The organism is Sorangium sp. So ce296 (assembly GCF_051529605.1).
Taxonomy (GTDB): domain Bacteria; phylum Myxococcota_A; class Polyangia; order Polyangiales; family Polyangiaceae; genus Sorangium; species Sorangium cellulosum_D.
On sequence record NZ_CP150325.1, the window covers coordinates 4,553,390 to 4,611,060 of the forward strand.

Sequence of the window (57,671 nt, forward strand, 5' to 3'; positions counted from 1 at the left end):
GCCGGCGGCTCGGGGGCGAGCGAGGCCGCGAGCCAGCGCGCCTCGTCGGCGAGCGGCGAGGCGGACGCCGCGATCTGCGCGAGGCCATCGCGCGCGCGGCCCTGCGCGGCGCGATCGGAGAGCGCCGCCGCGATCACGAGCCCCGCGAGCGCGTCGTCGCCGCCCCGCCGCGCCCGGGCCAGCGCGGCGCCGAGCATCTCGTCGGGCGTCGCGGCGGTCCACCGCGGCGCGGGCGTGATGGGCGTGCGCTTCTCGGCCGCCGGCGCGCCGCCCGCCGCCGGCGCGCGCGGATCCACCTTCGCGCCGCTCGGACGCCGCGCCGGCGCGCCGCCCGCCCCCGGCGCGCCGCCCGCCGCCGGCGCGGCCGCGTCCGCCTTGACGCCGCCCGCGCGCGGCGCCTGCGCGTTGCCCACCGCGGGCGCGACGGCGATCGCGAGCAGCGCCGCCAGGCATCCGCCCCGGCGCGCCGCGCGCCCCGCGCGCCGATCTCGTCCTCGTCGATCGCCTCGATCTTCCCCCGGCGAGCTCCGCTCCATCGATCCTCGCTTCCAGGCCACGGCATAGCGCGTGCCCGATCGCGGCGCGAGCGCGGCGATCACGCGCGGGTCGCGCGCGCGGCCGCCCCGCGGCGTGAAGCCGTGCGCGAATTTGGCCGCCGGGCTCGCGGCCCACTAGCCTGCTCCCATGCGCCGCGCGTCCCGATGGCTGCTCTCGGCGGTGATGGCCCTGACCACCCTCACGGCCTCGCCAGCGTCGACCTTCGCCCGCGACACCAAGGTCGAGTGGAAGAGCGTCGACGTGCCCGCGGGCGAAGGCCAGGCCCAGCGGGCGCGGGCCCTGCGCGGCCTGCTCAAGAGCGCCGCGAAGAAGGCGGATTTCGGCGAGGCGAAATCGGTCGTGCTGAGCGCGCGCGTCGCCGAGTTCACCTCGGTCACGCGGGGCGACGTGCACCGCGTGAGCTGCACCATCGTCGGCCGCGTCGTCGGCGGCCCCACCGCCCGCTCGCGCATCTCGTTCGGCGGCAGGCCGTCCGAGCGACAGGCGCTGGAGAAGCAGGTGCTCTCGATGGTCGCGAGCGGCGTCGTCGGCCGGCTCGCCGCGATCGTCCGCGCGCGCGCCGCCGCCGATTGACCCCGCGCTCGAGATCGCGCCGCGCCGGCCTCGACCTCCTCCGGGATCTGGACTACGACGGCCCGCGCGTCATGGAACTGGACCGGATGGTGAGCGAGCTCTTCGAGGAGGAGGAGCGCGCCCGCGAGATGGCGCGGAAGCTGATGGCGATGGCGCAGCGCTCCGCAGACGAGGCCAGCGCCGAGCGCGGGAGCCTGCTCGCGTTCCTCCGCGGTCCGATGGAGCGGCACATGCGCTGGGAGGAGACCGCGATCTTTCCTCATTTCCAGGCCCGCGGGCTCGCCGAGGAGGTCCAGGTCGCGCTGAAGCAGCACGCTGACGTGCGCGAGGCGACCGAGGCGCTGGCGAACGTCGCGCAGGGCGGCGACGTCGCGGGGAGCATCGTCACTGTCGCCCGTCTGCTCCTGCACCATACAAATTTCGAGGGCGACTACATTTATCCGGAGCTCACCCGCGACGAGTGGCGCGAGCTGATGAAGGAAACCGTTCGTCAGGGGATCTGAGGTGGTACGCAGGAACTCGACACAGATGTTCCCCTCGACGTAGGCTTTTGCCGCCGTGTCTACCGCAGCTGGTCAGGTGCTGAGCGAGCGCTACCGCCTCATCCGACCCGTGGGGCAGGGCGCGCAAGCCTCGGTGTGGGTCGCCGAGCACCTGGCGCTCGGCACCCAGGTCGCCGTCAAGCTCATCGATCCCGAGCTCGCGAAGCAGGAGGACGCCCGCGAGCGGTTCCGCCGTGAGGCGACCGCTGCAGCGCAGCTGCGCAGCACGCACGTCGTGCAGATCCTCGATCACGGCATCGAGGGCGAGCAGCCGTTCATCGTGATGGAGCTGCTCGAGGGCGAGGACCTCTTCGAGCGGCTCGCGCGGAGGCGCCGCCTCACGCTCCAGGAGACGTCGAAGATCGTGACGCAGGTCGCGCGCGCGCTCACCCGCGCGCACGGGGCCGGCATCGTGCACCGCGACCTCAAGCCGGAGAATTTTTTCCTCTGCGCGAACGAGGACGACGAGGTCGTCAAGATCCTCGACTTCGGCATCGCCAAGGTGGGCCACGGGAAGCGGGCCGCCCAGCGCACCACGGTCGGGACGCTCATGGGCACGCCGCACTACATGAGCCCGGAGCAGGTGAAGGGGCTCCGGGAGGTCGACTTCCGCGCCGACCTGTGGGCGCTCGGCGTGATCGTCTACCAGTGCGTGACGGGCGAGCTCCCGTTCGACAGCGAGGGGGTCGGCGACCTGCTGATCAAGATCTCGCTCGGCGAGATCCCGGTGCCCTCGCGGGTGAACCCGGAGCTGCCGCCGAGCTTCGACGCGTGGTTCGCGCGCGCGTGCGATCGCGATCCGGAGCAGCGCTTCAGCAGCGCGCGCGACCTCGCGGAGTCGCTCGCCCGCATCGCCGAGCTGTCGACCGAGACGGCGGCGAGCAGCGTGAGCTCGCCGCGGCCGCCGCCGATGCCGCCCCGCGCCTCGCCGACGCGCCCGCCGGCGGCCCCGCCGCGGCCGGCGATGGGCTCGACGATCCCCAAGGCGCCGCCGCTGCCCCAGGTGGGCGACCCCGCCGGCGCCATCTCGACGCGCTCGCCCGAGCGGCGGCCGAGCGAGCAGGCCGCGGACGCGGCGGCAGCTCCGCTGTCGGCCAGGCCGAGCGCGCGGGTTCCGGCGCGGCCGAGCGAGCGGCCGCCGGCGCCGCCGCGGCTCACCGAGCGGCCGCCGCTCAGCGAGCGCGCGCCGCTGTCGGTCAGGTCCGGCGAGCGGCCTCCGATGCCGCCGAGGGCCACCGAGCGGCCTCCGGCGCCGCCGAGGGCCACCGAGCGGCCTCCGGCGCCGCCGCGCCCTACCGAGCGGCCTCTGACCCCTCCGCGCGCCACCGAGCGGCCTCCGCCGACGCCGCCGCGCGCCGCCGAGCGGCTCCCCCCGGCGCCGCCGCGCGCCGCCGAGCGGCCTCCGGCGGCGTCGCTGGCTCAGGTCGGCGAGCAGCCGCCGGCGTCGTCCCAGCGGATCGAGCGGCCGCCGCTCAGCGAGCGCGCGCCGCTGTCGTCGCGGCTCGGGGATCGACCGCCGCCGCCGCCGCGGCGCAACGACAGCGCGTCGCAGCGGGCGCCGCTCTCCGCGGGCACGCCGCTCCCGCCGAGCGCGCCGCCCTCCGCGGGCACGCCGCTCCCGCCGAGCGCGTCGCCCTCCGCGGGCACGCCGCTCCCGCCGAGCGCGCCGCCCTCCGCGGGCACACCGCCCTCCGCGGCCTCCGCGGGCGCGCCGCTCGCCACCGGGGCGCCGCTCTCCGGGCCGCCGAGCAGCACGTCGCCCGCGGCGGACGGCGTCGAGGCCCCGCCTGGCTCGGAGCCGCTGGCGCTGGCGCGCAGCAAGATGCCCCGGAGGGAAGCCGACAGCGCGCCCTCGCTCGTCGACGTCGACATCGAAGAGTTCGACGACGACGTGATCGACACCGACGTGGACGAGCCCTGGGCGGCGCCGTCCGCGCCCGCGGCGCCCGCCGCGCCGGCCGACGCGGCGCCCGCCTCCGGCAAGCCCGCCGCCCACGCGCCGGCCATGCCCGCAGGTCCCGCGCCGACCGAGCCCGCAGGTCCGGCGCCGGCCGAGCCCGCAGGTCCCGCGCCGACCGAGACCGCAGGTCCCGCGCCGGCCGAGACCGCAGGTCCCGCGCCGGCCGAGCCCGCGATTCCGTCGGCCCAGAGCGGCGCTCCCGTCGCGCCGAGCGCGCCGGACGAGCCGCCGCCCGCAGCGCAGACGCCGCGCGCGCTCTCGCCGCACGACGCCGATCCGCGCGCGACCGCGCGCGACCACGGCGAGCCGCCGAGCCACGAGCGGCCGGAAGAACCCAGCGACAGCGTCAGACGAGCGGCCGTCGCTGCGGCCGTGGCCGCGTCGCCCCCCGCCTCGCTGCGCGCGTCGCGGCCGCTCGAGCCCTCGGTCGCGCCAGCCGTCGCCCCACCGGCCAGCGCCGTGCCTTCCGGCGAGACGCCGGAGCACTGGATGAAGGCGTCCAGCGTGAGCGGGCTGGCGCAGGAGGGCGAGCTTCTGGAGTTCGACCCCGGCTCGCGCCGGCGCCGGCGCGTCCGGTGGGCAGCGCTCGCGCTGGTGGCCCTCGCCGGCGTCGTCGCCTGGCAAGTCCTCCGCTCGCAGCGGCTGCCGCAGAGCGCGCCGGCGGCCGAGAGCGAGACCCCGCCGCCCGCCGCCGCGCCTGCACCTGCGCCTGCGCCCGCGCCGCCTCAGGAGCCCGCGCCCCAGCCCAGCGCCACGGCGTCGGCCCCGCCGACGGCCGCGCCCGCTGCGCAGCCGTCGGCCAGCGCCGCCGCGACGGCGCCGCCGCGGAAGCGGCGCCCGGCGCCGCCGAAGAGGCCGCGCAGAGAGCCGGCCAAGGTGGACGACCTGACGATCGAGATCCCGACCCCGCCCTCGGAGCCGGCCGGGGAAGAGCCGGCCTCGCCCCCCAGAGAGTCGCCGCCCCCGACCGCGTCGCCTCCCCAGGAAGAACCGGCCCCGCACGCAGAGTGAAGAGCGGATGGAAACGACAGCATACCAGCAGTACTCCGAGGAATCCGGCGACTGGTTGAGGAAGGGGAGGGCTCGGCTGCTGGCCCACCTGGTGCGCGAGTTCGGCCCGGGACGACGGCCCCTCGAGCTGCTGGAGGTCGGCGCCGGGGTCGGCCAGAACCTGGGTGTCCTCGCGGAGTTCGGGGCCGTCGACGCGAACGAGGTGAGCCCGCTCGGCCAGGAGGCGATCGCGAAGGCGGGCACGGCGAGGACGCTCTACAGCGCGTCGCTCCCGTTCGAGCTCGACCGGCGCTACGACGTGATCTGCGCGCTCGACGTCATCGAGCACATCGAGGACGACCGCGCCGCCCTCCGCTGGATCCACGACCACCTGAGCCCCGGCGGGATCTTCGTCGCCACGGTGCCGGCGTATCCGTGGTTGTTCAGCGATCACGACCGCGCGCTGCAGCATTTCCGCCGGTACACCGCCGGCAGCTTCCGCGCCGCGCTGCCGGCCGACTTCCACGTGGAGGCGTGCGCTTACTTCAACCAGCTCCTCTTCCCGGCCGCGGTCGGCTCGCGCGCCGTCTGGAGCGCCGCGCGCAAGCTGCGCCCGGGCAAGACCAGCATGAAGCAGCCTTCGCCGAAGTCCGGCCTCGCGTCGTCCGCGCTCGAAGCGGTCCTTCGCGCGGAGGTCGATCTCATCGCGCGCGGCCGCCGGCCGAGCTTCGGGCTGTCGGTCTTCTGCGTGGCGAGGCGCACGGCGGCCTGAGGTGGGCCCCGGTCGCCCGGGCCTCTCGCGGCCCCGGGCATCGCCGCCTCGGCGGCCGCGCCGCGGTCAAGGGCCGCCTCGCGGCAGGGCCCCCCCGCGACGGGCCGCAGGCGCGCTTCAGCGCCTGCCGGGGAGATCCTCGTCGTCGTCGGGCTCCGGGGCCATGTCCGGCTCCCCGGGGGTCGGCTCCGGCTCCGGCGCCGGCGCCGCGGCCGGCGCGCTCACCTCGCCGTCCTTTCGGAGGTAGAGGTCGAGCTTCCCCTTCCCGCCGAGGAGCACGCGCCGCTTGGCGGCGAGCCTGAAGTCGCTCCGGGCCGAGGTGGGCAGCGACTGACACTTCGGATCGACCACGGCGAACCCCGCCCGATCCAGCAGCGCCGCGGCGCTCTCGCCGGCGGGGGGACCGCTCACCCGGGGCGCGGGGTACGCGCGGTTGTTCGGCCCGAAGACCGGCACCGTCAGGTCGCTGAGCTCGTAGAGCCCCGACTTGTAGGCATTGCCGCAGCCCAGGTAGGCGACGGTGGTGGGGAACGGGGCTTGCGGGTCGGGGGGCGGGCCCATCTCGGCGAGCGTCATCCCGCGGTGCTTCGCGTGCTTCACGGTGCGCTTGAGCGCGAAATCGAAGAACATGAGATCTCCGGCGACCGTGTCCCACCCCTTGCTGACCTGGGTGTCCCAGGCGACGTGGGTCACCCCCATGCCCTTCAGGAGGTCCCAGACCTCGCGGGGCGTGCGCAGCCGGCCATAGCTGATGCCGTACTGCCAGCCGTTCCAGTCCGACAGCGTCTCGGCGCCGATCCCGAGGTGGTTGTGGTTGTCGTGCAGCAGCACGCGCGCGCCCTCGGGGAGCGCCCGGGAGATGGACTGGAACGTCGGGTAGATGTCGAATCGCTGCGCGTAGCGCTTCGCGTAGCCCTGGGAGAGGAGCTCGATCACGGCCTTGACCGGCGACTTCACCATCGCGTGGCCCGGGATGAAGTACACGTCGCCCGCCCAGACGACCTGCAGCCCGACCAGCGTGCCGAGGCCCGTCCTCGTCGCGAGGACGGCGAGCCTGCTGTCGCCTGCCGCGCGCCAGACGAGCGCGATCATCGCCGCGGTCGCGGCCGCCATCTGCGGGACGATGGCCTGGAGATACCTGTCCTGGTGGTGCGTCCAGTACCAGCAGAGGAGCCCGACCTGCACGTAGCCGACGAGCGCCCAGACGCGCCTCGTCCCCTTGAGGAACGGCAGGCAGAGGAGCAGCAGCGTGTAGACCGACCCGAAGGTGGGGACCTTGCCGTGGAACTTCGGGTAATCGTTCGGGAGGAAGGAGAAGTCGACGAGCGCCTTGAGCGTCCTCAGCACCCCGTCCAGGTTCCGCTCCGGCCGCCAGAACTGGTAGTCCTTGTAACCCCACTCGAAGATGTTGGCCGCGTCCGGCGTCCAGGGGTTCAGGGGGAGGATCTTGTACAGCGTGGGATAGAGCGGATCCGCGTAATAGACCCAGTTCTTCGCCCAGTGCGTGGAGGTGAAGAGCAGGCCCGCGGCGGCCGCGGCGAGCGGGCCGAGGTACCAGTTCTTGCGGATCGCGGGGGCGGCCTGGCCGCGGAGCGAGCGGTAGGCGAGGACGAGCGTTCGCGCGCCGAGGACGAGCGCCGGGAAGGGGACCAGGATGACCGCGCCGGTGTACTTGGTGAGCCCGGCGCCGGAGATCATCATCATCATCAGCGCGATGAAGCGCGGCGAGAGCTCCCGGTAGGCGCGGATCATCAGGGTGAACGCCGGGAGCGCGAAGATGGACGCGATGTGATCGCCGCCGACGCTCAGGCTCGAGTCGTAGAGGAAGATGCCGGGGAAGAGGAAGCGCGCCGTCCACGAGAGCCGGAGGGCGTATGGCCCGAGCCCGCGGGGGATCATCAGCCGCACGGCGGCCGGGATGGCGACGAGGGTCCAGAGGAACCCCACGAACTCCATGTGCGCGGCGAGCTCGACTTTGTCGAACAGGAGCCCGCGCGGCAGGAGGAAAGCCCACGAATAGACGAACGTCGCGAAGTGCGGATAGGTCTCGACCGTCCAGCCCTCCGGGAAGCGGCGAATACCCCCCGTGACAGCGTATTCCTCGGCCAGCGCCAGGTGCTTCCAGCGCGAGTCGAACTGGACGTTGTCGGGCGTGAGGATGACGAAGTACACCATGCCCACGCCAAGCAGCCCGAGCGCGAGGATCCCGTAGGTCCAGAGCGGCGCGGGCGGCGCCCTCCGCTGCGCGCCGCGGACGTGGCGGGTGACCCGCGTCAGATAGCCGCGGAGCGGCGCGAGCCCGGCGCCGAGCATCGCGAGCGGCAGGACCACGAAGAGCACAGGGCCGTAGAGCTTGAGGAGCCCGGCCACGCTCATGAGGAACGCGAACTCGAAGACGCCGATGGCGAAGCTCGTGGCGAGCTGCTCCACGATCGGCAGGGAGCGGCCGACAACGAGCTTGAGCGTCAGGTGGCCCGCAGAGACGCAGGCGGCCGTCCACAGCCCGCAGAGGAGCCAGTAGCCGGCATAGCGCCAGAAGAGCCAATGCTGAATGGGATAGAAGCGATGGACGAAGCTGGCGAAGAAGGCGATGGCACCAAGCAGGAGGACCGGCACGGCGATCTGCCGGACGCGCTCCCAGCGCTCACGCGCGCTTCCCGAGATTCTCGGCGTGGGCGGGGTATCCATCAGCGCTTCGCAAACCAGGTGGGCTCGACCATGAGCCCGCTCCTAGCTTGCTGCGCGCTGGATGACCAGCAGGAACGTGCCCGCGCCGTCCCTGAGCAGGAATCCACACCCGGAGGGCCGCGCTGCCCGGGAGCCGTGTCCCGCAGCCCGCCCGGGCCGCAGGGCGTCGTTCCGTGCGCGCCGCCCTAATTGAGCAGCTTCCTCGAGAGGTGCTTGACCGCCTCCTGCGCCGCGTGTCGCAGCGCGACCTCAACCGCCTTGGAGGACGTATCGCCGCGCACGAGGATGGCGCAATTGTCCCCTTCGGCCTCGAACGACGCGAGGGGGAGCTCCTTCGCCGCCTCTGCTGCGCGGATCGGCACCTGCACAGCAAGCGAGCCGACCTCGAGCTCCACGAACCCCACCAGCTCGGACTTGGATAGGTTCTGCATGCTTCGAACGTGGGTCGTCCACAGGGGCTTAGCAAGGTCAGGTTTTTCCTGCTTGTCGGTGGGATTGAGCTCCACCTGAAGCGGCAGAACGCGTGCGCGTCAAGCGCCGCCGGCGGCGCTGGCGGCGATGCGGGCCGCGGACGCGCGACGCACGGCGTGCGACGCGGTGCGCGCCGGTACGAACGCCGTGCCTGACGCGATCGTCGCGCCGTCACGCCCGTCGTGGTCCCCGCGCCCCGTCGCGCTCGTCTCGCCCGTCGCATTCGCATTCGTCGCGCTCGTCACGCTCGTCACGCTCTTCCGCACGGATGACCGCTCTCGCGTCAGTTCTTCAGGGAGGTCAGCTCGTCGGCCATGATGCTGCGGTGGTGACGGTAGACCTGGAGCACGATGGCCAGCGCGATCGCCGCCTCGCTCGCGGCGAGGACGATGATGAAGACCGTGAACACCTGGCCAGACACGCCGCCCGCGACGAAGTGCTCGAACGCGACGAAGTTGAGCGCGGCGGCGTTGAGGATGAGCTCGACGCCGAGGAGGATGCCCACCGCGTTCTTCCGCGTCATGACGGTGAACAACCCGAGGCCGAACAGCGCCGCGGCGACGCTGAGGTAATGGATGAGCCCGATCTCCTCCATCGCCTACTCCCTCTCCCAGGCGCGCCTGACGGCGCGACGCGCCAGCACGACCGCGCCGATCATGGCGCCGAGCAGGACGACCGAGCCGAGCTCGAACGGGAGCAGGTACTCGCCGAGGAACGCGTGGCCTAGCTTGGCCGTGGACGGCATCGCGGGCTTGGCCTCGGCGGGCCAGGGCGTCCGGGTCGCCACCCGGCCGAGCACGAGGAGCACCGCCGTGACCAGGACGAACGCCACGGCGGCCCCGCCGCGCGGGTTCGAGATCTTCATCTCCGCGATGCGGCTCGTGAGCATCACGGCGAAGAGGATCAGGACGAGCGTGCCGCCGACGTAGACGAGCACCTGGGTGGCCGCGAGAAAATCGGCCGACAGCGTGACGTAGAGCCCTGCGATGCCGAGGAAGGTGCCGAGCAGGGCGAGCGCGGAGTGGATGATGTTCCTGGAGAACGCGACGAGCCCGGCGGAGCCGAGCGTCAGCGCGGCGAGCCCGAGGAAGGCGAGTGCACTCGGAGAGGGCATGTGGTGAGGGGCGCGACGTTAGACCGCTGCCCATCGCCCATCAAGGGCGACGCCCCGCGACGGGCGACGCCCTCGCTCAGGCGCCCGCTCCGGCCTCTCCGCCCGCGGCTCCAGCCACCGCTCCAGCGGCCTCGGCGCCCTGCTTCCGGGCGTGCTCCCTGCGCCAGATCGCGCGCAGCTCCTCGAGCGCGGCCGGGTTGTCGCGCATCGCGCGCTCGCGGGCCTCGCGGGCGTGCGGCCCGTACTCGCCGACAGGCACCTCCCCGAGGTCCTTCGGCGCCTTGTACAGCGGGACCAGCCCCTCCGGGATGAAGCGGAAGGTGAGGTGGTCGAGCGTCGGCGCCGCCCCCTCGAACTCGCGCGTGTGGCGGATCGCGCCGGTCGACTCGGTCTTGCACGCCTCGACGCAGAGGCCGCAGTACATGCACTTGCCCATGTCGATGTCGAAGCGGCTCATCGCCTGCTTCTTCGTCGCCGGATCCTTCTCCAGGTCGATGGCGATGCACTCGATGGGGCACGCGCGCTCGCAGCGCTTGCAGCCGGTGCAGATGTCCATCTGCACCTCGAGGAAGCCGCGGTACCGCGGCGGGAGCATCTCGCTCACGGGTCGGTCCGTCTTGTCCGGATACTGGACGGTGATGGGCTCCCGGAACAGATGGGAGAACGTGACGGCCATCCCTTCCAGGATGGTGCTGGCCGCGGTGGAGATGCTCTTGATGTACTGGGCGAGATCCATGGCCGGTGCCTCTGGGACCTGACGCGCTCGGGCATACCCCCGAAGGAGCGAGGCGCCACACCGACCAGGATAGCAGACGCCCCCTCCTCGATCGCGTCCGGTCGTAGAGCCAGGCCGCCCGCCGCCGTCCGCGCCGGGCTTACGCCGGGCCGGCGCGGCGTCGCGCGGACGGCCGCGGCCGATCGGCGCCGCGCGGTTCGGGAAGCCGCGGAGAGCGCGGCGTCCGCGGCGGACCCGTCCTCTCCTGTTGACGCGCCCCCCGGGTGGCGATCATGGTCCTCGAATGACGCAGCTCCCCTTGTCGGGAACGTTCACCGCCCTGGTCACGCCGTTCACCCCTGATGGCGAAGCCGTCGACTTCGAAGCGCTCACCGCGCTCGTCGAGGCCCAGATCGCGGGCGGCGTCAGCGGGCTCGTGCCGTGCGGGACCACGGGCGAGTCGCCGACCCTGAGCGAAGCGGAGACGACCGCGGTCATCCGGCGCGTCGTCGAGGCGGCGCGCGGCCGCGTGCCGGTGGTCGCGGGGACGGGCTCGTTCTCGACGAAGAAGACGATCGAGGCCTCGCGCGCCGCGCTCGCCGCCGGCGCGGAGGGCGTGATGATCGTGATGCCGTACTACAGCAAGCCCTCGCAGGACGGGCTCCGCGAGCACACGCTGGCCGTGGCCAAGGCCGTCGCGGGGCCGGTCGTGCTCTACAACATCCCGGGGCGAACGGTGGTCGACCTCTCCGCCGAGACGACCGAGCGCATCTGCGCCGCCGCGCCCAACGTCGTCGCCATCAAGGACGCCACGGGCAACGTGCTCCGCTGCCAGGAGCTGGTGCGGCGCCTCGGCGATCGGCTCACGGTCCTGTGCGGCGACGACGCGCTGACGCTCGCGATGATGGCGCTCGGCGCGCAGGGGGTCATCAGCGTCACGTCGAACGTGCTGCCGCGCGAGACGAGCGCGGTGACCCGGCGGTTCCTGGCCGGCGACCTCGCGGGCGCGCGGGCGGCGCACCTCGCGCTGCTGGAGATCCACGGGCTCATGTTCGTCGAGCCGAACCCCTCCCCGGCGAAGGCGGCGCTGGCCGCCCTGGGCCGCATGAGCGCCGCCGTCCGGCTGCCCCTCGCGCCGGCCGGCGAGGCGACCCGGCAGCAGATCGGCGAGGCGATGAAGCGGCTCGAGGCGAGGCGCGAGGCGACGTGAAGTCGAACGGCGATCATCGAGGCGTACCGATGGGCGCGCTCTTGGGAACCGGCCAGGGAGAAGAGGCTCGCTTGCTGAAGGTCGCGATCCACGGCGCGAGCGGGAAGATGGGGCAGGCGATCGTCCGGCTCGCCGCGAACGAGCGCGCGCAGGTCGTGGGCGCGATCGTGTCGCGCGGCTCCTCCCGCATCGGCCGCGACGTCGGCGAGCTCGCGGGGACGGGCACCATCGGCGTCGCGATGAGCGACGACACCAGCGCCGGGCTGCTCGGCGCGGACGTGGTCATCGATTTCTCGCGGCCCGAGGCGCTCCCCCGGCTCCTGCACCTCGCGATGCGGGCCAAGGTCGCGGTGGTCAGCGGCACGACGCGTCTCGACGGCACGTGCGAGCGGCTGCTCGAGGAGACGGCGCAGCACGTCCCGGTCCTCTGGTCGCCGAACACGAGCATCGGCATCCACGTGCTCGCGGAGATCGCGGCGAGCGCGGCGCGCCGGCTCGGGCCCGGCTACGACGTCGAGATCGTCGAGGTGCACCACCGCGCCAAGGTGGACGCCCCGAGCGGCACGGCCGTGCGGCTGGCCGAGGCGCTGCGCGAGGCCCGCGGCGGCGCCGGCGAAGGGCCCGCGGCGCTCGCCGACGTGCACGGCCGCGAGGGCAACGTCGGCCCCCGCAAGGCGAACGAGCTCGGGATCTTCGCCGTGCGCGGCGGCGACGTCATCGGCGACCACACGGTGCACCTGCTCGGCCCCGGCGAGCGCCTCGAGCTCACGCACCGCGCCACGAGCCGCGATCTCTTCGCGCGCGGCGCGCTGCGCGCGGCGTGGCACCTGCACGGCAAGCCGCCCGGCCGATACACGATGGCCGACGTGATCGGGGGCTGAGGCGGCGCCGCCGGGCGAAGGACCGGCGATCGGCGATCGGGCGCGCCGCGCGGACAGCACAATGTGGTCAGCGGCGAGCCGCCGCACTAGGCTGCGGCGCTCGTATGGAGACGCTCGCTGCGCGGGTCGCACGTGCCGGTCCTTTGCCGGACAGGGACGCGGTGGGCTGGGTCGTCCGTCTGGCGAAGCGGATCGAGAGCCTGCACGGGCGCGGGACCGTGCACGGCCGCCTGTCGGCCGCGTGCGTGATCATCGAGGACGAGCCGTGCACGTCGCGGGGGTGGCTCTCCGATCCGCTCGCGACGCCGGCCTTCGTGGGCTACCGCTCGCCGGAGCGCGCGGCGGGCGAGGGACCGTCGCGCCGGGACGACACGTGGGCGCTCGCGGTCACCCTGTACGTGGCGCTCTCGGGGACGCTCCCCTTCCCGGCCGAGAGCGACGGGGAGCTCCGCCGCAAGCAGAGCGCCGGCGATGCGCCGCGGGTGACGCCGCCGGGGGCGGCGGGCGACGCGCTGTGGCGCGTCCTCGAGCAGGCGCTCGCGCGCGACGCGAAGCGACGGATCGTCGAGGTGGCGGCGCTGCGTCGCGCGCTGGAGGCGGCGCGGCCGAGCGACGGCCTGGGGGAGCTGCCGCCGCTCGACGAGCACGCGGTCGCGGAGCCGGCGAGGACCGTGCCCGCGCCGCGACCGTCGAACAGCGGCCTGCGGGGCGCGTCGAGCTCGCAGCCGCCGCCGCGCAGGAGCTCGCCGCCGCGCGAGAGCTCACCGCCGCGCGAGAGCTCGCCGCCGCGCGAGAGCTCGCCGCCGCGCGAGAGCTCGCCGCCGCGCAGGAGCTCGCCGCCGCGCGAGAGCTCGCCGCCGCGCAGGAGCTCGCCGCCCCGTGAGAGCTCGCCGCCGCGCGAGAGCTCGCCGCCCCGTGAGAGCTCGCCGCCGCGCTGGAGCTCCAGCTCGCAGCCGCCGCGCGGGAGCTCGCCGCCCCGCGGCCACACGAGCTCGTTGCCGCCCGGCACTGCAGGCTCCACGGCGCGCCGGACGCCGTTGCCGCTCCACGGGCTCGCGGCCCTCGGTCTCCGGTCGACGGGCGCGCCGACCACCCCGGTCCCCGAGGCGCCAGAGCGCCGCTCGACGGTGCCAGCGGTCTCGCCTGCCGCACCGCCGGGGCACGCCGACGCCCCGAGGGCGGACGCCTCCAGCGGCCCGCCCGGGGCGGCTGTTGCGGCCGCGCCGCCGGAGCAGCCGCCCCTCCCGCCCAGTGCGGCGGAGCAGCCGTCACTTGCCCTCGCACCGGCGCAGCAGCCGCCCCTCCCGCCCAGCGCGGCGGAGCAGCCGTCACTTGCCCTCGCACCGGCGCAGCAGCCGCCCCTCCCGCCCAGCGCGGCGGAGCAGCCGTCCCTTGCCCTCGCACCGGCGCAGCAGCCGCCCCTTTCGCCCGCGCCCGCGGAGCGGCCGCCCCTCGCGCCGGCGCCGCTCGTCACCGCAAACGAACCGACGAGCCGGCGGCCTAGCCGCGCTCGGCCCGCACGCATCGACGGCGAGCTGCCCCCGGCTCCGTCCGCGCTGGCGACCGAGGGCGCCGCCGTGCACGTCGGCGCGCCCGATGCGCCGCGCCCCCCGGGGCCCGATCGGGGCGCACGCGGCAGCGCGCCCTCCGCGGCGCGCCGCGTGGCCATGCTGGCCCTGTACGCCGTGGTCTTCGCGGGCGCCGCAGCGGCGGCCTGGTTCTGGATGCGCCGCCGCGATCCCGCGCCGCCGCCGTCCCTCCCCGCCTTGCCTGCCGGCTCGGACGTCGCTCCCGCCGCCTGCGTCGCCCCCGCGGCGCCGAGCGCCCCGGCGGCCGAGGACGCCGCCGTCTCGGGCGATGCGGCCGTGGCGGCGCCGGTGGACGCCGGCGCCGCGAGCGCAGACGCCGCGGCGAGCGCAGCGCCGGACGCCGCGGCGGGCTTCGCCGCCTGCGCGATGCCGATCTTTCCGGGCAAGGGCGTCGACGCCGCGACCGCGGGCCAGCTCGGGTTCCTCTGCACCGAGGTCGACCCGATGAAGGGCGTCGCGGCGCTCAAGGGCCACCTCGCCAGGGCCGCCGGGCCCGAGGGGATCTCGGACGCGACGAAGGAATGGGGCGTGCTCGGCTGGTACGACATGGCGGCGCTCGCCACCCTGCGCGCCCGCTGCTGCCATGCCCCGCCGCCCCTCGCGCTGCCCCGCGCGCCGGAGGGCTGCCTCCCGCTCGACGAGGCGCTGAACGACCTCGGCGCGGCGGTCGCGTCCGCGTCTGCGCCGGACGATCGGGCCGTCGCGAGGGCGTCCCGCCGGTACACGCGGGCAGCCCAGTGCGTCGTGCGCGTCGGCGCGGCGACCTGGTACGGACGCAAGAGCAAGCCGAACGGAGGCGAGGCGAGCGCCTTCAAGAAGGTGCTCGCGCGCGCGCTCCAGCAGACGACGCAGGCCCGCTGAGCCGCGCAATCGGCGTCGGGGCGCGGTCCGGGCAGGCGCGCCGCGCGGCCAGGCTTCGAACGCCGCGCGCAGCCCGGGCGGGCCGCGCGCAGCGGGGGCGGCCGCGCGCGGCGTAGGCTAGTACCGCGGATCAGAACTCCCGCCAGGGCTCTGCCTCACGAGCGATAGAGAAGTAAACGCAAAGGCGCAAAGGCGCAAAGGCGCAAAACTACAAATCTTTTTTGCGCCTTTGCGCCTTTGCGCCTTTGCGTTGAACTCTCGCTCCGGATCCCTGGCCGGACTTCTGGCGGCGGAACTTAGGCTGCTGGCCGGCGGCTGGCGGCCGGCCGCTGGCCCGGCGCGCAGCGCTGCCCGGTCGCTCGACCGCCTCGCCGGACGGGCGGTTCTGGGGTAGCGTCCGCGGTCCCATGTCCAACGAAGCGAGCGATCTCCTGCTCGAAATCGGCGTCGAGGAGCTCCCCTCGTCGTTTGTCGAGGCCGCGCTCCGCGCGCTCCCGGATCTCGCAACGAAGCGCCTCGCGGAGCTCAGGCTCCGCCACGGCGCGATGCGCGCGCTCGGCACCCCGCGGCGCCTCGCGCTGCTCGTCTCCGGGGTCGCGGCGCGCCAGCCCGACCTCGAGGAGGAGGTCACCGGCCCGCCCGTCAAGGCGGCCTTCAAGGACGGCGCGCCCACCAAGGCGGCCGAGGCGTTCGCGCAGAAGCTCGGGTGCGCGGTCGCCGATCTGCGGCGCGTCGAGGGGCCGAAGGGCGAGTACCTCGCGGGCACGCGGCGCGAGGCCGGCAGGCCCGCGGCCGAGCTCCTCCCGGAGGTCCTGACCTCGCTCGTCGCGGCCATCCCCTTCCGCAAATCGATGCGCTGGGGGAACGGCGAGTTCGCGTTCGGCCGCCCCATCCAGTGGCTCGTCGCGCTCTCCGGCGCCGACGTCATCCCCATCGAGATCGCCGGCGTCCGCAGCGGCCGCACGAGCCGCGGCCACCGCTTCCTCGCGCCGGGCGAGATCGCCCTCGGCGCGGCCAAGGACTACGTCGAGGCGATGCGCGCGGCGCACGTGATCGTCGACCCCGGCGAGCGCGCGCGCCTGATGCGCGAGCGCCTGCTCGCCGCCGCGCGGGACGCCGGCGGGGCGCTCATCGAGGACGACTTCCTGATCGGCGAGAACCTGTCCCTCGTGGAGGAGCCGCACGTCATCATCGGCAGCTTCGAGGAGCGGTTCCTCGACCTGCCCGAGCGGGTGATCCTCGAGGTCGCGCGCGGGCACCAGCGCTACTTCGGCGTCCGCGACGCGAAGACGGGCGCGCTGCTCCCGAAGTACCTCGCGGTCGTCAACACCGCGGAGGCGCCCGAGAAGATCAAGAGCGGCAACGACACGACCATGCGCGCGCGCCTCTCGGACGCACAGTTCTTCTACCGGGAGGACGTCAAGCTCCCGCTCGCCAGCCGGCGCGAGAAGCTCGGCGGCATCGTGTTCCAGAAGCGGCTCGGCAGCGTGCTCGCGAAGGCCGAGCGCGTCGAGCGGCTCGCCCGCGAGCTCGGCCTGCTGCTGATGCTGCCGGAGCCGACGCTCGTGGCGGCCGCCTCGGGGGCGCACCTCGCGAAGTGCGACCTCGTCGCGCTGATGGTCGGCGAGTTCCCCGAGCTCCAGGGCGAGATGGGCCGCGCCTACGCGCTCGCCCAGGGCGTCAGCCCCGAGGTCGCCGACGTGATCCGCGATCACTACCTGCCGAAGGGCGCCGCGGACGCGACCGCGCCGACGCACGCCGGCGCGCTCGTCGCGATCGCCGATCGGCTCGACACGCTCGTCGGCTGCTTCGCGATCGGGCTCATCCCCACGAGCACGGCCGATCCGTACGGGCTCCGCCGCGCCTGCCTCGGCGTGCTGCGCACGCTCCTGGATCGCGACCTCGATCTGCGCCTCGGCGCCGCGTTCAGCGCCGCGTACGACGGCTACGCCGGCGTGAAGCTCGACGCCTCGCGCGAGTACCTCACGGCGCGCCTCGGCGAGTTCTTCGTCGAGCGGCTGCGCGGCCTGCTCTCCGATCGGCTCCCGCAGGACGCGGTCCTCGCGTGCCTCCCCGTCGCCGCGGGTCGCCCGCTCGATCTCCGGGCGCGCGTGCGCGCGATCGACGCGCTCAGCCCCGAGGTCCGCGCCCGGGTCGGCGAGGTCTTCAAGCGGGCGACCAACATCGCCGACAAGGCGCCGCCCGGCGAGCCGGTCGCGCCGTTCGGCCAGGACGTGCACGCGAGCGAGACGGCGCTCTTCGCGGGCTACCTCAAGCTGCGCGAGCAGATCGCGTCGGACGTCCGGAGCGGCGCGTACGACTCCGCCTTCAGGGCGGTGGCGGACTTCGCGCCGCTCCTGCACCAGTACTTCATCGACGTGTTCGTGATGACCGACGACGCGGCCGTGCGCGACAACCGCCTGCGCCTGATGCGCGCCCTGTCGGAGACCTGCGCGAGCCTGGCGAGGCTCGAGCTGCTCGGCGAGGCGCCGCGCGCGGCGTCCTAGCGCCGCCCGGGCCGAGCGCCGACAGCCCGAGCGGCGCGCCGTCCGGCCGGCGAGCCTCCTCGCCGGCCGCGGCGCTCGCGCAGGGCAGCGGCGGCGACCGCCACGGCGCTCTCAGGCTGCGAAGCCGCCGTCGACCGCGATCGTCGCGCCGGTGATGAAGCGCCCGCTCTCTCCGGCGAGGTGAGCGACCGTGGCGGCGATATCGTCGCCGGTGCCGTAGTGACCGACGGCGAGCTGGCTCCGCTGCTCGTCCGCGCCCGGGCCGCTGGCCGGGTTCATGTCGGTGTCGATCGGGCCCGGCTGAACGAGGTTGGCGGTGATGCCGCGCTGCCCGAGGTCGCGGGCGAGCCCCTTGGTGAGGCCCACCAGCGCCGCCTTGCTCATCGAATACAGGGTGATGCCCGGCCCCGGCACCCGGTCGGCCAGGCAGCTGCCGATGCTGATGATGCGCCCGCCCGCGCCCATGTGCCGCGCCGCGGCCTGGGCGGCGAGGAACGAGGCCCGCACGTGGATCGCCAGCGTCCGGTCCACCTGCTCGAGCGTCAGGGCCTCGAGCGGCCCCATGATGGCGATGCCGGCGTTGTTGACGAGGATGTCGATCCGACCGAGCTCGGCCACGGTCCGCTCGACCGCGTGGACGACCTGCGCCGGATCCGCGCTGTCCGACGCGATCGCCAGCCCCCGCCGACCCGCCGCCTCGACCTCGGCGACCACCGCGCGCCCCTTTTCCGGAGCGCTCACGTACGTCAGGGCCACATCCGCCCCGTCCCGCGCCAGCCGCTTGACGATCGCCGCGCCAATCCCGCGGCTGCCTCCGGTCACCAGCGCCACCTTGCCAACAAGCTCCGACATGTCTACCTCATTTCTGTGTCGATCAGCACAAAATCTATACTGCGCCGGGTGACGGGGGGTCAACCGATTTATTTATCGATCGGCACAGAAAGGTCGTCGTGATGGCCGGACGGGGGCGTCCACGCGGCTTCGACCGGGCCGCAGCGTTGCGGCGGGCGATGGAGGTGTTCTGGGAGCGGGGCTACGAGGGCACGTCGCTGAGCGATCTCACGGCCGCGATGGGCATCAACTCGCCGAGCCTCTACGCCGCGTTCGGCTGCAAGGAGGCGCTGTTTCGCGAAGCGGTGGCGCTCTACGGCGAGGTCGAGGGCGCGGCGACGGGCCGGGCGCTGCGCGAGGAGCCGACGGCGCGCAGGGCGGTCGAGGCCATGCTGCGCAGCAACGTGGAGGCTTACGCGAGCCCGGGAAAGCCGAGCGGCTGCATGATCGTGCTCGCCGCGACGCTCGGTACGCCGGAGAGCGAGGGCGTGCGCAGCCACCTCGCCGCGTGCCGGCGGGGCGCGCTCGACGAGCTCCAGCGGAGGCTGGATCGCGGCGTCGCCGAGGGCGACCTGCCGGCGGGCACCGACACGGCGGCGCTCGCCGCCTTCTACACCACGGTGCTCCAGGGCCTCTCCATCCAGGCCCGCGACGGCGCCCCGCGCGAGGCGCTGGAGGCGATCGTCGACTGCGCCATGGCCGCCTGGGATGCGCTGGCGCGGCCCCGCGCTGCGGTCTGAGCGGGGCCGGCGGCCGGACGCCGCCGGCGGCTTCAGCGCTCCCGACCTGCGTCGCGCTACACGGTCTCGGGCACGAGGATCCGCTTCGTGCCCTTCCCTCGCTTCTGCTTCTTCGTGGGCTTCTGCTCCAGCCCGAGCTGCTTCCCGATCGCCTTGCGCGCCTCGCGCGCGACCTTCCGGACCCGCTTCGCCTCTGCCTGGGTGATCACCCCGTCCCTGGCGGCCGCGTCGACCGCCGCCCGCACCTTGGCCTGGACCTCGTCGAGCGCCTTCCGGACCTCGGCGCGGCGCGCCTCCGGGACGCCGCCCTTCTGCATCTTCGCCTCGACCCTCGCGCGCAGCTTCGCGCTCTTCTCGTCGACCCGCTTGCTGAAGCCGGCGGCGTCCTGCGGGAACGGGGCCGCGCCCTTGCCCCGGCCCTGACGCGGCGCCTCCGCGGCCGCCGCGGTGGTCTCCTCGGCAGCGGCGGCGGCCGGGGCGGCGATGGCCGTGAGGGCGGCGAGCGCGGCGAGCGTTGATGCGATGCGAGGGAGCTTGTTCATCATCCTGCCTCTCGAGATGACACCGTGCGGTGCGAGACTGAGGTCGCGTCACGAGCCGCGGCGCCGAGGGCGCCGCGCGCTCTCCCCGTGGGACGTGGAGCGAGCGACGCTATTCCCGCCTCACGGGGATCGCCAGTTCGGCGCCGAGCGCCAGGCTGGCCGCACGGACGGGGATGCCGGCAGGAGCATCTCCGCGACGGCTGAGGCCGCGCGCCCCGACGCATCGCGCCTCGCCGCCGTCACGCCAGCGCGCTTGCCCTCCTCGGGGAGGCCGCGCGGCCGCCGCTGGCCGCCATCGACAGCAGCCGGCTGACGCGCTCCTCGGTCGTCGGGTGCGTCGAGAACCACTTCAGCACGGAGCTCGCCCCGGCGAGCGGGCTCACGATGAAGAGGCTCGCCGTGGCCGGACGGGCGGACTCGGCGGGGATGAGCGCCACGCCGTGCTCCAGCTTGGACAGCGCGCTGGCGAGCGCCTCCGGGTCGCCGCACAGCTGCGCCCCGGTCTCGTCCGCCATGTACTCGCGCGAGCGCGAGATGCCGAGCTGAACGAGCGTGGCCGCGATGGGAGCGACGATCGCGAGCGCCAGCCCGCCGAGCGGGCTCTCCCCCTCCTCGTCGTCCGATGAGCCGCCGAACAGCCCGGCGAAGCTCACGGCGTGCGCGATCCACGTGATGCCCGAGGCGAACGCCGCCGCGATGGTCGACACCAGGATGTCGCGGTTCTTGATGTGCGCGATCTCGTGCGCCAGCACGCCGCGCAGCTCGCGCTCGGTCAGGAGCTGCATGATCCCTTCGGTGACCGCGACGACGCCGTGCTCCGGGTTGCGCCCGGTGGCGAAGGCGTTCGGCTGCGCGTCCGGGATGACATAGACCCGCGGCTTCGGGATCTCCGCCCGCCGCGAGAGCTCCTCCACCATCCGGTGCAGGCCGGGCGCCTCCTCGGGCGCGACCTCGGCGGCCCGGTGCACCGCGAGCACGATGCGATCCGACATGAAATACGCGCCCAGGTTCATCGCGAGCGCGAGGACGCCGAACAAGACGAGGTACCCCGGCCCGAGCGCCCCACCGATGGACACCAGGATTGCCGACATGACGCCGAGCAACAGGATCGTCTTGATCTGATTCTTCATGAAACCCGTCACCTCCACGGAACGGAGCGCAGCAAACGCTGCTCCCTCATCATCGATGTGTCGTGCACCGCGGCTTTGCAATGCCGCGTGCCAGCCGATCAGCAGGCGTCACGGCCCGTCGATTCCCGAGGTGGCCGTCGGGACCGGCCGGCCCGTTTCGCCGCCCCATTTCGCCGCGGTCGGCCCATTTTGCCCCGTTCGCGATCCGTGGAGCGGGTCTCGCTCGGGCTTCATGCAGACGTCCCCCGTCCCCCGTCTCCCGTCTCCCCTCTCCCGTCCCCGGTCCCCCGTCCCCCCTCTCCCGTGTTCGTCCTTCGTGCGCGTGCGCGTGCGCGATTCCCCGGCGTCAGCGCGCACGCGCACGCGCACGGCGAGGAGCACGGAAGACGGAAGACGGAAGACGGAAGACGGAAGACGGAAGACGGAAGACGGAAGACGGAAGGTCGAGACGCGGAGCGGCGGTCAGGCCTGCCAGATCGCCAGCAGCCACACCGCGATCCCGGCCGCGCACACCGCGAGCCCCGGCACGGCACGCGGCCACACCCACTGGCCCGTCACCGTCACCGCGCGCCGCACCACCCAGATGGCACCCGCGACCCACGCCACGAAGGCCGCCACGAGCGCGACGACCCAGCCGACCCGCGGCGCGTCGTCGCGCGCGAGCGCGGCGACGTGCTCCCGCGCGACCACGGCCGCTGGCTCGGTCCGGGTGCCCGGCGGGCGCGGCGCGGCCGCCGAGAGCCGGGCGATCGCCCCGTTGGCCTGCTCCAGATCCTCAGCGTGCGGCGTCGTGAGCCACCGCGTCTCCAGGGCGGCCGTGCGCACCGCGCGCCAGGCGAAGAGCGCCGTGTCGGGCTGGCCGAGACCCTCCGCCGCCGTCGCGAGCGCGATCAGCCGCTCGTAGGCCACGCGCACGTGGGGGGCGCCGGGAGCGTACCAGCTCGCCGCCCGCCGCGCGTGGAGCGCCGCCGCGTGCGGATCGCCGGCGAGCAGGGCGGCCGTGCTCTCGGCGATCTCCCGCTCGCCGGCGACCACCACGCGCAGCGACGCCGCGCCAAGGAGGAAGCCGGCGACCGCGATGCCGCGCACGACGCCGAGCACGACCGAGAGCTTCACAGAAAATCGCGCTTCTTGAAGACGAACGCCGCCACCGCAAGGAGCCCGAGCGCCCAGCCGGCGCACGTGATCGACGCCCACCCCAGGTAGACCAGGAGGTTCGCGTCGGCGACCTCGCCCGCGAGCAGCGGGCGGGGCGGCACGTAGATCTGCAGGTTGGGCACGACCCGGGAGAGGGCGCGCCCCGCGGCGCTGATCTGGGGGCCGAAGTACTTCACCGGCAGCTGGGCGAGCGCGTCGGCGTTGCGCCCGACGAGGAAGATGCCGAGCGTGAGCAAGGCGGACAGGAACGGCGTCGAGAACGAGGAGAACAGCGTGGCCACGGCCGCGACGATGCCGACCTCGAGGAACGCGAGCGCGCTGCCGGCGAGGACGACGCGCTGCTCCGTGGGAGCGCCGGCCGAGAGGACCACGCCGAGGACGAGGAAGACCGCCGACCACGGGATGAACCCGTACGTGCGCAGCAGCGGAGAGCGCCACGCGGCGAGGCCGAGCGCCGCGAGCGAGGCGGCGCCGGCGCCCGCGACGAGCGCGAGCGAGCGGCCGGCCAGGACGGCGCTGATCAGCAGCACGAGCCCGGTGTCGGCCAGGATGAACACCGCGAGCGTGAGCAGCGTGCCGAGGTACTTGCCGACGAGGTACTCGCCGCGGCGGACCGGGCGGGCCAGGATCGGGAAGATCGTCTTCTGCTCGAGCTCGCGGTACAGCGACGTCGCGCCGATGATGATCGCGACCGCGATGCTGAACAGCGAGATCGACGCGACGCCGAGATCGCTGACCACGCGCGCCCCGTTGCGGAGCGTGTAGGCGCCGACGATGATCGAGTAGAAAGCGACCGCGAAGGCCACGCCCGCCAGGCCAATGAGGATGCGCGCCCGAAGCGATTCCCGGTAGGTGTTGAGGGCGATCGCAGAGATGCGGCCGAACATCGGGGCGACGTTAGCAAGGGAGAGGGGGCGCTTGCAAAGGGCCGCGGGTCAGGGATCGACCTCGTCGACGGCGTCGACGACCCGCACGTCGAGGAACCACAGGCCGTGCGCCATCGCGTGGCCGTCGATCTGGAGGTAGTAGACGCCCGGATCGAGCACGAGATCGAGGAAGCTGCGCTGGGGGCCCGTACCGATCGTGCAGGAAAGCGGCATTTCGGTGCCGGGGCAGCCCGGGCCGCGGCGGACCGAGAGCAGCGTCTCGTAGGCCGAGCCGGCCATGTCGAGCACCACCCGGCGGCGCGCCGTGAGCGTGAGCTTCAGGAGCTGGTCCCGGGCGCCGCGGTCTTGGGTGCCGGCGCGATCGCACCCCGCGTCGAAATCCGCGGCGGCGTTGGTCGTGTTGCCCTGGAAGAACCCGCCGGTCTCCGGGATCTCCAGCGCGCCCGCGCACGCGTCGGCGAAGGGCACCAGCGTGGGCGGCGCCGCCGGCCGCACGAACGCCGTCACGCTCACCGGCTGGCCGAGCTGCGCCTCGGCCACCACGCGGTACGACCCCGGCGGGACGCCGCGCCGCGCGCTCCGGAGCGGGCTGACGTCGCCCTCGCCGCACGCGAGCCGGTCGCCGGCGCCGCCGCACGCCGGCGCGGACAGGGCGATCGAGCCGCTGTCGCCGGCCGACAGCCGCTCGACCAGGAGCACGTCGGACGCGACGTCCAGATCGAGCGCGTACACGGCGTCGACCGCCGCCGGGCCGCAGCCGAGGTCGACGTCGTCCTGGTGGCCGAGCAGCGACACGGCGACCGTCCGGTTCGGCGCGAGCGGCGCCGCCTCGGCGCAGCCCTCGTCCGGCGGCGGATCGGTCGGCGGCGCGAGCTCCAGCGTGAGGAGCACCGAGGTCGGCGCCGTCGCCGAGACGGCGACGGCGTAGACCCCCGCGGGCAGCGCGCGCCGGAAGAGGTGCGGCGCCGCCGCCGTCTGGCAGGTGAGCTCGTCCTCGGGCAGCGCGCACCCCTCGGACCGCAGCGAGAGCGAGGGCTCGCCGTCGCCGTCGGTCGAGATCGCGTAGAGGTCGACGTCGCGGGGCTCGGTGAGCTCGAACGTGTAGACGAGCTCCCCGAGGTCGGTCTCGCACGCGGTCCCGAGATCCCGCGCGGCGTCGAGGATCGTCGCCAGGACCGGCGCGCCCGGCTCGAGGGGCGCCGCGGTGCCGCACGTCTCGTTCTCGGGCGCCGGCGAGGGCGGCAGGAACGCGACGTCGACGACCACCGGCGCGCCCTCCGCGGTGGTCACGTAGACCGGCAGCGCCGTCGCGCGCTCCGGATCGCCGAGGCCGCGGCCCCGGAGCTTCGCGAGCTTGCCGCCGTCCGCGCTGGGGTGCGGGCGCCCGCACGCGAGCTCGGTCGCGGCGTCGCCGCACTGGCCGGCGAGCGTCACCGCGACGTCGGTGCCCTCCGTCCGCGCGGTCACCTGCACGTCGACCGGCGGCCCCGGCGGCAGGAGCACCGCGGCCACCACGTCGCGCGTGCTCATCGGGCGGGGCAGGCCGCACGAGCTCGCGTAGTGGAACCCCGCGCCCGCGGTGTTCATCGCGTACGAGCCCGGCGCCGAGATCTCCAGCGCGTCGGCGCACGTGTCGTGCTCCGGCGAGACGCAGCCGGGCTCATCGGTGCGCCCGTCGCAGTCGTCGTCCCGGTCGTTCCCGCAGATCTCGGGCTGCAGCGACGACGCCGTGGGATCGGCGTCGTCGCAGTCGCCCCCGCCGCAACGCGCGTCGGGATCGCCGTCGAGGTCGGCGTCGCGCGGGGCGCTCGAGCACGTCCTGGTCGGCTCGTCGCAGGCGTCGATCGTGCAGGTGCTCCCGTCGCCGCACGCGATCGGCTCGCCAGGCACGCAGCCGAGGCGCGGGTTGCACCGCTCGACCCCGTCGCAGTAGACGTCGTTCTGACACGCGCTGTCGTCCGGCGTGAAACGGCACCGGCCTGCGCTGGTGTCGCAGGCATCGAAGGTGCAGGGAAATCCGTCCTCACATTGATCGTCGTCGACGCACGGACCGCCGAGCGTCGGGTCCGCCGGAGCCTGCTCGCCCCCTGCGCCGCCCGCGCCGCCTTCGCCGCCGGCCCCGCCTGCTCCGCCCGCCGACGGGAAGGGGCTCGGCGCGCTCGAGCCGCAGGCGGCGGCCCCGAGCGCGGCCGTCGCGGCTGCGGCACAGAGAAGAGCGAGAGGCGTCAAGGAGGAAGAAGAGCGAGTTCGCATCGAACGAGGTGAGCGGCAATGAGCGTAGCAGGGCACCGCCACGTCTGGCATCATGGCGCGCGATTCCGCGGAGCGTGGCGGATAGAGGGAAAAACAGGGTGACCAGCGACAGATTGACCCGACCCGAGCTGACGTGGCTGCTGGCGCAGGAGGCGCGCAGCGCCGCCCAGAAGCTCCGCCAGGGCGTGGGGATGATCGCGACCGAGACCACGCCGCCGCCGGTGCCGTCGCCGGACGACGGCTCGGGCGGCGTGGAGAGCACGCTGAACCGGCTCGACGAGGCGGTGAGCATGCTCGCCTCGCTCCACGGCCGGCCCATGCCGCGCGGGCGGCGCGGTCGCGTCGACCTGACGGCGCTGCTCTGGGAGGTCGCGCCCGAGGCGCGCGTGCAGATCGAGATGGGCGAAGGGACGACGGTGTTCGGCGACGAGACCGAGCTCCGGCGGATGCTCCAGGTGCTCATCGCCCAGGGCGGCGATCCCACGAGCCAGGGCGGGGCGCCCGACGTGAGCATCCACCGCGTCGGCGACGAGGTGAGCGTGCGCGTCAACCTCGGGCCGGAGACGCCCGTGAACTTCGAGACCGAGCGGGTGTGGCTGTCGCGGATGGCGCTGCGCTACGGCGGCCGGCTGGAGCTCGACGGGCTGATGCAGACGCTGACCTTGCCCGCCGAGGTCGATCTCCAGCGCCTCGAGGTCGAGAGCCTGAAGAAGGAGCTGGCCGCGGCGCAGGCGCAGGGCGAGGCCTACGCGCGCGAGCTCGCCGCGGTCTTTTCGCGGGTCGAGGGCGAGCGCGAGCGCGGGTCGCTGGCCGGCATCGTGTCACGGCTGAGCGGCAGCGATCCGGTGTCGCACCTGCCGCCGAGCGGCGACAGCCTCGCGGTGCTCGTGGCGGCGGTGCGGGTGCTCGGGACCCAGCTGCGCGGCATCCTGTCGGCGATCGGGCGGGACATCGCGCCGCTCCGGTCGCACGGCGGCGACGCCGGGGAGACGGCGGCCTCGGTGGGGCGCCACGTGACCGCGGCGTCGGAGATCGTGAGCGATCTCGCGAGGCTGGGTGCGTGCCCGCTCCACGAGTTCCCGCGCCACTGCGACGTGGCCGATCTGCTGCGCGACGTCGTGAAGGACGACCTCGCGCGCGCGGCGCGCCACGACGTGCGCGTAGTGGTCGAGGCGCCGGAGGCCGCGCAGGAGGTCGTGCCGCAGGGCGCGCTCACGGTGCTGCTGCACGCGCTGCTCGATCACGCGATCAGCGCGTCCCCGCCGGGCAGCGAGGTGGTCGTGACGCTCGTCGAGGGGCCGAGCGGGGTCGAGATCACGTTCGACGACGCGGGGCCGCCGCTGCCAGCCGCGGCGCGGAGCGTGGTGCTGAGCCGCGATTTCGAGGCGGTCGCGCAGGGGAGGCCGCCGGCGCTGCCGCTCATCGCGGCGCACGCGATCGCGGCGCACACGAACTACGGGATCGCGATCGAGGACGGGCCGCGCGGGGAGACGCGGGTGCGGCTCACGATCCCGAGGGCGGGGTAGCTCCGGGCTGCCAGGCCGAGGAGGCCCAGCGCTCCGCGCGGCGCGGGGGCCCGTCTGGAGCGACAGATGGGCTGAAACCGCGTGAAAAACGCGGCATTTCGAACCGCCAAGCCGCTACGAACGCCGAGAAGGGGATCCCCTCTCGGCGCCCTTGGCGGCTTGGAGGTCGAATACTCGCTCGCTCAACGCGATCTGCCGTCTAGAAGAGGAACGAGGTCGCCGAGAAATCCACCTCCCGGTGGAGGTTGAAGCCACGCACGACGTCGATCGCCTCGAGCTTCGCCGACGTGGTGACAGGTCGCTCGTCGCTGCGCCCCACGAGCGTCGCAATCGCCCTGTACTCGTCGGGCGGAAGATCCACCGTCAGGATGAAGTCTTCGCAAGGCGCATACTCCCTCGCCACCTCGACGCTGCCACGGTAGATGATCAGCTCGAGATCGGCCCTGCCACCGCTGAAGCGGGAGCAGTCCCGCGGCTCGCGCCGGTCGTCGATTGTCCACTCCATCACCAGGCTCCCCATCGACGGCCGAGGCCGATGTCGATCGCCGTCCTTCACCTCGAAGAAGCAGCCCAGAGCCAGAAAGCTCGATAGAGCGAGGCCGCAGATGGGAATGACGCTCTTCTCCTGATTCATGCTCGAATCCGTCCTTTCGCAGCCGCACCACTGTCAACGCGGCGTGTAGTAACCGCGCCCCCGCTCGCGGGGAAAGCTCAGCTCGCGCTCCGGCACGTACCTCGGCGACGCGCGGTACGTCTGCCGGTAACGCCTGAGCTCCGCGGGCTCCTGCTCGAAGATGACCCAGCCCCGGTTCGTCGGGTAATACCACTGGCCGTCGACCAGGTACGCATAGGTGCCGCGGAAATAGACGCGCGGAGACGCCGCGATCTCCACCGGGACGACCTCGGCGCGCACCGCCGGGAAGCCGGACACGACATACCCCTCGGCTCCGACCGTGCCCAGACACCCGACCAGCAGCGAGGCGCCGGCCGCGACCGCAGCCGCCGCGAGCGCAGACCTCGTCACCGAGAGACACCTGGGCCATCTTCGCTCGCGCGAAGTCACGTTGTTGCTCTGCTTCACGTCATTGCTCCTCGGAACGGAGCTCAGCAACGCGAGTGCCAGCGCGGGGCGGCGCGACTCGACATCTCCTGTGACCGGGCGCTCAGCGGCCCGCGCCGGCCGCGCCGAGCGCGCCGGCGAGCGCGAGCGCGCGCTGGATCTCCGCCGATGTCACGAGGCCGATCACGTGCTCCCCCTCGTCGAGCACCGCGATCGCGCTCGCCTCGCCGCTCGCCAGCGCGTCGAGCGAGCCGGACGCGTCGTCGCCGGCGCGCGCCCTCGGCACGTCCACCGGCATCACCGCGCCGACCGTCGCCGCCTCGGCGCCGCGCGCGAGCTGTCGGGCGAGATCCCAGACCGTCACGACGCCGATCTCGCGGCGGCCCTCCCCGCCCCGAGGATCGTCGATGACCCGCGCGCCGACCAGGTTGTGGCGGAGGAGCCGCTCGGCCACCGCGCGAGGGCTCTCGTCCGCGTACGCGTCGCCGAGCCGATCGGTCATGAAGCGCGCGACCGGGAGGCCGCGGAGGAGATCGCGCGTGCTCGAGCGCGCCTGCTCGGCCGAGGCGCCCATGTGGACGAACACGGCGATCAGCACCAAGATGAGGTTCCACGAGAGCAGACCGAACAGCCCGAAGGCCACCGCCATCGCCTTGCCGATCGCGGTCGCGACGCGCGTCGCGCGCGCCCGCCCGAGGCGGCGATGGAGCAGCCCCCGGAGCACCCGGCCGCCATCCATCGGGAACGCCGGGAGCAGGTTGAACACGCCGAGGATCGCGTTCGTGATCGCGAAGGCGAGGAGCGCCACGCCGACCTCCGCCGGCGCGGGGAGCAGGCGATAGGCGGCGTAGCTGCCGAGCGCGATACCGAAGCTCATCAGCGGCCCGGCGAACGCCATCCACGCCTCGTGCTCGGGATCGTCGCGCTCTATCTGCGAGACGCCGCCCAGCATCATCAGCGTGATCGCGCGCACCCGGATCCCGTTCTTGAGCGCGACGAGCGCGTGGGCCAGCTCGTGCGCCAGCACGGCGACGAACAGCCCGACCGCCAAGATCGCCCCCCAGGCGAGCGGCGGCAAGCGCAGCGCCTCGCGCGGAATCTCGAGCGAGGCCGCGATGAACGTGAACTGCGACGCCGCCAAGTACGCGAGGTACGGCAGGAAAATCAGCAGCGTGACGTGCAGCCGGATCGGGATTCCTCGGATGCGCAGGACTGTCAGCCCCTGGTCGAACATGTGCCTCCTGATCGCTGGTACAGATGGGGCCGACAACCACCTTCGCAAGCCGCCGAGACGGCGCCAATGCATGGAAAATCAGGGCAGCGGCGCAGATGCCGAGCGCAATGCAGGAGGCGCCCGCAGCCCCGCGCCCAGCGCGTGCGTCCGTCCTAGGCGGGAATCGGCGCGAGCGCGCATCCCGGAGGCGCGCAGCGCAGCGCGGCGCCCCCGCCGGCCACAGATTGGCGTAGCTTGGTGTGACCGAGGTCGTCATGCGCCAGCGCGTCCCCGATGCATTGATGGCAGCGAGCACGGAAGAGCTCACGAAGGTCGAGCTCACCGTCCTGGAATCCTCGCTCTCCGGCGGCGTGCCCAAGGACCTCACGGGCCATGTGTTCGCGATCGGCCCGGTCGGCTCGGTGGACGGCGGGCTGCCCAGGGCGGACGGCGCGCCGATCCTCAATGGCAATGGGATGATCTATCGGCTCGATTTCGGCGGCGGCGCGGTCCGTCTGACCTCGAGGGTCGCGCGCACGCCCTGCTATCACGCGGACGCCGCCTCGCGCCCCGGCACGCGCTTCGAGGCGCTCGGCTTCCGCGACGCCGGGCTCCTCCGCTTCTCGCCCCACCTCGGCCTGCGGGACCACCTCAATCACGCGTTCGTGCCGATGCACGCGCCGCGCGCGCCCGCGCGGCTCCTCGTCACGGGCGACGCGGGGAGGCCCTACGAGATCGACCCGGCGACGCTCCAGCTCGTCACGCCGGTCGGGCGCAACAGCACGTGGTACCCGGCGGCGCCCGTCGACCACCCCTTTCCCATGACGCTGGCGACGGCGCACCCGTGCTTCGACGCGGAGCGGGGCGAGCTGCTCACGGTGAACTACGGCCGCTCGCTCCTCCACCTGTTCGCCACGTCGCTGCCGCGGCTCGACGAGCTCGCCGCCCTCCCGCGCTCCTGGGACCGGCTCGCGTCGGCGGCCGCGTCGATGATCGAGCAGCAGCTGCTCCGGTCGAGCGCCGATCGGCTCGAGCTCCTCGCGAAGCGCGCGCTCGAGCGCCTGCCCGCGCGCTTCCGCCCGAGCGCGCCGCCCGGGCCGGGCGACCTGCTCGCGCGGCAGGCGGCGCGCTTCGGCGGCGTCCCGCTCGACGAGGCGGCGGGCGACTTCGTGCACCTCTTGCGGTGGGACGGCCACAACGAGCCGGAGCGGCACGCGCTCCTCCTGCCGAGCGGCGCGCCGGTGCGCATCGAGCAGAGCATGCACCAGCTCGGCCTGACGCGGCGCTGGGTCGTGCTCGCGGACACGGCCTTCCGGATCGGCCTGGAGAGCGTGGCCTGCCGGGGCTCCGTGGAGAGCCCGGGGGTCGAGCGCCTCCTCCGGTCGCTGCTCACGATGGCCCACGAGCCGAGCACGACGTTTTACCTGGTCCGGCGGGACGCGCTCCGGCCGGGCGGCGGGTCGGTCGTCGTGAAGAAGGTCGTCGTGCCCCTGGAGACGCTCCATTTCCTCGTCGATTACGAGGACGCGGGCGACCGCATCACAGTGCACGCGGCGCACAACTGCGCCACGGATCACGCCGAGTGGCTCCGGCCCTACGACCGGCACGCGGCCGACAGGGCGCCGGCGCCGGCCCGGCTCCGCGGGCTGTCCCCGCTCGGGCAGGCGGACGTGAACCGCATCGGCCGGTATACGATCGACGCGGCGGCCGAGCGCGTCGTGGATCAGGCGGTGTTCGCTGACCCGGCGCGGGCGCTCGGCGTCGGCCTCTATGCGCACCGGGAGGCGGGCCCGTCGTGGATGCCGCCCGATCGCATCGAGAACGTCTACTGGCGCGGCGCCGGGATCTGGGACGAGCTCTCGACCGAGTTCATCGATCGGCTCTACGCGGCGCACCCGCATCGCTCGCTGCCCCTCTCGGCGCTCCGGCGGATGCGCGCGGAAGGCGGCCACCCCGACAGCCTGTTCCGGTTCAACCACCGCGCCATGCGGATCGAGGATCGCTACGAGTTCCCGCAGCGCGCCGTGGGGTGTTGGCTCAGCTCGCTGCAGTTCGTGCCCCGCCGCGGCGGCAGCGGGGCGGACACCGACGGGTACGTGGTCGCGCTCGTCACGACCGCCCACCGCGCGGAGGTCTGGATCTTCGACGCGACGAACCTCGCCCGAGGGCCGCTCTGCAAGCTGGGGCACCCGGCCTTCCGGCCGGGGCTCACCCTCCACACGGCGTGGCTCAACGCCGCGTCGCCGTGGAGAGGCGGATACAAGGTCCCGGTCCGCGAGGACTACGAGGATTTCGTGGCCGACGCCCCCGAAGGCCAGGTGAAGGCGCTGTTCGAGGAGGCGGTCTATCCGCGGTTCGCCTGAGCCGCCTACAGGCAGGGGGCCGCGGCGCGAGGCAGGGACGGCTCGGCGCCGCGCGCGGGGGCCTCGACCCCGAGGCCGTCGCCCCGCTCGAGCAGCACGCCCGCGGCGCCGTCGCCGAGGATCGCGGTGATGTGGTCGTCGACCCACGGCTGCCCCGCGCGCAGGCGCCACGACCGCACCTCGCTCGCCACGAGGAGCACGCGCCGCGCGCCGCGGTAGAGGTGCCGAGTCGCCACGTCGAGGGCCGCAGAGAAGCCCCCCTGAGCCGACCAGAGATCGAGCGCCAGCGCGGGGGAGAGGCCGGCCATGCACGCGGCGAACGCCGCCCCGCCGGCGTCGCCGCGCCCGCGGTCGTCGCTCGTCATGATGAGGACATCGACGAACGGATCGCGGAGCCGCCCCGCCTCGATGAGCTGCCGCAGCACCGCCGCGGCCATGGACAGCGTGGTCTCCGCCGCGCCGGCAAAGCGCCGGTCCACCACGCCCGTGGTCCGCTGCAACCACTCTGGGGAGTAAGGGAGGCCATAGCTCGCGATGAGCTCCTGGTTCGTGACGATGCGCTCCGGAAGATAGGTCGCGACGGCCGTAATGCGACACTCTGGCATGTTTCCGCTCTGTTCAGCGCCCGCAGCCGGCGGCCGCCGATCCTGCAAACCTGGGTCAAGACAGCTCGATCCGGCGCTCCGCCCCCGCCGATCGGCCAGCGCCGAGCGCGGTGGCAAGCCAGCGTCCCGGACGACATGAGACAACCCAATGTCGAAACGAAAAGGGCCGTGCGGCAGACTACAAGTTCGGATGCTCCCTCCCCGTCTCCGACATCCAGCACTGGACCATTTACAGAACGTCCTGCGCAAGTGGGAATGATGGCCGCGTCGGCTCCGTCCGCGCCCATGGGAGCGGCGCCATGGATGGAGCGGCGGCGCGGGCGGCGCGCGCGGTGCGCTCGCGACGCGGAGCTCGCCGCGGCGCGTCGTGGGCGATTGGGGGTCGGAGGAAACAGCGCGCGCGGCGCGCGCGGCTCAATCGCAGGAGCGGGTCGTCACGCCGCTGATGGCGGCGGGGGTGGCGCTGTGGCTGATCGAGCCCCAGCACCGCACGGTGGCGTCCGCGAGGCGGGTGCAGCTGTAGTGCTTGCCGGCCGAAATCGCGGTGGCGTTCGAGATGCCCGCGACGGGCGTGAGTTGGCCCTTGTCGAGCCCTGCGCCCTCGGTCTGGTTCTGGCCCGAACACTGCACCTGTCCAGACGACAGGAGCACGCAGGTGTGGAACTGGCCGCCGACCACGGCGACAGCGCCCGACGGGACGAGGGTGACGCCCGGGTCGGATGAGGCGCCGAGCCCGCCGAGCTGCCCGTTCCAGTCCTGGCCGCAGGCATGGTTGAGTCCGCCGAAGACCATGGTCGCGCCCGAGGCGACCACGGGCGTCCTGGAGATCATGGTGTGACGGCCGCGGTGCACCGCGCCGGTGCCGAGCACGACGCACGCCTCCTCGGTGAAGCCCCTGCCCGAGACCTGGACGACGCCCGTGACGTCCTCGCCGCCCTCGTACTTGAGCGTCGTCGGCGTGGTCGACGCGAAGCACACCGCCTTGCCGTCCGCCGTCGTCACGCACGGGATGGTCGCGCCGGAGCCGTTGTTGAGCGCGGCTCTCTCCCTCCGGAGTTCATCGCTGGAGCCGGGCGACGAGCCGCCTGAGCGGCGGGCTCCGCCTCGGGAAGGAGCGCGAGGGCGCGGCGATCGATCTAGCCCAATCCGGCCCCGCAGGTAATGGTTGCAATCGAAGCCCAGAATTTCGATACCACAACTGCGCCTCGTCGGTAATCGACCGCTCGGCGGCACCCACGGGAGCTCCGGGCGCCGGGCGGCGAACACCGCATCACGCCATGACGCACGGACGTCGATCACCGCTTTGCCGCCAGGGAGCTTACGTCCTCGCTGCGCCACAAGCAGGCTGTCGCGGGCACGCGACCGGGCCGGAAGCGCGGGCGTGCGCGGAGGCGCGCAATGACGCGAGCCGAAGGTGATGCAGCGACGGAGCGGTGATGTCGCGGAGGGAACGAGAATGACGGCGGCGGATGGTTCCAGCCAAAGTCGATATTTACGCCCCCGCAGGCGTGTGGATGCTCGCGGGCACACGGATGCAAAAACGTGTCGGAGCGCCTGGCGCTGAGCAGGCAGGGCGCAGCGCGCGCGTCTACCTCCGACGGCGCGCGCGATTGCGTCGGCGCTGCGCGGAGCCCATGTTTTTTCTGGTTCCGGAGCGAGCTTCCACCTATTTGAGAACACCTCCGCACGCCGCGCACAGCCGCGTCAACGCGTGCCCTTTGGCGCGCAGGGCGCGCGAGGCCTCGGCGCGCGTCTTTCTTTCCGCGTCGCGGCCCGCGGCGAGGGGCAGAAATCCTCTCATCCAGCGCGAAAGCTGCGCCTCGCTCCCGATCCACCGCGATCGAACCGCGGAGAAATACCAAGGGAGCGCAGATCCGAGGAGCGCCTAATTCACGGACGCCGTCCGCGAATTCACGCGGGCTCGAAGCGGCAGCCTCTGCACAGGAGCGCGAGGCACACAGCCTGCTCTCAGGTGAGCCGAGGTGTTTGGGGCCGCAAGGCTCGTCAGGGACACCGGGGAGGACCAATGATCTCGATTCAGAAAATGATGGGTCTCGCGATGGTGCTGGCGCTCGGGGCCGGGTGCGCGGTCGGCTCGGACGAGGACTTCGACGCGGATGAGGACAGCACCGACTCGACGACGGCGGCGCTGGAACAGGCCGAGCGCGGCGGGTACGCGGCCCAGTCTCAGGCTCAGGTCGGCCAGGTGGGGCCAAGCAAGCTCGGTCTTCCTCCGAGCAAGGGCGAGCTGCCCGGCAAGGGCATGCTGCCCGGCAAGGGCATGCTGCCCGGCAAGGGCGAGTTCCCGACCAAGGGCGGCCTCCCGAGCAAGGGTTACCCGACCAAGGGCGGGTACACGGGGCAGGGCCCGGCGCAGCTCGGCCAGGTCGGGCAGGAGGCGGGCCTCGGCGCGCAGATCGGCCAGGCGGGCCTCGGCGCGCCGGCGCAGCTCGGCCAGGCGGGCCTCGGCGCGCCGGCGCAGCTCGGCCAGGCGGGCGCCGTGGTGGGGCAGGAGATCGGGCAACGTGATGGCGAGCACGCCGACGAAGACGCCGACTCCCACGAGAGTCACGCCCGGCAGTGCGGCTTCGGCGGCCTCGGCTTCGACGGCCTCGGCTTCGGCGGCCTGGGCCTCGGCGGCCTCGGCTTCGGTGGCCTCGGCCTCGGCGGCCTCGGCTTCGGCGGCCTCGGCTTCGGCGGCTTCGGCTGCGGTGCGACGGCGATCACGACGTCGATCACCACCTTCTTCCCGAACTTCATCAACCCGTGCTTCAGCCCGTGCGGCTTCGGCGGCTTCGGCTTCTGATCCCGACCTGACCGCGCCCAGCCGGCCGGCGCCCGACGAGCCGCCTCTCTGGATCCCGCGGCGCCGCTCCGGCCCTCCTCAATCTCCGCAGCTCTCGAGCGCCGGCGGCCTGGGATTGGGTATCCCAGGCTGCACGGCGCTCCCCTCTCTCCTCCTCCGCCCGCGCAGCAGCCGCGCCCCGCCCCTTGCCGGCGGGGAGCGCACGAGAGATCGGCATCGAGAGCAGGCCGTCGCTCGCCGTCCAGTCCTCCACCTGGCGCAGCGAGGACGTGGCCGAGTCGCCCGGCTGCAGCACGAAGTCGGCGGTCACCCCGCCGGCGCCGTCGCTCGCTTGCGCCGAGCCGTTCTCTTCGCCGCTGTCATCGCCTTCTCGGTGGCTGCCATCTCCGCCCCCCTCGGCCCGGTGCCGTACCGTCGGGGCGATCGACAGGCGATTCTTTCCAGGCGAAAGCGGTCCAGGCGTCAGCGAGGCGTTCGGCCTGACGATCGGGGACGTGGCCCCGGGCAGCGGGCGTTCACCCTACCGAGGGGAACATCAACTCCCTCGGCATGGCGAAGACCCCCCGGCGGGTGGCGAGCCTTCCCTGATGGGAAGCTGAACCTCCGTAGGCCTTCACGGCCCGTAGGCACCCCGTCCATCTCGACGATGCTTCTGTATGCTTTGCCGAAGAAGCCGACCTCTATCTCTCGGGCGAAGAGCTATGTCACATGAAGGCGAGGAGGCGGGAAGGTATGATTGGAATTACGGCTGATGCGGCGCAGCCCGTGCCGCAGGACCGCAACATTGAATTTCACGATCAGGGCGGCCGGTAGCCTCGTGAGTATGAGATATGTCAGCACCAGGGCCTCTGTACGGGCAGTAGCCGCTCCACCGCCTTCACCTCAACAAGCAAGCTGCCATCGGCAACCACGTCGAGACCGTAGCCGCATTCGAGATGCACTCGCTTGTACATGAGCGGGAGCGGACGCTGACGCTCAAACCTCAGGCCGCGATGCGAAAGCTCATGGAAAGGCGGTGCTCGTACGCGGGTTCGAGCAGCCCAGGACCGAGATGCCCATGGACTTCGATGCACGCCGCGAGCACCTCCGCGGATCCGTGCTCAAATCTTCCCGCCCTCTCGCCTTCAAGCGTCGCAAGTTCGAGCGTCGTAAGCGCTCACCGCCCAGACCTCCTGCACCCGGCCATGGGCACGATGGCTGCCCTCCGCGCCTCCTCCGACGCCACGGTGCGCTGCGCTGGGAGATCGATGGGATTCGACCCGAACGGACGCCGTCCGGGAAGTCAGGGGGCGCTCCGCCCGGCGGCCGGGGATCTGAGGCCCAAGCGGCAGGCGCTGACCTGAGAGCGCGCTCGCGACGGCCGAGGCGGCAGCATGGGAATAGCAAGACACGCTCTACCGGGAGGTCTCGCCGTGGGACAGCGACGCGACCCGGGCGCACCGGCTGGCCGCGGTCCGCGCGGCGCGAAGACCGGTGCTGGCCGACGATGGCCCACCGGGGATAGACCAGCAGCGCTCCGAAGGCGCCGTGCGTCGGGCTCTTCGCGATCCTGCTCGCGTCCACGGGCGCCCGAGCGGATGAGGGCGCGCCGCCGCGATGAGAGTCGACGTCAACGCGGCCCGCCTCGTGCTGAGGCGTCCATGCCGCACGGGCGATTCTCCGGCGCGCCCTCAGCACCGCAGAGCTGTTATGTCGCTGAGAATACGATAACGACAGCGGCGGACGGTTCCGCCCCGCATCGAGATTTTCGTTCCGGCGAGCGGATGCCTAGGTGTGCCCGGAGCGCTCGGTACTGAGCAGGCAGGGCGCAGCGCGGGCGTCCCGCTCGGACGGCGCGGAGGGCAACGCGTCGCCGGGCGCGATCCGCGTTTTTCTGAATCCAGAGGGAGGTTCCACCTATTCTGAGGACACCGCTGCTCGCCGCGACCGCGGCGGTGATCGCGCCGCAGCGCGCGCCGCGCGGCGCACGGGGGCGAGCGCGCGCTCTGCGCCTGTCTTCACGGGGCACGGCGCCGCGAGCGGGGCGAGATTCCCCAGCCCCGGCGCGACGACGAAAGCGACCGCCGTTGAATCGCGGAGAAGTCCCCAGGGGAGCGCAGATCCGAGGAGCCCCTAATTCGCGGACGCTATCCGCGAATTCACGAGGTCTCGAAGCGGCAGCCTCTGCACAGGAGCGCGAGGCACACAGCCTGCTCTGGGGTGAGCCAAGGTGTTCGGGGGCCGCAAGGCCTATCAGGGACACCGGGGAGGACCAATGATCTCGATTCACGGCAAGATGATGGGTCTCGCGATGGTGCTGGCGCTCGGGGCCGGGTGCGCGGTCGGCGCGGATGAGGACTTCGACGCGGATGAGGACAGCGTCGACTCGACGACCCAGGCGCTGGAAGAGGCAGAGCGCGGCGGATACGCGGCCCAGTCCCAGGCTCAGGTGCAGGCTCAGATCGGCCAGATGGGGCCCAGCAAGCTCGGTCTGCCCCCGAGCAAGGGTCTGCCCCCGAGCAAGGGTCTGCCCTCGAAGGGCGTGTTCCCCGGCAAGGGCGAGCTCATGCCCAGCAAGGGCATGCTGCCCAGCAAGGGCGAGTTCCCGACCAAGGGCGGCCTCCCGAGCAAGGGCTACCCGACCAAGGGCGGGTACACGGGGCAGGGCCCGGCGCAGCTCGGCCAGGTCGGGCAGGAGGCGGGCCTCGGCGCGCAGATCGGCCAGGCGCAGATCGGCCAGGCGCAGATCGGCCAGGCGCAGCTCGGCGGGCTGGCCCAGATCGGCCAGGCGGGCGTCGGGCAGACGGGCGCCCTGGTGGGGCAGGAGACCGGGCAACGTGACGGCGAGCGCTGCTTCGGCGGCTTCGGCGGCTTCGGCGGCTTCGGCGGCTTCGGCGGCTTCGGCGGCTTCGGCTGCGGTCTGACGGCGATCACGACGTCGGTCACCAGCCTCGTCCCGAACTTCATCAACCCGTGCTTCAGCCCGTGCGGCTTCGGCGGCTTCGGCGGCTTCGGCGGCTTCGGCTGGTGATCTCGATCTGACCGCACCTCGCCGGCGTGCGCCCGAGGCTCCGCCTCTCCGGATCCCGCGACGCCGCGCCGGCCCTCCTCAATCTCCCGGGCTCTCGAGCGCCGGCGGCCTGGGGTTGGATATCCCAGGCCGCCGGTAGCTCCTCTCTTCCCACCACCGCTCGCGCAGGAGCCCCGCCCCACCGCCCGCCGGTGGGGAGCGCGAGCCCCCGATCCCCTCAGCCGCCCTGACCGAGGGCGCGATCCAGGTAGAACGCCGCGCTGACCAGCCCGAGGTGCGTGAACGCCTGGGGGAAGTTGCCGAGCAGCTCGCCGCTCGCCCCGATCTGCTCGGAGTACAGCCCGAGGTGGTTGGCATAGGTGAGCATCTTCTCGAAGATGAAGCGCGCGTCCTCGAGGCGGCCGGCGCGCGCCAGCGCCTCGACCAGCCAGAAGGTGCAGATGCTGAAGGTGCCCTCCTTGCCGGTCAGGCCGTCGCCGGCGCCCTTGCCGAGCTCGTAGCGGTGGACGAGCGTGTCGCTGGCGAGCTCCGCGAGCGTGCGGTCGATCGTGCCGACGATGCGAGGGTCGGTGGGGGAGATGAAGCGCATGAGCGACATGAGCAGGTTGCTCGCGTCGAGCGCCGACGAGCCGAAGGACTGCACGAACGTCCTCCGCTCCGCGTCCCAGCCGTGCGCCATGATCGCCTCGTAGATGTCGTCGCGCGCGCGCGCGATGCGCGGGCGATCGAGCGGCAGCGAGCGCTTGTCGGCGAGCCGCAGCGTCCGGTCGAGGGCGACCCAGCACTGGAGCTTCGAGTACACGAACTGTCGCTTGCCGCCGCGCACCTCCCAGATGCTCTCGTCCGGCTGCTCCCAGCTCTGGCACACCCAGGTCGCCATGCGCCGGAGCTCGCGCCAGAAGTCGTAATGGATGGGAGATCCGTACTTGTCGAACAGGTACACCGAGTCGATGAGCTCGCCGTAGATGTCGAGCTGGAGCTGCGCCGTCGCCCCGTTGCCGACCCGGACCGGCCGCGACCCGCGGTAGCCGTCGAGGTGGGTCAGCGCGACCTCGGGCAGCTCGTGGCGGCCCTCGATGCCGTACATGAGCTGGAGCGGCCCGGTGGGGCCGTCCTGCTCGGAGACGCGGGCGCTCAGCCATTCCATGAAGCGCGCGGCCTCCTCGGTGTAACCGAGCCGGAGGAAGGCGTAGAGGGTGAACGCGGCGTCGCGCACCCAGACGTAGCGATAGTCCCAGTTGCGGACCCCGCCGATCTCCTCGGGCAGGCTGGTTGTCGCCGCGGCGACGATCGCGCCGGTCGGCTCGAACGTGAGCAGCTTGAGGACGAGGGCCGACCGGTCGACCATCTCGCGCCAGCGACCCTTGTAGCGCGACCTGCCGAGCCACCTCCGCCAGAACTCGACCGTGCGCCGGAGGGCGTCCTCGCCGTTGATCGGCGTGGAGAGCAGGCCGTCGCTCGCGGTCCAGTCCTCGACCTGGCGCAGCGCGAACGTGGCCGACTCGCCGGGCTGCAGCACGAAGTCGGCGGTCACCCCGCCGGCGCCGTCGCTCGACAGGGGAACGGGGCTGATCAGCGCGAGGTCGAGGCCGTCCGAGTCGAAGATGGCGCCGCGCGGGTCGTCGAGGATGAGGCGGTGGGGGCGGCGGGCGAAGTCGATGGCGGGGCGGCAGGCGAGCTGGAAGCGCACCTCGCCGCGGACGGCCCGCGCGACGCGGACGATCTGGTGCATCCCGCGGCGGTAGGCGCCGTACGGGTCCCGGTGGATCGGCATGAAATCGCAGACCTCGCCGACCCCGTCCGCGTGGAGGAAGCGCGTGAGGAGCACGTTGGTGTCGGGCATGTACATCTGCTTGCGCGACGCGGCGTGCGCCGCCGCGAGCGCGAAGCTGCCGCCCTTCTTGTCGTCCAGGATCGCCGCGAACACGCTCGGCGAGTCGAAATGGGGCAGGCAGCACCAGTCGATGGATCCATCCATCCCGACCAGCGCCACGGAGTGCATGTCGCCGATGACGCCGTAGGACTCGATGGGCTTGTAGGGCATCACCCCTTCATAGCGCCCGCCCGGCCGAGAGGTACCTCCCCCCGCCGATCTTTCCCGGCGCCTGCCCTCACGACCTCGGCGGCAGCCGCGAGAGCTTCCGCTGGAGCGAGCGCCGGTGCATCCGGAGCTTGCGCGCGGCCTCGGAGATGTTGCCCTCGCAGTCCGCGAGCACGCGCTGGAGGTACTCCCACTCGACGCGCTCGAGCGACGGCAGGTCCTCGTCGCCGCCCGCGGCCGGCGCGAAGCCGAGCAGCGAGCGCGCGCACCGGGCCGCGTCCACCGGCTTGGTCAGGTAGTCGACGGCCCCGGCCCGGATCGCCGCCACCGCGTTCGCGATCGTGCCGTACCCCGTGAACACCACGATGCGGATGCCGTCGTCCATGCCCCGCAGCGCCCCGACGAGCTCGATCCCGCTCTGCCCGGGCATCCGCACGTCGACGAGCGCGTACTCGAACACGTGCTCGCGCGCCATCGCCGCGGCCTCCTCCGCGCTGCCGGCGAGGAACACCGCGAAGCCGCGCTGGCCGAGCGCCTGCCCGAGCGCCGACCGGAACGTCGCGTCGTCGTCGACGATGAGCAGCGTCGGCTCGCTGGTGGGCTCCGCGCTCATGGGTCCACCGGCGCGAGGCGCAGGGCGACGCGCGTGCCGGCCGGCTGCCTCGCCGACACCGTGAGCCGGCCCCCGACCTGCTCGATGAGCGTCCGCACGAGGTAGAGCCCGAGGCCCATCCCCTCGCCGGGCGCCTTGGTCGTCACGAACGGCTCCCCGAGCCGCCCCGTGAGGCCCGCCGGGACGCCCACCCCGCCGTCCTCCACGCTGATCACCGGCGCGCCGCCCTCGTCCCCCACGGTGACGACGATCGGCCCCGCGGCGGCGGGGCTCGGACCGAGCGCCGCGAGCGCGTTGTCGAGCAGCGCGAACAGCGCCGCCTCGATGTCGGCCGCGTCGAGCGGCACCGTGCGCCGCGGCGCGAGGTCGCCGCGCACCTCGACGGCGACGCCCGGGTGCGCCGCCTGCCACGCCGCCACGCCGCGCACGGCCGCCTCGCCGACCTCGACCCCGGCGCGCAGCTCGTCGGCGCGGACGTCCGCCCGCATGCGCGCGATGACGACGCGGCAGCGCTCGACCTGCTCCGCGATCGTCCGGGCGCGGCGCCGCGCGGCGTCGCTCGCCGCCGGGTCGCTCAGGCTCTCCCCGGCGAGCACCGCGATCGTCCCGAGCGGGGTGCCGAGCTCGTGCGCGGTGCCGGCGGCGAGCGCGCCGAGGGCCTGGAAGCGCGAGGCCTCCTCGGCGCGCCGGCGGAGCGCCGCGTTCTCGGCCGCGCTCTCGTCGAGGGCGCGGCGGACCTTCAGGAGCACGTGGGCGACGAGCGACGAGCTCAGCACGAAGGCGAGGAGCATCCCGTAGAGGTGGGTCGAGAAGGCGCCGTGCTCCGGGTGGCTCGGGCAGCACGCGCCGGCGGGGAGGGCGAAGAGCGCCGCGAACAGGCACGCCGCGAGCGCGGCGAGCGCGAAGGTCGTCCGCGCCGGCAGGAGCGCGGCGGCGAGCGCGACGTGCACGAAGAAGAGGGCGCTGAACGGGTTGCCCGCGCCGCCCGACGCGGCGAGGACGCCGGCGATCGCGACGAGGTCGAGCGCCACGACGCCGGCGACGAGGGCGCTCTGCGCGCCCTGCTGCGACCGCACCCGCCGGGCGAGGGCGAGGTTGAGCCCGCCGGCCAGCGCGAGGATGGGCACGGCGATGCCGTAGCGGACGTGGTAGCCGAAGAGCGCCTCGTCGGCGATCAGGGTCGCGGCGAGCAGCGCGAACACGGCCCAGCGCAGGCCGACGAGCCACCGGAGGACGATCCCGCCGGCCGGCGCCCGATCGAGGGAGGCGTCGTGCGTCACGGCGGGAGTATAGCGCAAAGGGCCCGGGCGGCCGCGGCCCGAGCGGCGTGGGCGCGGCTCGCCGCTTCAGGTCGCCGCGGGCAAAGTAGGCGCGATCGGCGCGCCGCCGTTCGCGGGGCGGCGGCCGGCTCGGAAGGTCGACGGGACAGGAAGTCGAGGAGGGACGTGTGTCGGAGAGGCATGTCGGGGTGATTTTCGGCGAGCGGGGTGAATGACTCACTGCCCGCGAATGCATTAGGGTTCCCAAGCGCTGCGATGGCGGCTTGTAGCTCTGGTGTCGGACATTCAAAAAGCTCTTGAACCTCGCTACGAGTTACCCCGATCCTCACCTCGAACTCCCGGTCCTGAAGCTCCTGATGAACCTTACGAAGAGCGGCCCCAATGGCAAACAAGCCCGTCAGCTCAACCCCTGAGCAGATTACGATGGGTCAACGAACCTCCAGCACCTTCTCGCGTATTCCACTACCACCTTTGCGATACCATGCTCAATCGATGACACGTCCACGCGAATAAAATCGCCCTTGAGCGGTCCACCGGAAGCAAGAACAGTGTATGGACCATTGTCAGACAGACCTCTGCCACCATCAAATTTTATGAGGACGATCGCCCCGTCGCCGCGCATGCGCTCCAAGAGCGGGATGACCGCGTCAATCCCTCTCCACTGCGCTGGAATTGGGCTCAGGCCAAGGTGGATTGCTACCGCTGGAACAAGTTTGTAGTCATCCGTGACCATTAGAAGCCTCGCAGTCCAGCCGCGTTCTCCTCGCATACGTGCGTCCACAGCGGGGCGCCGGCGTATGAAACGGCCAGTTCACGGCGGCGTGAGCCGTCGCCGGAGGGGTGACGCTGGGGGCGCCGTGCGGTCCTTCTTCATCTCCTGCGATGGGAGCACGGTAGGCCGGTACCGTCCCGAATATGGTGTCGTCATAGGGGGCCGCGTCGATCGGCGCATCGGAGAGAGGCGGACAGAGGCTCGTGCCCGCGCCCTGCGCGCTCCCGATCTCGCCGTCGCTCGTCAGCGCGCAGCCGGCTCCGAGCACGACGATGGCCTGGAGCGAAAGCGCCAGGCAGAGCACGGCGATGGCGTGACAGCGTGATCTGCGGGTCCTGTCCTCCCGCGCGGAGACGTGCTTGCGTGCGATGTTCATCAAGATGGTTCCCCCTGGCGTCGAGCCGGCGTCGCTGGCGGCAGGCGCGACCGCCATCGTGACCCAGGTCACTATGCCGGGCGAACTGTGCCGTCAACGATGCCGGCGCGTCGGTGTCGTGCTCAGGGAAGCGTCACGCGTCAGGCAGGGATGATGGCGCGAACGCCGGGAGAACCGCGCTCACCGCGGCCGGAGCACGGAGAACAGCGCGCGCGGGAGCGGGTCCAGGGTCCCCTGATAGACCGTCTCCTCGCTGGAGAGGAGCTCGAACTCGGCCCCGAAGATCTCGCGGATGTCCTCGGGCCTGAACCGATACGGCCCCTGATCCCACAACTCCACCGCGCTGAAGCACTTGAGGAACAAGAACCCTCCGGGCGCGACGAGCCGCTTCAGCGTGCGGACGTAATCACCCCTCCGCTCCGGCGGGAGCGTGTGGAAACAGCCGCGGTCGAAGACGACGTCGAACCGGTCGTCGAGCCGGCTGTCCAGGATGTCGTCCTGCACGAAGCGCACGGCGGCGCCCCGCTGCGCCGCCTGCGCCGCCGCCTGATCGATGGCCGGGTGCGACAGGTCGGAGCCGGTGACGTCGAACCCGCGCTCGGCCAGCGCGAACGCCTGCGTGGCCGGGCCCGTGCCGAGGTCGAGCGCCCGCCCCCGCGCGACCTGCAAGCGCTCGAGCGCCTGCGCGAGATCGGGATCCAGGCCCGCGTGGTACCAGGGCAGGCTCTCTGCCGGGGTGTTTCGATACAGCTCTTGCCAGTCCGGGAAGTTTCGCTGCTCGCTCATGCAGCACCTTACAGCTCCCGGAGCGGCGCCGCCCCCGGCGTTCTCGTGTAGGCTCCGGCGCATGCAGCGGCGCCGGAGCGGAGGGGCAGGGCGGTGAGGATCACGTGCGTGGGCGGCGGGCCGGCGGGCCTCTACGCCGCGCTGCTCGCGAAGCAGCGGGACCCGCGGCGAGAGGTGCTCGTGCTCGAGCGGAACCGGCCCGACGACACCTTCGGCTTCGGGGTCGTGTTCTCGGATGCGACGCTCGACAACCTGGCCGAGGCCGATCGGCCGACCTACGACGCGATCCGGGGCAGCCTCGCCCACTGGGACGAGCTCCACGCGCACTTCGGCGGGCGCGTCCTCGTCTCGACGGGGCACGGCTTCAGCGGCCTGTCGCGCCGGAGGCTGCTCGCGATCCTCCAGGAGCGGGCGCGCGAGCTCGGCGTCGTCCTGCGCTTCGAAGAGGAGGTGACGGACCCGGCCGAGGCGCTCGCCGGCAGCGATCTCGTGGTCGCGGCCGACGGGGTGAACAGCCGGATCCGCGAGCGCTTCGCCGACCGGTTCGCGCCGCGCATCGACGTGCGCCCGAACCGGTTCGTGTGGCTCGGCACGACGTTCCCCTTCGACGCCTTCACGTTCTACTTCGAGGAGAACCGCCACGGCCTCTTCCGGGTGCACGCGTACCGCTACGAGCCGGACCGCTCCACGTTCATCGTCGAGTGCCGCGAGGAGACCTTCCGCCGGGCCGGCCTCGACCGCGCGAGCGAGGACGAGACGATCGCGTACTTCGAGGAGCTCTTCGAGGGCAAGCTGAAGGGGCACCGGCTGCTCAAGAACAGGAGCGTCTGGCGGAGCTTCCCCACGGTGCACAACGAGCGCTGGAGCTTCGAGAACGTGGTGCTGCTCGGGGACGCGGCGCACACGGCGCATTTCTCGATCGGCTCGGGGACGAAGCTCGCGCTCGAGGACGCGATCGCGCTCGTCGACAGCCTGGGGCGGAGCCCGCGCGTGCCGGAGGCGCTCGCCGCCTACGAGGCCGAGCGCAAGCCCAAGGTGCTCGCGTTCCAGCGGGCCGCGCAGGTGAGCCTCCAGTGGTTCGAGAACACCGAGCGCTACATGGCGCTCGACCCGGTGGAGTTCATGTTCAGCCTGCTGACGCGGAGCCTGCGGGTGACGCACGAGGGGCTGAAGGCGCGCGATCCGGCGTTCGTGCGCGAGGTGGACGCGCACGTCGCGCGGAAGGCGGAGGCGCAGTCGGGCGCGCGCGTCGCCGCCGGGAGCGGCGGCCCGCCGCCGCCGATGTTCACGCCGTTCCGGCTGCGGTCGCTCGTGCTGGAGAACCGGGTCGTGGTCTCGCCGATGTGCCAGTACTCGGCGGAGGACGGGCGGATCGACGACTGGCACCTCGTGCACCTGGGCAGCCGGGCGCTCGGCGGGGCGGGGCTCGTGATCACCGAGATGACGGACGTGAGCGCGGAGGCGCGCATCACGCCGGGCTGCGCCGGGCTCTACCGCGCCGATCACGCCGAGGGGTGGCGGCGCGTCGTCGACTTCGTCCACGCGCGCTCCCGGGCCAGGATCGGCGTCCAGCTCGCGCACGCGGGGCGCAAGGGCGCGACGAAGCGGCTCTGGGAGGGCATGGATGCGCCGCTCGAGCGCGGCGCGTGGCCGCTCCTCAGCGCCTCCGCCATCCCGTACCTCCCGGGGAGCCAGGTCCCGAAGGCGATGGATCGCGGGGACATGGATCAGGTGACGTCGGATTTCGTGCGGGCGGCGAGGTGGGCGGACGAGGCCGGGTTCGACCTCATCGAGCTGCACTGCGCGCACGGCTACCTCCTGGCGAGCTTCATCTCGCCGCTCACGAACCGGCGCGACGACGCGTACGGCGGGCCGATCGAGGGCCGGATGCGCTATCCGCTCGAGGTGTTCGACGCGGTGCGGGCGGCGTGGCCGGCGGAGAAGCCGATGAGCGTCCGCATCTCGGCGACCGACTGGGCGCCTGGCGGGCTCACGACGGACGATCTCGTCGCGCTGGCGACGATGCTGCGGGAGCACGGCGCCGACATCCTGCATGTCTCGGCGGGGCAGACGGACCCTTCCGGCAAGCCGGAGCACGGCCGGCTGTTCCAGACGCCGCTCGCGGAGCTCGTGCGGCTGGAAGCGAAGGTGCCGACGATCGCGGTCGGCAACATCCAGAGCTACGCGGACGTGAACAGCATCATCGCGGCCGGCAGGGCGGACCTGTGCGCGCTCGCGCGGGCGCACCTCTACGACCCGTACTGGACGCGGCACGCCGCCGCGGAGCAGGGGTTCGACCTGGAGTGGCCGCCTCAGTACCGGTCGGTCGCGGGGTACACGCTCCGCATGCGCTGACCCGGTGTCCATCGTCGGCGGCGACGGCGTGGCGGCGCGCTGCGCCCGCGGTGGCGTCGAGGACCAAGGGGGTGGCCGGATTGAACATGAAGGCGGGAAGGCGGGAAGAAAGATCAATGATCTTCCTGCCTTCCCGCCTTCATGGGAATCACACCGGGGGCAAATCGGGCCACCACCGAGGATCAGCGCGGCGCTTGCGCGCTGCGCCTCCGCCTTGCAGAGTCGCCTGACCCGATGGCGCCCGAGGACGTCCGCTTCCGCGAGCGCGCACCACACCCCCTCTTGCGCGGTGCGGTGCAGAGCTACTCCTCCTACGAGGAGCGACACACGGTGGGCACGGAGGAGCACCGCCTCCTGCCGGAAGCCAACATCGATCTCGTGTTCCACTGCGGCGATGCGCGCATCGAGGGGCGCGATGGCCGCCTGCGCCCCTTGCCGCCCGTCTTCGTGATCGGCGTCCGGGACGAGCCTGCCCGGATGGTGTCCCGCGGCCTTGCCCGCGTGATCGGCGTCCGCTTCCACCCGTGGAGCGCGCTCTCCTTGCTCGAGCGCGAGGCCGATCTCCGCGGGACCTGCACGACGGTGGGCGCTGGGCTGCGGGCGCTCTCCGAGCGCGTGGGACCCCTCCTCGAGCGGGGCGCCTGCGACGCGGCGACGCGGCTCATCGAGGGGTGGCTGCTCGAGCGGCAGCGCGTGGCCCGCCCTCCCGACGGCCCGGTGACGGCGGCGGGCCACGCGCTGCACGCGAGCCACGGCAGCGCCCGCGTCGGCGCGCTGGCCGGGCGACTCGGGCTGTCGGTCCGGCAGCTCGAGCGGCAGTTCAAGCGGGCTGCTGGCCTGTCCCCCAAGGCGCTCGCGCGGCTCATCCGCTTCTCCCGGGCCACCGAGCGGCTCGAGCGCGTTCCGGACGCGAGCCTCACCGCGCTGGCCTTCGAGCTCGGCTACGCGGATCAAGCGCACTTCATCCGGGAGTTCCGCGCCTTCACGGGCATGAGCCCCGGCAGGTACGCCGCCGAGGTGCGGCGCCTCTCGCCGCACGGCGAGGGCGCGGGGGGCGCGCGGGACGCGGGGGACGCGGATCGAGGCGAACACACGCGCGATTGAGCCGCCGGCGAACGCGCGCCGATGTCGCGTTTGTTCAATCGGAGGCGGCCCTGGGATCGTTACGGTCGCCGCATGACGAGCACCGTCGAGCGCCGCTCCGGCGCGGGCCTGCGCCCTCGGGCGCTCCTGCTCCTCCAGGCGACGGCCTTCCTGAGCGCGGCCGGCAACGGGCTGGCCGCCCCGGTGGTCCCCTTCCTTGCCGCGCGTTTCACCGGCGACCCTGCCCATGCGGCGTCGGCCGTGGGCCTGCTGAGCGCTTCGTATTCGCTCTGCGCCTTCTTCTCCGCGCCGGCGCTCGGGGCGCTGAGCGACGCGACCGGCCGCCGCCCGGTGCTCCTGCTCAGCCTCGTGGGCTCCGCGGCCGGCTACGCGCTGTTCGGCCTCGCCGACGCCCTCCCGCTCCTGCTCCTCGGGCGCATGATCGACGGCCTCACGGCGGGCAACGTGGGCACGGTGTTCGCTTATCTGGGCGACACGGCGCCCGACGAGCAGCGCGCCCGGAGCTTCGGGCGGGTGGGCGCGATGTTCGGGGCGGGGCTCATCGCCGGCCCGGCGCTCGGCGCTCTGGCCCTGAGGCTCGGCCTGAGGGCGCCCTTCTTCCTGGCGGCCGCCCTCACCGCGTTGAACGCCGCAGGCAGCTACCTGTTCCTCGCGGAGAGCCTCGCCCCCGAGCACCGGGCCCGCGCGCTTTCGTGGCGAAGGCTCAACCCGTTCTCGCAGCTCTCGGGGCTCTTGCGCGTGAGGCACCTCCGTCCCCTCCTGACCGTGGGCGCGCTCTTCACGACGGCCTTCGTCTCGCTCCAGGCGACGTTCGCGCTCCTGGCCAAGGACCGGCTCGGGTGGGGCGCCGACGCGGTGAGCTTCGCCGTGATCGCGGTCGGCGCCACCGACGTGTGCGTCCAGGGGGTGCTGCTCGAGCGCCTGGTCAGGCGGCTCGGGGACGCGCGCGTGCTGGCGCTCGGCCTCTCCCTGGTCGTCCTCGCCCTCGCGACCATGGGCCTCGTCGCGAGCCACCCTTCGGCGCCGGCGTTCGTCGCGGCCATCGTGGCGATCGCGGCCGGCGAGGGCCTGCTCACGGCCTCCTTCTCCGCGCTCCTGTCGCGGGCCGCCGGACCGGCCGCGCAGGGGCAGGTGCAAGGCGGCCATCAGGCGCTGCAGGAGCTGGGCTATGCGACTGTCCCGCTCGTCGCCACCCAGCTTTACGCGCGGGCCGGCATGGGCGCGCCATTCTGGGCGGCGGCTGCGGCCGCGGCGCTCGCTGGCGTGTTCCTCCGGGCGAGCGTCATCGAGGCGCCCGCGCCCGGCGGGGGACCTTCTTGACGAGAACGGCCAGCGCCTGACGCCCTGAGCGCGCCGGAGAGGCCGCTGGGCGAGCGCGGCGCGGCAGCGAAAAAAAAGTGGAGGCCGGGCCTTGATCCTCACGCTACGTGAGGACCTAGCCTCCGGGGCATGGACGTCCTCCCCCGCCCTGGAAACAGGGGAAGCACCATGCGTTCAGCACCGTTGAAAGTCGGCGATCTCGCCAAGCAGACCGGCCTCTCCGTCCGTACGCTCCACTATTACGAGGAGATCGGGCTGCTGTCTCCGTCGCACCGCACGGCGTCGGGGCACCGGATGTACTCGGCAGGCGACGTCGCCCGGCTCCAGCAAATCAAGTCGTTGCGCGAGCTCGGCTTCAGCCTGGAGCAGATCACAGGGTGTCTGGACGGGCCGGGCTTCTCTCCGCTGGAGACCATCGAGCTGCACCTTGCGCGGCTGCGCGAGCAGATCGCGCTGGAGCAGAAGCTCTGCACGCGGCTCGAGGGTCTGGCAAGCGTGCTTCGCGCGGGGGAGGACGTCTCTGTGGAGCAGCTCCTTCAAACCATCGAGGTGATGACCATGATCGAGAAGTACTACACCCCAGAGCAGCTCGCGGAGCTCAAGCAGCGCGCGGAGGCGATCGGCCCGGAGAAGATGCGCGAGGCCGAGTCGGCGTGGAAGCAGATCTACGACGACATGCGAGCGGAGATGCAGAAGGGCTCCGATCCGAAGAGCGAGCCGGTGCAGCAGATCGTGAAGCGCATGCGGGAGCTCATCGACGCGTTCACGGGGAAGAATCCGGGGATCGAGCGATCGCTGAACCGGATGTACCAGGAGGAGCCGTCGATGAGGAACCAGCACGGGATGGATCCGGCGCTGCACGAGTTCATCGGCAAGGCGATGAGCTAGGTTGCTGCGCGGTAGACAGGTAGACAGGTAGTCGGTAGGTGTTCGGCGGGGCCCCCGCGCCACGCGGCGGGCCCCCTCCCCTCGCGCCTGCCGCTTCGCCCACGATTACGCCCCTCCAGCATCGGCCCATCCCCGCGATCCCATGCTGGATTTCGCTCGCTCGGACCGACTTCCTGGAGTACGGTAGCATTGGAATCGCGGCCCGATGAACGAACGACCGAGCTCGACGGGACTCGAAGGCGAGAACGCGGCCCTGCCCCAGCGCGTGGCCGAGCAGGAGGATGCCCGGGCGAAGCTGGAAGCGCTCTGCTCGGTGATCCCGATGTTCGTCGCCTTCATCGATCGCGACGGGATCCTCCAGGAGCAAGCCATGGAGAAGCTCCTGGACGGCATCGTCCAGCACCAGTTTCACACCGCCATCGTCGACGTCACGGGCGTCAGGAACGTCGACGCCGAGTCCGCCGACGCCCTGCTGCGCATCGCGCGCGCCGCGCGCCTCCTGGGCGCCCAGCTCATGCTCACCGGGATCAACCCGGACACCGCGCAGACCTTGGTGGAGCTGGGGGTCGACCTCACAGGCATCACCACCCGCAGCACCCTGCAGAGCGGCATCGCCCACGCCCTCGCCCGGACAGGCACGCGCCCCGCAACGCCCGCGTCCGCTGCCCCCACCTCGGCCGCGCGCGCCCGGCGCGACCCCCAGGGGAGCTGATCCCTCGACGCCATGCCTTCCGGCGCTCCGGCGACACGGGAGAGGCGCCACGCCCGCCGACCGCTCGGATGCGCTCGCCGCCAGCGGTCGCCGCGTGTTGCAGCGAGGCAGCGCGAGCGGCAGCCGGCCCACGATCGCACACGCCGTGATGTGGCCTTTGTGCCGCGTGAGGCAATTCGCGCCACGGGCGACGGCGAAGCCAGCAAGCGCCCGGCGCGAGCGGGCCCCCCGGCGCCGACGCGGGCAGACCGGCAGCCCCCCTGTCCGCCCCGCTGCCGCCGCGCCCGGCCTGGCACTCGCGTTGCTCTCTCCCAGACGGCCGCCCCGGCGGAGGCCGCCCAGGAAGAACGCAACGGCGCGCCGCGCGCCCCTGCAGTGAAGGTCTGTCATGTACCTGCCCGGAAAAGAAATCCCCTGGAAGGATTTTCTGAACGACATCAAGCAGGAATGGGTCAAAGACAAGGTCGACACCGTCGCTGCTGCGCTGACCTTCTTCGGCGTCCTCTCGATCTTCCCGTTCCTGCTCTTCGCGGTCGCCCTCGCCGGCCTGGTCATCGATCCGGCCGAGTCCGCGCGGCTGATGCGCGAGTTCTACCAGATGGCCCCGCCGGCCGTGGCGAACATCCTGGGCGAGCGCCTCCAGGCGCTCACCGAGGGGCAGAGCCCGGCGCTCCTGACGGTCGGCGCGCTCGGCGCGGTCTGGGCCGCCTCGGGCGGCGTGATCGCGCTCATGGACGCGCTCAACGCCGCCTACGGCGTCGAGGACAGCCGGTCGTTCCTCAAGCGCCGCGGGATCGCCCTCCTGGTCACGCTCGGCGGCGCCGTCCTGCTGACGGTCGCCTCGGCGCTCGCGGTGGCCACGCCGGCGGTCACCGAGCACCTCGGCCCGCTGGCGACGCCGATCCTCTGGCTGCGCGTGCCGGTCTCGGCGTTCATCGTGATGGCCGTCCTGGCGGCCCTCTATTACGTGCTCCCCGACGTCGAGCAAAAGTTCAAGTTCATCACCCCAGGATCGGTCGTGGCGGTCGTGATCTGGGCGATCGCCTCGCTGGGGTTCTCCTTCTACGTCAGCCGCTTCGGCAGCTACGAGGTGAGCTACGGCGCGCTCGGCGGCGTCATCATCCTCCTCCTCTGGATGTGGATCTCCTCGATGGCGGTGCTCCTCGGGGCCGAGATCAACGCCATCATCGAGCACCGCTCGCCGGACGGAAAGCGCACCGGCGCCAAGGACTCGGAAGATACCGGGGTGGACGTGCCCAAGGCCGCGAAGGAGGGCCAGGAGTCCGCGCTCCCGGCCAGCGCCGGCCGCCCCCCGCGCGAGAGGAGCGCGGGCGGGGACATCGCGCTCCCCCACCCCGCACGCTCGAACCGCTCGGAGCTCCACGGGGGCAGGGCCTAGAGCGCCGATCGACTTGACCTGTTCACCGGAGCTCTCTCATGTCGCACAGAATCCTCGCTTCCACATCGCTGCTCGTGTTGATCGGCTCGCTCGCCGCGGGCTGCCAGGGCGCCCAGGGCGGCGCGCCCATGACCCCCGTGCCCGCCGACGGCACGAGGAGCGCGGAACCCGGCGGCGCGGCGGGCCAGGAGGTGGACGCTCCGGTCGGCGCCGGCGGCGCGCCGGGCACGGGCGACCAGCAGGGCTGCACCGGCGGCCCGCTCCTCAAGTATGTCGGGCAGAGCCCGGACCAGTGCGCCCGGATGCGCTTCGTCTGCGACCCCGGCTGGACCTATTTCAGCGACGATTGCGGCTGCGGCTGCACGAAGCAGCCCTGAGCCGGGGGAAGCAGCCGTGAGCCGGCCGGGCCGGCCCTCCACAAAAACACCTCGCGCTCGGCGGCCTCGGGCATCTAGCATCGGGGCCCGCATGCGCCCCCTTCTCATCGTGAATCCCCGCTCCAGCGGCGGAAAGACGGCCAAGCTCTTCGACGGGATGCAGGAGCCCATCCAGCGTATCCTCGGCGAGGTGGACATCGTGCGCACGGAGCGCCCGCGCCACGCCGTCGACCTCGCGCGCGAGGCCGCGCTCGGCGGGCGCGAGACGGTCGTGGCGGTCGGCGGGGACGGCAGCGTCAACGAGGTGGTGAACGGCCTCATGCAGGCCAAGGACCGGGGCGCTTCGGGCACCCGGCTCGGGATCATCGGCGCGGGCACGGGCGGCGACCTCTGCAGGACGCTGAAGCTGAACCACCGGCTCGACCACTACTGCACGGCGATCGCGAGCGGCAAGGCGCGCCCCATGGATGTGGGCCGCTTCTCGTACGAGACGCACGACGGAAAGCAGGCCGAGGCGTTCTTCGTCAACGTCCTTTCCGCGGGGATGAGCGGGCTCGTGGATCGGATCGTCAGCGAGACGACGCGGGCGCTCGGCAACACGCTCGCGTACACGATGGCGTCGTTCCGGGGCCTCGTCCGCAGCCGCGTCGGCCGGGTGCGCTGCGTGGCGACGCTGCGCGGGGAGCGGCGCGAGCTGGAGCTCGCGACGCGCACCGTGGCCATCTGCAACGGCCGCTTCTTCGGCGCGGGGATGCAGGTCGCGCCGATGGCGCGGGCCGACGACGGCGTGTTCGACGTGATCGACCTGGGCGGCGCGCCCCACCTCCGCTTCGCGGCCGTGTCGACCGGCATGTACACGGGCGCGCACATCCGCCACCCGGACGTCCGCCACTTTCAGTGCGATCGCATCGAGCTGACGCTCCTGAACCGCGACGTGGAGCACGCGTTCCTGCTCGACGTGGACGGCGAGCCGCTCGGTCGGCTGCCGATCACGGTCACGCTGGAGCCGAAGGCGATCGAGGTGCTGGCGCCGGCGGATTGAGGGGCGGCCAGGCGCTGTGGCCGAGCCCGGCGGGGTTGGGCGGTTGGCTGGCCTGCGACGAGCGCGTAGACTCGCCGCCGTATGAGGATCCTGACCTTCGAGGTCCAGAGCGCTCGGCGCGGCTGGACGCTCGAGCCGATGGCGCTCGATGCGTTCAACCTGCTGGTCGGCGTGTCCGGGGCGGGGAAGACGCGGATCGTGCGGACGATCGAGCAGGTCTGCTCTGTCGCGCTCGGCAAAAAAGAAACGGAAGAGCGGCTCGAACAGCTCCGAGGAGCCAGCTTCGCGATCGACTTCGAGCACGACGGGCTCACCTACCGCTGGGAAGCCGAGTTGGAGCCGCGCGTCGGGCTGGGATCAGAAGATCATGGCGCGCTGCATTCCGAGGAGCCGGCCCTCATCCGGAGTGAGCTCATCCTCCAGGGGGATCGGCCCATCGTGGAACGCGCGCCTGAGCGCTTCCTTCTGAACGGCCACGCGATCCCGAAGCTAGACCGGGCGCAGAGCGCAATTGCCGTCCTCAAGGAAGACCCGGCGATGGCTCCGCTTTACAGGGCCTTTTCTCGCAGCGTTCCTCTGGAAGCGCTCGAAAATCTGCCGAGCTACGGAACACAGATAGAGAGCCATTTCGAAGAGCTGCGGAACGACTACCAGTCCGCGGCTGAGGTGGGCGCGGACTTCACGCTGCCCCTGCATAACAAATCCGAATTTCTCCAGGAGCTGTTTCCAGACGCGTTCGCCGAGATCGAGGAGGCGTTCCGGGAAGCGTTCCCCACCGTCGAGAAGCTCAAGGTCCAGCGCTATCGTTACTTGGGCAATGAGAGGAGCAAGCGGTGGGCGGGCATGTACAACATGGCGCTCACAGCGGCCGAATCGGGCGTCGACGGCATGATCCCCTTCGCCGACATGTCCTCCGGCATGCAGCGCTACCTCTCCTTTCTTGTCCATCTCTCGTTCGCTCCGCCTGGCACGGTCGTGCTCATCGACGAGCTGGAATCGAGCCTCGGCGTCAACTGTCTGCCTGCCGTGACGCGCTTCCTCCTGAGCCGGGCGCCCGACCTTCAGTTCATCCTCACCAGCCATCACCCCTACATCATCGAGCAGATCCCGCCGAGCCACTGGAAGATCGTCACCCGGAAGGGCAGCCGCGTGCGGGTCCTCGACGCCGAAAAGATCCCGGCGATGGCGGAGGAGCGCTCGCACCTCGATCGCTTCACGCGGCTCATCAACCTGCCGGAGTACGAGCACGGGGTCCAGGGATGAACCTCGTCCTCCTCGTCGAGGGCGCCGAGACCGAGCCGAGGGTCTACGAGGCATGGCTGCGGCACCGGCTCCCCGCGCTCCATCGCGTCGCCAACGTGGCCGACCTGACGGCCGACGGGTACGTCCTCGTGAGCGGCAAGGGCTATCCCTCGTGCTACCGCAGGATCGCCGGCCTGCTCAAGGACATCGACGCGAACCCCGGCCGCGTGCAGGAGCTCTGGATCTGCATCGACTCGGAGGAGGACACGTACGAAGCCCGCTACGCCGAGGTCCACCGCGCCGTGCAGGCCGAGCTCCAGGGCTCCCGCATGGCGAGGAGCAATCCCTCGCTCGAAATCCGCATCATCATCCAGCACTGCTGCATCGAGACCTGGTTTCTGGGGCACGACGGGTTTCTCCGCGCCGGCCCGCAGTCACCCCAGCTCGTCGATTTCAAGCGCTTCTACGACGTGAGCACGGACGATCCCGAGCGGATGGGGAAGTATCCCGGCTACGTCACGCGCGCCAGCTTCCACCTCGCGTATCTCAAGGCCATGCTCATCGAGCGCAGCCACCGCTACACGAAGCAGCGCCCTGGCGTGGTGATCGAGCCGTCGTACTTCGAGGCGCTGCGGGCGCGGTGCGCGCGCACAGGCCACCTCCCGAGCTTCCGGCACCTGCTCGCCGCCTTCCAGGCAGCCGGGGACGCAGGGCCGTGATCACGCCAACGCGGGCTGCCCGCTAACCCCGCCGCAGCGCCCGCTCCTCACGTGACGCGCCGCGGAAACCGCCGCGACTCCCGACCCTCCCGCCCCCCCATCCCCCTCCCCTCGAGCCCGTCGAGCCCGCGCCCCAGTGGTGGTAAGGGATCTCGCATGAGCTTCACCGATTCACCCGGCGAGCTTGCCCCGAGCTCGTCCGCTGTCCGCGCTTCCTCTGCTCCCCGCCTGCTGGTCGTCGGCTGCGGCGGCATCGGCGGCATCATCGCCGCGCACCTGTTCGAGCAGAGCCACGACGTCACCGCCTTCACCACGAACCCCCTCATCGCGGACGCCATCAACGCCGCCGGCTTCCGCGTGCGCGGCGAGGCGAGCCCGGGCACCGTCCGCGGCCGCGCCGTGCGCGAGCTCGGCCCGGACACCCGCCCCTTCGACTACGTCCTCCTCGCGACCCAGCCGCCGCAGGTCGAGGAGGCCGCGCGCAGCGTCGTCGCGCACCTCGCCCCGACGGGCGCGATGGTCTGCCTCCAGAACGGCCTCTGCGAGGAGCGCGTCGCCCGCATCGCCGGCCCGGAGCGCACCTTCGGCGCGATCGTCGCGTGGGGCGCCTCGATGGTCGAGCCCGGCGTGTACGACCGCACCTCGAGCGGCGGCTTCGTCCTCGGCCGGCTCGACGGCGCCCGCGACGGGCGCCTCGACGAGCTCGCGCGCATCCTCGAGGCGATCGGCCCGACCACCGTCACCGACAACCTCGCCGGCGCGCGCTGGTCGAAGCTCGCCATCAACTGCGCCATCTCGTCGCTCGGCACCATCGGCGGCGACCGCCTCGGCGCGCTCCTCCGGCACCGCTTCGTCCGCCGCCTCGCGCTGGAGATCATGACCGAGACCGTGCAGGTCTCGCGCGCGTCCAGCGTGCGCCTCGAGAAGGTGGCCGGGACGCTCGACCTCGACTGGATCGCGCTCACCGACGCCGAGCGCGCCGCCGTGGGCTCGCCGGGCCTGTTCGCGAAGCACGCGCTGCTCCTCGCGGTCGGCGCGCGCTACCGCCGCATGCGCTCCTCGATGCTCGCGGCCATCGAGCGCGGCCGCCCGCCGGCCGTCGACTTCCTGAACGGCGAGGTCGTCGAGCGCGGCGCGGCGCTCGACATCTCGACGCCGATCAACGCCGCGGTCCGCGAGGAGGTGCTCGCGATCGCCGCGCGCAAGCGCAAGCCGAGCCTCCCCCTGCTGCGCGCGCTGTTCGACCGGACGCGCGAGCTCGTGGGGGCGCCCTCGTCGAACCGGCCGCCGCCCGCGACCGGGACGGGCGAGCCGTCCGCGGCGGCGGCGAACGCCCCCGCGGCCGCGTCGGACGAGCCGTCCACGACGGGAGCGAACGCCCCCGCGGCCGTGACGGACGAGCCGTCCGTGGCGGCGACGGACGCCCCGGGCGATCGCGAGGGCGCGTAGCGCGGGGCGCGAAGCGCCGTCGAAAAGGATGAAAGAACGCCGAGGGACACACACAACGTGTCCCAGCGTTCTTGGCGTCGTCGCGGATCGCGCGCTCCGCGTCGTCGCGGCGCGATCTCTTTGTCGCGCCGGCGCGTCGAAGTTGGGTAGCATCGGGCGTCTCTTCCTGTGGATCTCGAGCAGGTCCCTCGACGAGGAGCCCTCATGACGCACTCCCCGTTCGCTCTCCCCTCCCGGCGCGGCGCCGCGCCCTTCGGCCGCGTTCCCCTCTTGCTGCTCGCCGCGCTCGCCGCGTGCGGCGACGGCGGAGGCGGCGGCGGCAGCGGGGCCGCCGGCGGCGGGGACGGCGGGGGCGAGGGCGGCGGGGGCGGCGGGCCCGTCATCAAGGAGCCGAACCGGTTCCGGCTGCGCATCGACGACGCGGAGGTCCCGTCGGTCGTGCTGGAGCTCGACAAGGAGAAGGCGCTCCAGGTCTTCGGCGAGGACGGCGCCAAGCAGATCACGATCCTCGACGTCGACACCACAGGCCTGCTTCAGAGCGCCCTCGAGCAGATCCAGAACGCGTGCGGGGTCGAGTGGAAGAAGGACAGCCCGAGCCCCGGCCACGACTGCACGCTCACCCCGCTCGGCCAGAGCTTCGGGGCGGAGTGGCGGACGTCGCCGGAGTTCGCGCTCGTGCGCCTGCTCAGCATGACGCCCGCCAACGCCGACGTGACAGGGACGTCGCTCGAGGGGCTCCAGCAGATCTTCGAGGAGAACCCCGGCACCTTCGCGTTCGACTTCGCCGATGTCCTCTCCGACAGCATCAGCCTCGATCTGACGGTCCAGCCGGAGCCCACGGCCGCGCGCGACAAGCGGATAGCCCCGTTCGTACCGATACCCAAGCTCATCCTCGCCCTCCAGCAGCAGCTGCTCGGCACGCACCCGGCAGTCTCCGACCCGGACGGGGCAAGGTTGCCTGTCACCCTCTACGAGGCCCTTTTCGATCTCCAGCCGCTCTCCGAGAAGCTCGGCCCGTCCGGGAATCATCCCGGGGTGCTGGTCCCTGACGACAGCACGTTCACCACGAAGAGCAACGTCCTCCTGCCCGACTTCCAGATGCGCGTGGTCGCCGAGTCGGGCCTGCGCAGGGTCACGGGGGTCGACCTCTCGAAGGGGGGCGGCGACATGTTCCTCCGGACCGGCGACGCGCCGCTCCGGTTCGACTTCAACGATCCGGAGAAGCTCCAGATCACCGGCATCGCCCCGACGCCGACGATCGATATGCGCATCTCGCTGCGCGAGATGGCCACCACGGTGCCGGCGTGCACCGATGTGCCGGCCTGCAAGGAGAACTCTCCGGACATGCCGGTCGGCACCGACACGGTGTGGACCGTCCCCCCGTTCATGCTCGAGCACATCGTGGGCAAGGCGGCTTTCCTCACCTATGGCGAGCGCGTGCCCTTCACGGGGTGTTACTTCCGCCTGGGCGGGACGTGCCGGGTGGGCGTGAACATCGGCCAGGGCGACGACCCGCGCGGCTGGGCCGTCTTCAACGGCAACATCTCGGATCCGCCGCCCGAGATCCCCAAGCCGCAATTCCTCTGGGAGCTGCTCACCGAGGTCGGCCAGGTCGCCATCCACGACCCGACCGGCGATGGC

46 protein-coding genes and 1 pseudogene (2 of these 47 running past the window's edge) are annotated in these 57,671 nt (G+C 72.7%); 25 read left to right on the forward strand and 22 right to left on the reverse strand.

The window, feature by feature from the left end:
- Positions 1–536, reverse strand: partial view of a transglutaminase domain-containing protein gene (locus tag WME98_RS17175; protein ID WP_437952257.1) — the 5' portion only. It extends 3,532 nt beyond the left edge of the window; 536 of the gene's 4,068 nt are visible here — the first part of the coding sequence; its start codon is at positions 534–536; its stop codon lies off the left edge, out of view.
- Between the two features lie 148 nt (positions 537–684).
- Here WME98_RS17175 and WME98_RS17180 point away from each other — a divergent pair, with 148 nt between their 5' ends.
- The 4 genes from WME98_RS17180 to WME98_RS17195 all read left to right on the forward strand — a co-directional run bounded on the left by WME98_RS17180 (position 685) and on the right by WME98_RS17195 (position 5,395).
- Entirely contained in the window at positions 685–1,131 is a 447-nt protein-coding gene (locus WME98_RS17180; RefSeq protein WP_061622667.1) for a hypothetical protein, read from the forward strand.
- 71 nt (positions 1,132–1,202) lie between these two features.
- The gene (locus WME98_RS17185; RefSeq protein WP_148314469.1) at positions 1,203–1,634 is read left to right on the forward strand and encodes a hemerythrin domain-containing protein; all 432 of its coding nucleotides are present in this window, start codon (positions 1,203–1,205) and stop codon (positions 1,632–1,634) included.
- A gap of 55 nt (positions 1,635–1,689) precedes the next feature.
- Positions 1,690–4,644: a protein kinase domain-containing protein gene (locus WME98_RS17190; protein WP_437952258.1), complete on the forward strand. Its 2,955-nt coding sequence runs from the start codon at positions 1,690–1,692 to the stop codon at positions 4,642–4,644.
- Positions 4,645–4,651: 7 nt separating this feature from the next.
- The gene (locus WME98_RS17195) at positions 4,652–5,395 is read left to right on the forward strand and encodes a class I SAM-dependent methyltransferase (protein ID WP_063823641.1); all 744 of its coding nucleotides are present in this window, start codon (positions 4,652–4,654) and stop codon (positions 5,393–5,395) included.
- A 117-nt stretch (positions 5,396–5,512) separates the two neighbouring features.
- On the opposite strand, the gene WME98_RS17200 is transcribed toward WME98_RS17195, so the two are convergent.
- From WME98_RS17200 to WME98_RS17220, 5 genes are all read right to left on the reverse strand, one after another.
- Entirely contained in the window at positions 5,513–8,083 is a 2,571-nt protein-coding gene (locus WME98_RS17200; protein ID WP_437952259.1) for a hypothetical protein, read from the reverse strand.
- Positions 8,084–8,268: 185 nt separating this feature from the next.
- A complete protein-coding gene (locus WME98_RS17205) occupies positions 8,269–8,514 on the reverse strand; it encodes a hypothetical protein (protein ID WP_061622229.1) in 246 nt (81 codons plus the stop codon).
- A gap of 323 nt (positions 8,515–8,837) precedes the next feature.
- Positions 8,838–9,149: an NADH-quinone oxidoreductase subunit NuoK gene (gene nuoK / locus WME98_RS17210; protein ID WP_020741059.1), complete on the reverse strand. Its 312-nt coding sequence runs from the start codon at positions 9,147–9,149 to the stop codon at positions 8,838–8,840.
- Positions 9,150–9,152: 3 nt separating this feature from the next.
- On the reverse strand, positions 9,153–9,668 hold the full coding sequence (locus WME98_RS17215) for an NADH-quinone oxidoreductase subunit J family protein (protein ID WP_061622227.1): 516 nt from the start codon (positions 9,666–9,668) through the stop codon (positions 9,153–9,155).
- A gap of 76 nt (positions 9,669–9,744) precedes the next feature.
- Positions 9,745–10,404, reverse strand: a complete 660-nt coding sequence (locus tag WME98_RS17220) for a NuoI/complex I 23 kDa subunit family protein (RefSeq protein ID WP_061622226.1) — start codon at positions 10,402–10,404, stop codon at positions 9,745–9,747.
- A 283-nt stretch (positions 10,405–10,687) separates the two neighbouring features.
- Here WME98_RS17220 and dapA point away from each other — a divergent pair, with 283 nt between their 5' ends.
- The 4 genes from dapA to glyS all read left to right on the forward strand — a co-directional run bounded on the left by dapA (position 10,688) and on the right by glyS (position 17,431).
- Positions 10,688–11,593, forward strand: a complete 906-nt coding sequence (dapA, locus tag WME98_RS17225; RefSeq protein WP_437952261.1) for a 4-hydroxy-tetrahydrodipicolinate synthase — start codon at positions 10,688–10,690, stop codon at positions 11,591–11,593.
- Between the two features lie 71 nt (positions 11,594–11,664).
- Positions 11,665–12,474 (forward strand): 4-hydroxy-tetrahydrodipicolinate reductase, encoded by an 810-nt coding sequence (gene dapB / locus WME98_RS17230; protein WP_437952262.1) that lies wholly within the window; start codon positions 11,665–11,667, stop codon positions 12,472–12,474.
- Positions 12,475–12,578: 104 nt separating this feature from the next.
- Positions 12,579–14,924 carry a hypothetical protein gene (locus WME98_RS17235; protein ID WP_437952263.1) on the forward strand — a complete coding sequence of 782 codons (2,346 nt, stop codon included), beginning with the start codon at positions 12,579–12,581 and terminating at the stop codon, positions 14,922–14,924.
- 407 nt (positions 14,925–15,331) lie between these two features.
- Positions 15,332–17,431 carry a glycine--tRNA ligase subunit beta gene (gene glyS / locus WME98_RS17240; protein ID WP_437952264.1) on the forward strand — a complete coding sequence of 700 codons (2,100 nt, stop codon included), beginning with the start codon at positions 15,332–15,334 and terminating at the stop codon, positions 17,429–17,431.
- Positions 17,432–17,542: 111 nt separating this feature from the next.
- Here the strand turns inward: glyS and WME98_RS17245 are convergent, their stop codons facing one another.
- The gene (locus WME98_RS17245; protein WP_437952265.1) at positions 17,543–18,283 is read right to left on the reverse strand and encodes a 3-oxoacyl-ACP reductase family protein; all 741 of its coding nucleotides are present in this window, start codon (positions 18,281–18,283) and stop codon (positions 17,543–17,545) included.
- A gap of 101 nt (positions 18,284–18,384) precedes the next feature.
- Between WME98_RS17245 and WME98_RS17250 the strand changes: the two genes are divergently transcribed.
- On the forward strand, positions 18,385–19,002 hold the full coding sequence (locus WME98_RS17250) for a TetR/AcrR family transcriptional regulator (RefSeq protein ID WP_437952266.1): 618 nt from the start codon (positions 18,385–18,387) through the stop codon (positions 19,000–19,002).
- A 56-nt stretch (positions 19,003–19,058) separates the two neighbouring features.
- Here WME98_RS17250 and WME98_RS17255 read toward each other — a convergent pair whose 3' ends face one another.
- The 5 genes from WME98_RS17255 to WME98_RS17275 form a co-directional block, all read right to left on the reverse strand.
- Complete coding sequence (locus WME98_RS17255; RefSeq protein WP_437334238.1) at positions 19,059–19,544, reverse strand: hypothetical protein; 486 nt, start codon at positions 19,542–19,544, stop codon at positions 19,059–19,061.
- Positions 19,545–19,783: 239 nt separating this feature from the next.
- Positions 19,784–20,674, reverse strand: a complete 891-nt coding sequence (locus tag WME98_RS17260; protein ID WP_061627718.1) for a zinc metalloprotease HtpX — start codon at positions 20,672–20,674, stop codon at positions 19,784–19,786.
- A gap of 462 nt (positions 20,675–21,136) precedes the next feature.
- On the reverse strand, positions 21,137–21,790 hold the full coding sequence (locus WME98_RS17265) for a hypothetical protein (RefSeq protein ID WP_437952268.1): 654 nt from the start codon (positions 21,788–21,790) through the stop codon (positions 21,137–21,139).
- Positions 21,787–22,719, reverse strand: a complete 933-nt coding sequence (locus WME98_RS17270) for an ABC transporter permease (RefSeq protein WP_437952269.1) — start codon at positions 22,717–22,719, stop codon at positions 21,787–21,789. Before WME98_RS17270 ends, WME98_RS17265 begins: the two co-directional genes overlap by 4 nt.
- 48 nt (positions 22,720–22,767) lie before the next feature.
- Positions 22,768–24,948: a putative metal-binding motif-containing protein gene (locus tag WME98_RS17275; RefSeq protein ID WP_437952271.1), complete on the reverse strand. Its 2,181-nt coding sequence runs from the start codon at positions 24,946–24,948 to the stop codon at positions 22,768–22,770.
- Between the two features lie 137 nt (positions 24,949–25,085).
- Between WME98_RS17275 and WME98_RS17280 the strand changes: the two genes are divergently transcribed.
- Positions 25,086–26,498: a sensor histidine kinase gene (locus WME98_RS17280; RefSeq protein ID WP_437952272.1), complete on the forward strand. Its 1,413-nt coding sequence runs from the start codon at positions 25,086–25,088 to the stop codon at positions 26,496–26,498.
- A gap of 199 nt (positions 26,499–26,697) precedes the next feature.
- On the opposite strand, the gene WME98_RS17285 is transcribed toward WME98_RS17280, so the two are convergent.
- The 3 genes from WME98_RS17285 to WME98_RS17295 form a co-directional block, all read right to left on the reverse strand.
- Positions 26,698–27,132: a hypothetical protein gene (locus WME98_RS17285; RefSeq protein ID WP_061627710.1), complete on the reverse strand. Its 435-nt coding sequence runs from the start codon at positions 27,130–27,132 to the stop codon at positions 26,698–26,700.
- Between the two features lie 33 nt (positions 27,133–27,165).
- Positions 27,166–27,522 carry a hypothetical protein gene (locus WME98_RS17290; RefSeq protein WP_061627711.1) on the reverse strand — a complete coding sequence of 119 codons (357 nt, stop codon included), beginning with the start codon at positions 27,520–27,522 and terminating at the stop codon, positions 27,166–27,168.
- A 139-nt stretch (positions 27,523–27,661) separates the two neighbouring features.
- The gene (locus WME98_RS17295; RefSeq protein ID WP_437952273.1) at positions 27,662–28,792 is read right to left on the reverse strand and encodes a site-2 protease family protein; all 1,131 of its coding nucleotides are present in this window, start codon (positions 28,790–28,792) and stop codon (positions 27,662–27,664) included.
- 281 nt (positions 28,793–29,073) lie between these two features.
- Here WME98_RS17295 and WME98_RS17300 point away from each other — a divergent pair, with 281 nt between their 5' ends.
- Positions 29,074–31,134 carry a carotenoid oxygenase family protein gene (locus WME98_RS17300; RefSeq protein ID WP_437952275.1) on the forward strand — a complete coding sequence of 687 codons (2,061 nt, stop codon included), beginning with the start codon at positions 29,074–29,076 and terminating at the stop codon, positions 31,132–31,134.
- A 5-nt stretch (positions 31,135–31,139) separates the two neighbouring features.
- Here the strand turns inward: WME98_RS17300 and WME98_RS17305 are convergent, their stop codons facing one another.
- Positions 31,140–31,739, reverse strand: a complete 600-nt coding sequence (locus WME98_RS17305) for a hypothetical protein (RefSeq protein ID WP_437952277.1) — start codon at positions 31,737–31,739, stop codon at positions 31,140–31,142.
- A gap of 414 nt (positions 31,740–32,153) precedes the next feature.
- Positions 32,154–32,741, reverse strand: coding sequence for a hypothetical protein (locus WME98_RS17310; protein ID WP_437952279.1), 588 nt, complete (start codon positions 32,739–32,741; stop codon positions 32,154–32,156).
- 1,024 nt (positions 32,742–33,765) lie between these two features.
- Between WME98_RS17310 and WME98_RS17315 the strand changes: the two genes are divergently transcribed.
- Positions 33,766–34,545 carry a hypothetical protein gene (locus WME98_RS17315; RefSeq protein ID WP_437952280.1) on the forward strand — a complete coding sequence of 260 codons (780 nt, stop codon included), beginning with the start codon at positions 33,766–33,768 and terminating at the stop codon, positions 34,543–34,545.
- Between the two features lie 833 nt (positions 34,546–35,378).
- Here WME98_RS17315 and WME98_RS17320 read toward each other — a convergent pair.
- Positions 35,379–35,629 (reverse strand): annotated as a pseudogene (locus WME98_RS17320) (GxxExxY protein).
- A 1,170-nt stretch (positions 35,630–36,799) separates the two neighbouring features.
- On the opposite strand from WME98_RS17320, the gene WME98_RS17325 reads away from it, so the two are divergent.
- The gene (locus WME98_RS17325; RefSeq protein ID WP_437952281.1) at positions 36,800–37,555 is read left to right on the forward strand and encodes a hypothetical protein; all 756 of its coding nucleotides are present in this window, start codon (positions 36,800–36,802) and stop codon (positions 37,553–37,555) included.
- Positions 37,556–37,772: 217 nt separating this feature from the next.
- Here WME98_RS17325 and WME98_RS17330 read toward each other — a convergent pair whose 3' ends face one another.
- The 4 genes from WME98_RS17330 to WME98_RS17345 form a co-directional block, all read right to left on the reverse strand.
- Positions 37,773–39,599 (reverse strand): glycoside hydrolase family 15 protein, encoded by a 1,827-nt coding sequence (locus WME98_RS17330; protein ID WP_437952283.1) that lies wholly within the window; start codon positions 39,597–39,599, stop codon positions 37,773–37,775.
- 67 nt (positions 39,600–39,666) lie between these two features.
- The gene (locus WME98_RS17335) at positions 39,667–40,209 is read right to left on the reverse strand and encodes a response regulator transcription factor (RefSeq protein WP_437952285.1); all 543 of its coding nucleotides are present in this window, start codon (positions 40,207–40,209) and stop codon (positions 39,667–39,669) included.
- Entirely contained in the window at positions 40,206–41,489 is a 1,284-nt protein-coding gene (locus tag WME98_RS17340; RefSeq protein WP_437952287.1) for an ATP-binding protein, read from the reverse strand. Before WME98_RS17340 ends, WME98_RS17335 begins: the two co-directional genes overlap by 4 nt.
- 1,328 nt (positions 41,490–42,817) lie before the next feature.
- The gene (locus WME98_RS17345) at positions 42,818–43,423 is read right to left on the reverse strand and encodes a class I SAM-dependent methyltransferase (RefSeq protein WP_437952289.1); all 606 of its coding nucleotides are present in this window, start codon (positions 43,421–43,423) and stop codon (positions 42,818–42,820) included.
- A gap of 108 nt (positions 43,424–43,531) precedes the next feature.
- Between WME98_RS17345 and WME98_RS17350 the strand changes: the two genes are divergently transcribed.
- The 12 genes from WME98_RS17350 to WME98_RS17405 all read left to right on the forward strand — a co-directional run.
- A complete protein-coding gene (locus WME98_RS17350) occupies positions 43,532–45,778 on the forward strand; it encodes a bifunctional salicylyl-CoA 5-hydroxylase/oxidoreductase (protein ID WP_437953995.1) in 2,247 nt (748 codons plus the stop codon).
- A gap of 294 nt (positions 45,779–46,072) precedes the next feature.
- A complete protein-coding gene (locus tag WME98_RS17355) occupies positions 46,073–46,882 on the forward strand; it encodes a helix-turn-helix domain-containing protein (RefSeq protein ID WP_437952291.1) in 810 nt (269 codons plus the stop codon).
- A gap of 72 nt (positions 46,883–46,954) precedes the next feature.
- The gene (locus WME98_RS17360) at positions 46,955–48,202 is read left to right on the forward strand and encodes an MFS transporter (protein ID WP_437952293.1); all 1,248 of its coding nucleotides are present in this window, start codon (positions 46,955–46,957) and stop codon (positions 48,200–48,202) included.
- 168 nt (positions 48,203–48,370) lie between these two features.
- Positions 48,371–49,090, forward strand: a complete 720-nt coding sequence (locus tag WME98_RS17365) for a MerR family transcriptional regulator (protein WP_437952295.1) — start codon at positions 48,371–48,373, stop codon at positions 49,088–49,090.
- Positions 49,091–49,295: 205 nt separating this feature from the next.
- Positions 49,296–49,802 (forward strand): STAS domain-containing protein, encoded by a 507-nt coding sequence (locus WME98_RS17370; RefSeq protein ID WP_437952297.1) that lies wholly within the window; start codon positions 49,296–49,298, stop codon positions 49,800–49,802.
- A gap of 388 nt (positions 49,803–50,190) precedes the next feature.
- A complete protein-coding gene (locus WME98_RS17375) occupies positions 50,191–51,201 on the forward strand; it encodes a YihY/virulence factor BrkB family protein (protein ID WP_437952299.1) in 1,011 nt (336 codons plus the stop codon).
- A 38-nt stretch (positions 51,202–51,239) separates the two neighbouring features.
- The gene (locus tag WME98_RS17380; protein WP_437952301.1) at positions 51,240–51,578 is read left to right on the forward strand and encodes a hypothetical protein; all 339 of its coding nucleotides are present in this window, start codon (positions 51,240–51,242) and stop codon (positions 51,576–51,578) included.
- Between the two features lie 91 nt (positions 51,579–51,669).
- Positions 51,670–52,620: a diacylglycerol/lipid kinase family protein gene (locus tag WME98_RS17385; protein WP_061623843.1), complete on the forward strand. Its 951-nt coding sequence runs from the start codon at positions 51,670–51,672 to the stop codon at positions 52,618–52,620.
- Positions 52,621–52,701: 81 nt separating this feature from the next.
- Positions 52,702–53,883 carry an AAA family ATPase gene (locus WME98_RS17390; RefSeq protein ID WP_437952304.1) on the forward strand — a complete coding sequence of 394 codons (1,182 nt, stop codon included), beginning with the start codon at positions 52,702–52,704 and terminating at the stop codon, positions 53,881–53,883.
- Positions 53,880–54,581, forward strand: coding sequence for a hypothetical protein (locus WME98_RS17395; protein WP_437952306.1), 702 nt, complete (start codon positions 53,880–53,882; stop codon positions 54,579–54,581). Before WME98_RS17390 ends, WME98_RS17395 begins: the two co-directional genes overlap by 4 nt.
- A 156-nt stretch (positions 54,582–54,737) precedes the next feature.
- Complete coding sequence (locus WME98_RS17400) at positions 54,738–56,030, forward strand: ketopantoate reductase family protein (RefSeq protein ID WP_437952308.1); 1,293 nt, start codon at positions 54,738–54,740, stop codon at positions 56,028–56,030.
- A 204-nt stretch (positions 56,031–56,234) separates the two neighbouring features.
- Positions 56,235–57,671, forward strand: partial view of a hypothetical protein gene (locus tag WME98_RS17405; RefSeq protein WP_437952310.1) — the 5' portion only. Its footprint extends 510 nt past the window's final position; the window shows 1,437 of its 1,947 coding nt (coding positions 1–1,437); its start codon is at positions 56,235–56,237; its stop codon lies off the right edge, out of view.

Excerpts from the sequence above, each read along its gene's own strand:
- WME98_RS17180 (WP_061622667.1), top strand. The coding sequence starts at position 685 with ATGCGCCGCGCGTCCCGATGGCTGCTCTCGGCGGTGATGGCCCTGACC.
- WME98_RS17185 (WP_148314469.1), top strand. The coding sequence starts at position 1,203 with ATGGAACTGGACCGGATGGTGAGCGAGCTCTTCGAGGAGGAGGAGCGC.
- WME98_RS17195 (WP_063823641.1), top strand. The coding sequence starts at position 4,652 with ATGGAAACGACAGCATACCAGCAGTACTCCGAGGAATCCGGCGACTGG.
- WME98_RS17200 (WP_437952259.1), bottom strand. The coding sequence starts at position 8,083 with ATGGATACCCCGCCCACGCCGAGAATCTCGGGAAGCGCGCGTGAGCGC.
- WME98_RS17205 (WP_061622229.1), bottom strand. The coding sequence starts at position 8,514 with ATGCAGAACCTATCCAAGTCCGAGCTGGTGGGGTTCGTGGAGCTCGAG.
- nuoK (WP_020741059.1), bottom strand. The coding sequence starts at position 9,149 with ATGGAGGAGATCGGGCTCATCCATTACCTCAGCGTCGCCGCGGCGCTG.
- WME98_RS17215 (WP_061622227.1), bottom strand. The coding sequence starts at position 9,668 with ATGCCCTCTCCGAGTGCACTCGCCTTCCTCGGGCTCGCCGCGCTGACG.
- WME98_RS17220 (WP_061622226.1), bottom strand. The coding sequence starts at position 10,404 with ATGGATCTCGCCCAGTACATCAAGAGCATCTCCACCGCGGCCAGCACC.
- dapA (WP_437952261.1), top strand. The coding sequence starts at position 10,688 with ATGACGCAGCTCCCCTTGTCGGGAACGTTCACCGCCCTGGTCACGCCG.
- WME98_RS17235 (WP_437952263.1), top strand. The coding sequence starts at position 12,579 with ATGGAGACGCTCGCTGCGCGGGTCGCACGTGCCGGTCCTTTGCCGGAC.
- glyS (WP_437952264.1), top strand. The coding sequence starts at position 15,332 with ATGTCCAACGAAGCGAGCGATCTCCTGCTCGAAATCGGCGTCGAGGAG.
- WME98_RS17245 (WP_437952265.1), bottom strand. The coding sequence starts at position 18,283 with ATGTCGGAGCTTGTTGGCAAGGTGGCGCTGGTGACCGGAGGCAGCCGC.
- WME98_RS17250 (WP_437952266.1), top strand. The coding sequence starts at position 18,385 with ATGGCCGGACGGGGGCGTCCACGCGGCTTCGACCGGGCCGCAGCGTTG.
- WME98_RS17255 (WP_437334238.1), bottom strand. The coding sequence starts at position 19,544 with ATGAACAAGCTCCCTCGCATCGCATCAACGCTCGCCGCGCTCGCCGCC.
- WME98_RS17260 (WP_061627718.1), bottom strand. The coding sequence starts at position 20,674 with ATGAAGAATCAGATCAAGACGATCCTGTTGCTCGGCGTCATGTCGGCA.
- WME98_RS17270 (WP_437952269.1), bottom strand. The coding sequence starts at position 22,719 with ATGTTCGGCCGCATCTCTGCGATCGCCCTCAACACCTACCGGGAATCG.
- WME98_RS17285 (WP_061627710.1), bottom strand. The coding sequence starts at position 27,132 with ATGAATCAGGAGAAGAGCGTCATTCCCATCTGCGGCCTCGCTCTATCG.
- WME98_RS17295 (WP_437952273.1), bottom strand. The coding sequence starts at position 28,792 with ATGTTCGACCAGGGGCTGACAGTCCTGCGCATCCGAGGAATCCCGATC.
- WME98_RS17300 (WP_437952275.1), top strand. The coding sequence starts at position 29,074 with ATGGCAGCGAGCACGGAAGAGCTCACGAAGGTCGAGCTCACCGTCCTG.
- WME98_RS17305 (WP_437952277.1), bottom strand. The coding sequence starts at position 31,739 with ATGCCAGAGTGTCGCATTACGGCCGTCGCGACCTATCTTCCGGAGCGC.
- WME98_RS17315 (WP_437952280.1), top strand. The coding sequence starts at position 33,766 with ATGATCTCGATTCAGAAAATGATGGGTCTCGCGATGGTGCTGGCGCTC.
- WME98_RS17325 (WP_437952281.1), top strand. The coding sequence starts at position 36,800 with ATGATCTCGATTCACGGCAAGATGATGGGTCTCGCGATGGTGCTGGCG.
- WME98_RS17330 (WP_437952283.1), bottom strand. The coding sequence starts at position 39,599 with ATGCCCTACAAGCCCATCGAGTCCTACGGCGTCATCGGCGACATGCAC.
- WME98_RS17335 (WP_437952285.1), bottom strand. The coding sequence starts at position 40,209 with ATGAGCGCGGAGCCCACCAGCGAGCCGACGCTGCTCATCGTCGACGAC.
- WME98_RS17345 (WP_437952289.1), bottom strand. The coding sequence starts at position 43,423 with ATGAGCGAGCAGCGAAACTTCCCGGACTGGCAAGAGCTGTATCGAAAC.
- WME98_RS17360 (WP_437952293.1), top strand. The coding sequence starts at position 46,955 with ATGACGAGCACCGTCGAGCGCCGCTCCGGCGCGGGCCTGCGCCCTCGG.
- WME98_RS17365 (WP_437952295.1), top strand. The coding sequence starts at position 48,371 with ATGCGTTCAGCACCGTTGAAAGTCGGCGATCTCGCCAAGCAGACCGGC.
- WME98_RS17370 (WP_437952297.1), top strand. The coding sequence starts at position 49,296 with ATGAACGAACGACCGAGCTCGACGGGACTCGAAGGCGAGAACGCGGCC.
- WME98_RS17375 (WP_437952299.1), top strand. The coding sequence starts at position 50,191 with ATGTACCTGCCCGGAAAAGAAATCCCCTGGAAGGATTTTCTGAACGAC.
- WME98_RS17380 (WP_437952301.1), top strand. The coding sequence starts at position 51,240 with ATGTCGCACAGAATCCTCGCTTCCACATCGCTGCTCGTGTTGATCGGC.
- WME98_RS17385 (WP_061623843.1), top strand. The coding sequence starts at position 51,670 with ATGCGCCCCCTTCTCATCGTGAATCCCCGCTCCAGCGGCGGAAAGACG.
- WME98_RS17390 (WP_437952304.1), top strand. The coding sequence starts at position 52,702 with ATGAGGATCCTGACCTTCGAGGTCCAGAGCGCTCGGCGCGGCTGGACG.
- WME98_RS17395 (WP_437952306.1), top strand. The coding sequence starts at position 53,880 with ATGAACCTCGTCCTCCTCGTCGAGGGCGCCGAGACCGAGCCGAGGGTC.
- WME98_RS17400 (WP_437952308.1), top strand. The coding sequence starts at position 54,738 with ATGAGCTTCACCGATTCACCCGGCGAGCTTGCCCCGAGCTCGTCCGCT.